The sequence below is a fragment of the Formosimonas limnophila genome, assembly GCF_014652675.1.
GTDB classification, from domain to species: domain Bacteria; phylum Pseudomonadota; class Gammaproteobacteria; order Burkholderiales; family Burkholderiaceae; genus Hydromonas; species Hydromonas limnophila.
This window is the reverse complement of record NZ_BMZG01000011.1, coordinates 1-57,671: the sequence shown is the minus strand read 5'-3', so window position 1 is coordinate 57,671 and position 57,671 is coordinate 1. Positions and strand designations below refer to the sequence as shown.

Below are 57,671 nucleotides of genomic sequence, written 5' to 3'. Positions count from 1 at the left end.
TTCGTGAGTTGTTGCAAAACATGGACACTCAGGCGGACATCGAGAAGCTGCGCGCTGATTTGCAAGCGACTTCAAGTGACGCAAAAATCAAGAAAATCGCCAAACGTTTAAAAATCTTGGAAGCATTCCAACGCTCAGGCATCAAGCCTGAATGGATGGTGATGGAGGTTTTGCCTGTATTGCCACCAGATTTACGTCCATTGGTTCCATTGGATGGTGGTCGTTTTGCGACATCGGATTTGAACGATTTGTATCGTCGTGTGATCAATCGTAATAACCGTTTGAAACGTTTGCTCGAATTGCGCGCACCAGAAATCATCACGCGCAATGAAAAGCGTATGTTGCAAGAAGCGGTCGATTCATTGCTCGACAACGGTCGTCGCGGTAAAGCCATGGCGGGTGCGAACAAACGCGCGTTGAAATCTTTGGCCGATATGATCAAAGGTAAGGGCGGTCGTTTCCGTCAAAACTTGTTGGGTAAACGTGTCGATTACTCAGGTCGTTCAGTGATTGTGGTTGGTCCTCAGCTTAAATTACATCAATGTGGTTTACCGAAATTGATGGCGTTGGAGTTGTTCAAACCATTTATTTACAACAAGCTCGAAATTCAAGGCTTGGCCAACACCATTAAAACAGCCAAACGCATGGTCGAGATGCAAGAGCCAGTGGTTTGGGATATTCTCGAAGAAGTCATTCGTGAACATCCAGTGTTGTTGAATCGTGCTCCAACCTTGCACCGTTTGGGTATTCAAGCGTTTGAGCCTGTCTTGATTGAAGGCAAAGCGATCCAGCTGCACCCACTCGTCTGTGCGGCATTCAATGCCGACTTTGACGGTGACCAAATGGCGGTTCACGTCCCTCTCTCGCTCGAAGCACAAACTGAAGCGCGCACACTCATGCTCGCGTCGAACAACATCATGTTCCCTGCGTCTGGTGAGCCATCTGTTGTGCCGTCTCAAGACATTGTCTTGGGTCTGTACTACGCGACACGTGCGAAAACCAATGGCAAAGGCGAGGGCATGTTCTTCGCTGACGTGAACGAAGTGCGTCGTGCTTATGAGGCGGGTGAGGTGGCCTTGACCACACGCATCACCACGCGTATTGCCGAAGTGGACATCGATCCAGAAACAGAGGAGCGCACCACGCGCTTGAAACGCTACGAAACCACTGTGGGTCGTTCGTTTTTGTCTGAAATCTTGCCAGCGGGTTTGTCGTTCGAAGTCATGAACAAAACGCTCAAGAAAAAAGAAATTTCTAAACTGATCACGTTGGTATTCCGCAAATGTGGTTTGAACGAAACTGTTTTGTTTGCTGACCGACTCAAGTCCAATGGCTTTAATTTGGCAACACTCGCGGGTATTTCAATCGCGATCGACGACATGCTCGTGCCAAGTGTCAAAGAAGACTTGATCAATGCGGCTTCTGCTGAAGTTAAAGAAATTCAGCAACAATACGCATCAGGTCTTGTGACAGCGGGTGAGCGCTACAACAAAGTCATCGACATCTGGGGGCGTGCCTCTGACCAAGTCGGTAAGGCGATGATGGAGCACTTGTCAACTGACCCAGTGATTGACCGCCATGGCAATGAAACGCGCGAAGAGTCATTCAACGCGATTTACATGATGGCGGACTCAGGTGCGCGTGGTTCAGCAGCTCAGATTCGTCAGCTCGCGGGTATGCGTGGTTTGATGGCAAAACCTGATGGCTCGATCATTGAAACGCCGATTACTGCGAACTTCCGCGAAGGTTTGAACGTACTCCAGTACTTCAACTCAACGCACGGTGCGCGTAAAGGTTTGGCCGATACCGCTCTGAAAACAGCGAACTCTGGTTACTTGACGCGTCGTTTGGTGGACGTGACTCAGGACTTGGTCGTGGTTGAGGACGATTGCGGCACCGAAAACGGTGTGGCGATGAAGGCTCTGGTTGAGGGGGGTGAAGTCATTGAAGCGTTGCGCGAACGTATCTTTGGTCGTGTCGCAGCCGCCGATGTGATTAATCCTGAAACACAAGAAACGGTGTTTGAAGCGGGCACATTGCTCGAAGAAGACCACGTTGAATTGATCGAAAAACTCGGCATCGACGAAGTCAAAGTCCGCACCGCATTGACCTGCGATACACGCTATGGTTTGTGCGCGAAGTGCTATGGCCGTGATTTGGGTCGTGGCGGCTTGGTGAACAAAGGTGAAGCGGTGGGTGTGATCGCTGCTCAATCGATTGGTGAACCTGGGACACAGTTGACGATGCGTACATTCCACATTGGTGGTGCGGCGCAGCGTGCAGCGGTTGCGTCAAGCGTTGAAGCCAAATCGAACGGTACTTTGCGCTTTACCAACACCATGCGTTATGTGACCAATACCAAAGGTGAGCAGATTGTGATTTCTCGCTCAGGTGAAGTGTTGATCGCTGATGATTATGGCCGTGAACGCGAGCGTCATAAATTGCCGTACGGTGCCACATTATTGTTTGTTGATGGTGCACAGATCAAAGCGGGTACACAGTTGGCGACATGGGATCCATTGACGCGTCCGATTATCACTGAGTATGCAGGTACGATTAAGTTTGAGAATATCGAAGAAGGTGTGACCGTTGCCAAGCAAATCGATGAGGTGACTGGCTTGTCAACTTTGGTGGCGATTGATCCGAAACGTCGAGGTAGCTCAACCAGCAAAGTGGTGCGTCCACAGGTCAAATTGATCAATGATGCGGGCGAAGAAGTGAAAATCCCTGGCACAGAACATCCTGTGACCATTGGTTTCCAAGTTGGTGCGCTCATCATGATTCGTGATGGTCAGCAAGTGGGTAAGGGTGAGGTTTTGGCGCGTATTCCAATGGAATCGCAAAAAACCCGTGATATTACCGGTGGTCTGCCGCGTGTGGCCGAGTTGTTTGAAGCGCGTTCACCAAAAGACGCGGGTATGCTCGCAGAGGTGACAGGTACGATTACCTTCGGTAAAGAAACCCGTGGTAAGCAACGTTTGGTCATCACGGATTTGGATGGTCAAATGCACGAGTTTTTGATCGCTAAGGACAAACACTTGTCTGTGCATGACGGTCAGGTGGTGAATAAAGGTGAGGTCATCATTGAAGGGCCTGCCGATCCACAAGACATTTTGCGTTTGTTAGGCATTGAAGCCTTGGCGACTTATATTGTTGATGAGGTGCAAGACGTTTATCGCTTGCAAGGTGTGAAGATCAATGACAAGCACATTGAAGTGATTGTGCGTCAGATGTTGCGTCGTGTTCAAATTACCGAGGCGGGCTCAACTAAGTTCATCCAAGGTGAGCAAGTGGAACGCTCTGAAATGTTGATTGAAAACGAACGCGTAGAAGCGGAAGGTGGTTTGCCTGCGAAGTATGTCAACGTATTGCTCGGTATTACCAAAGCGTCGTTGTCAACTGACTCGTTCATCTCTGCGGCATCGTTCCAAGAGACTACACGTGTCTTGACAGAAGCTGCGATTATGGGCAAACGCGATGATTTACGCGGTTTGAAAGAAAACGTCATCGTGGGTCGATTGATTCCTGCTGGTACAGGCTTGGCATTCCATAAAGCCCGTGTCAACAAGAAAATCCATGAACAAAATCGTGCGCAAAAAGAAGCAGAGCTATTTGAAGTGGCTGAAGAGGTCTTGGACTTTACCCAAGCCTCTGAATTACCAGAAGCGCCAACTGCTGAGTAATTGGTTGTAGCAAGATAAAAACACCCCCGCTTTGCTGGGGGTGTTTTTTTTGAACATAATTTTGTAAAAACGTCATGCAATTCATTGATTGCGTGCCCGAATCAGTTACAATTTCGCTCATTCAAAAGAGAGAACGATATGGAATCAAACACAGCAGAACTTAAAAAGCCACGACCTGCAAAAGGTGAGCGACGCATTCAGATTTTACAGACGCTGGCGCAGATGTTGGAGAATCCCGCTGGTGATAAAATCACCACGGCAGGCTTAGCCAAAACCATCGGTGTTTCTGAAGCGGCTCTGTATCGGCACTTTGCCAGCAAAGCTCAGATGTTTGAAGGATTGATTGAGTTCATTGAGGCAAGTCTGTTTGGCTTGCTCAATCAAATCGCCCAGTCAGATGCAAGTGCAATGGAACAACTCAAAAAAATGATTCATGTGCAATTGGTGTTTGCTCAAAAGAACCCAGGTATGGTGCGCGTGCTCATTGGTGATGCCCTAATGCATGAACATGAGCGTTTGCAACAACGAGTGACTCAATTACTTGAGCGTTTGTCTGCCACGATGAAGCAAACACTGCGAAATGCCACAGCAGAAAATACGTGGCAACCCATCACTGATGTGGCGGTATACAGCGAGTTTTTGAGTGCTTGGTTGATGGGGCGCTGGCATGCTTATGTGCGAAGTGGTTTCACGCGTTTGCCCACGGATGGTTTTGATGACGTCTGGTTTATGCTGGGGTGGCAGCGTTAGAGGCTTGATAAAAAAACCGATGACGAATCATCGGTTTTTTCATTTTTTGCGATGCGAATAGAGCCAATTGAGCCACATCGGTGATTTGAATCGAACCAATCGCCAATAAATCCAAACATAACTAAAAATAAATAACAAAGAGAATGCAATCAGCACCCAAGTGTGCTGTGCAAATAATGTGGCAGGCACAACGGCCATTGAGGACAAAACCCACAAATAAGGGGATGTCATGGCGTTTCTTTGTTCCGCAGAAATATGTTGGAAGCCTAACGTCCAGCGAATCATACGACGATAAAGTAGGCTGTGTAGATGCACGCCATCAGGTACGCTGGCGGCTTGTTTCTTGATGAATCGGCGGCGATAAATAGAAAACAACGTTTCAACCAAGGGATACATAAACAGCAATACAGGATACCATGCCGATACACTGGGATGCCGATTGACCAAAATCACTGCCAAATCAGCTACCAAAAAACCAATCAAATAGGCACCACCGTCCCCCAAAAAAATATTGCCAGAGGGATAATTCCATAAGAAAAATCCGATAATTGCCCCAATGAGTGCGAGAGAGCAGGACAGCACCATTGAGTCATTGACACTGAAGGCGACATATACCAACGAGAGCAGCATCGTGCATACCACGACGGAGGACAATCCATTAAAGCCATCAATGATGTTTACGGCATTGGCAATGCCTGAAACACAGAAAGCTGTGAATACAATACCAACAATGCTGATGCTCATCAGCGCATCCAACCCCCAAATGTCGAGTCGATCAATGGTGGCTTTGAGCAGTGCGCTGGCAAGGATTGCGGATACTGCGGTGGATAAGAGACGCCACATCGGTGAGACGCGCTTGGTGGTGTCTTCTAAAATTCCCGCAAAAAAAGCAGGTAGTGCACAAATGAGCAGTGTGGTTAATAAACTTGCTTGTGGATGATTCCGCAGTAGCGCCAAAATAGCGAACCCAGCCAAGCCCACTGCAATACCCACACCTCCGATGCGTGGCACGGGATTTTCATGGAATTTTTGAGGACCACTCAAGTCATGGTCGTGCGAGATGTGGCTGTGCAGATGGTGGCTGTGTACCAGCCACATCGTAGTTAAAAAAGACAACAAAAACGCAACGACAAAATAGCTCATGAATTCACACTCTCATTAAAACAAACGATGGAGATGCCTGCACATCTCCACACGACGCATTTATTTCATCGCCCCAAACATGACTTTGCCCAACTCAACGCCCCATTGGTCAAAACTGTTGACGTGCCACACAACCCCTTGCAAGAACGTTTTGTGTTCATACATAGCAATTAATGCCCCCAGAGTTTTTGGAGTGAGTGCTTCGAGGTGGATGCGGCTATTCGGTCGATTCGCAGGGAAGTGACTGTAGCTGGGTTTGGTTTGCCATGCATCGCGTAGGCTGGCGGGCAGCGCGGCAATGCCGTAGGCGAGAGCGTCGGATTGTGCTTTTGCGAACAGGAGTAAATCATCAGCGCGTGTGTCGCCGTCGTGACTGCGAATGGCGCGTGTGGCCGATAGGCTGATGATGTCCAGTGGCACGAGGTGTGTGCCTTGATGCAGCATTTGGAAAAAGCTGTGTTGGGTGGTCGTGCCCAAGCCGCCGAATAGTACAGGTGAGGTAGCGTAGCTAACTGGTTGACCATCTTTGTCCACGCATTTGCCGTTCGACTCCATTTCTAATTGTTGCAAATAGTCGGGCAGGTAGCGCAGGCGTTCGGAGTAGATGATGACACCGTGAGTTTGTGCACCGTGAAAGTTGGTGTTCCAGATGCCGATGATGGCGAGCAGGGCAGGCAAGTTTTCGGACAATGGTGCGCAGAGGAAATGCTGATCCATCTCATGCGCGCCTGCGAGCAGCTCTCGGAATCCTTTTTCACCAATCGCCATGGCGATGGACAGGCCAACGGCTGACCATAGTGAAAAACGACCGCCGACCCATTCAGGCAGGGTAAAGCAGCGATCGACGTTGATGCCCCATGCGCTGACGGCTTTGATGTTGTTTGAGACGGCGCAAAAGTGTGCGGCTTTAATGGCAGCTTTGTCAGCAGATGAGTTTGCGCTTAGCCAAGCGACGGCAGCTTCCGCGTTCGCTTGGGTTTCCACAGTGGAGTAGCTTTTTGACGACAGAATGAATAAGGTCGTCGTTGGGTTTAAGCCGTGCAGGACTCGTTGCATTTCAACAGGGTCAAGGTTGGCGACGAAGTGCACACGCGGCGTGGCGTTTTGGTCGGCCAGTGCGTGGCAGATGAGGCGTGGCCCAAGGTCAGAGCCACCGATACCGAGGTTAATCACGTCAGTGAATGCTTCGCCTGTGTGACTTTTAATCTCGCCACGGCGCACTGCTTCGGCGAAGGTAAAAAAGCTGTTTTGGGTTTGCGCCACTTCGTCGTTGATTCCCGCGTCGGTGCCATTATAAGAGCCGCGCAGAGCAACGTGGAGCACGGCGCGATTTTCTGATGTGTTAATCGCTTCGCCACCGAACATCTTCGCTTGCCATGTTTTCCAGTCTTGTTGTTCTAATAATTGGCCGAATAAATTCAGTGTGTCGTCGTTAATGAACTGACGCGAAAAATCAAGTGAAATGCCTGCTGCGTTGGCTGTGTACGATGTGCCTTGTTTGAGGACGGCTGGGGTTTGGGTTTTGTGAGTGGTCAGTAGCTGCCATGCAGGTTGCTCTGTCGGTTGTCTGGTTGTCATATTTTCCCTCGATGTGGTTGTTGGTTTGTTGGCCGTTTTTGACTTTGATGGTGAGCGGCTCGTGTTATTTTAACGAAAATCGGCGGATAAATGGCGACACATTGGTACAATGTGTGGATATTTATTTGAGTGGGTGAACATCTCTATTTCAGGAGCTGAGCAATTGTTATCGCCGCATATATTTAAAGCCAATGACATTCGTGGCATTGTTGATGAGACATTGACCGAAGATGCCGTGCGTCAAATAGGCCACGCGTTGGGCACGCTCGCGTACGAGGCGGGCGTGGCGACACTGGTTTTGGGGCGTGATGGGCGGCTCTCGGGTGAGCGCTTGCTGCGTGCTTTGTCTGCGGGGGTTGTGCTCGCGGGCGTTGATGTGATTGACATCGGTATGGTTCCGACGCCGACGGTGTATTTTGCCACGCAGTATTTTGAGACAGGTTCGGGCGTCGCCGTTACAGGCAGCCACAATCCGCCGCAATACAATGGTTTGAAAATGATGCTTGCAGGCGCGACACTGAACTCAGGCGAAATCACGGATTTACGCGAACGGATTTTGAGCGGGAGGCTACACACCGCAGCGGTCGCAGGAGATATACGTGCAGAAAATATTTTGCCTGCTTACATCGATGCGATTGCACATGATGTGCAACTCGCTCGGCCAATGACGGTGGCGATTGACTGTGGCAATGGTGTCGGCGGTGTGGCGGCGGTCGAAGTGTTCCGCCGATTGGGTTGCACCGTGGTTGATTTGTTTTGCGATGTCGATGGCAATTTTCCCAACCACCACCCTGATCCAGCAGACGAAAAAAACCTCGTTGATCTACAAAAAGCACTGCGCGACACCGATGCCGAAATCGGTCTTGCATTCGATGGCGATGCCGACCGACTCGGTGTGGTGACGAAAACAGGTAATATCATTTATCCTGACCGCCAAATCATGTTGTTTGTTGAAGATGTTTTGGCTGACCAGCCTGGTGCGCCAATTGTTTTTGACGTTAAATGCAGCGCACACTTGGCAATTCTGATTGAGCGGCATGGCGGTGTGCCTGTCATGTGGAAAACGGGCCACTCGTTTATGAAAGTCAAAATCAAAGAAACAGGTGCACCCTTCGGTGGTGAGATGAGTGGGCATTTGTTTTTCAACGACCGCTGGGGCGGCTTTGATGATGGCCTCTACTCAGGTGCGAGACTACTCGAAGTGTTGTCAAAACTTGCAGACGTGCATGCCATCACTGACAAGCTCAATCAACTCCCGCAAGCCGTTTCTACGCCAGAGTTACACATCCCTGTGGCTGAGGGTGAAAACCGCCAGTTGATTGAACAATTCGAGCGGCGTGCGAATTTCAACGGTGCGACCATCAACACCATTGACGGCGTGCGCGCAGACTACGCTGATGGGTTTGGTCTTGCGCGCGCGTCAAACACCACGCCCGTGATTGTACTGCGTTTTGAGGCAGATGATGAAGTCGCACTGATGCGAATACAAAATGATTTCCGTGGCGTATTTTTGGCAATAAAGCCTGATGCGAAACTGCCCTTTTAATGACTCACCTAAGGATACCTATGACACACACAGAATTTTTCCACGATATTTCATCCACCCAAGTCATCGCATTTCACGATGCCTGTCTTGCACGGGCTGACTTCATCTACGTGCCACGCCAGTTTTCAGAGGGTGTTTGGGCATGGATTGAAACCAATCACTTTAATAACGCTTCTCTTTGGGCAGAAGAGGATCTCGCTCGTCGTACCACCGTCTCAGGCGATGAAATCGCCAAGAACAAACGCGCTATTGACGGGTTTAACCAAGCTCGCAATGACGCCACAGAACGCGTGGACGAAGAAATCCTCGTGCGCCTCGTCGATGTCGCGCATCAAGCTGATGCGAGACTGAACTCTGAAACCGCAGGCTCAATGATTGATCGCATGTCCATCATGAGCTTGAAAATCAAAGCCATGCGCGCACAAACGCAGCGTACCGATGTGGATGCTGTCCACATTGCCTCGTGCGAGCAAAAACTCGCGACGCTCATTGAGCAGCGAAATGATTTGGGTGGGTGTTTGGATGCGTTGTTGACTGATGCGCAAGCTGGCCGCGCGTACTATAAAATTTATCGTCAGTTCAAAATGTACAACGACAAAACGCTTAACCCTGAGTTGGTTAAAGAAACCAAATAAATGTAGAGTTAAAAACGGCCTGAATCTCAGGCCGTTTTTTTACACTTTGTTCAATACACGGGGCATTGCGGGCTTGACCCGCAATCTTTTCTCACAACTGCTTTTTTAACAAATACAACGCGTCCAATGCCTCGCGTGGCGTCATTTCATCGGGGTTGATTTTCGCCAGTTCATTGAGCAGGGGATGCGGTTCGTATTCGACGGCGACTTCGGTATCCGCTGCGCTGTCCATGACGACGGGTGTTTTGAATAAGTCAAACTGAGTGTGCTGGTTTTGTTGCTCTTCTAAAACACTCAAATGCTTGCGGGCTGCGCTGATGACGGGGCGTGGGACGCCGGCGAGTTGCGCGACTTGCAGACCGTAGCTTTTGCTGGCAGGGCCGTCTTGCACTTGGTGGAGAAAGATAATTGCGTCGCGCTCTTCGACGGCGGATAGGTGGACGTTTTTGACGTGGGCTTGCGATTGCGCGAGTTGGGTGATTTCGAAATAATGCGTGGCGAACAGCGTGAGGCTGCGTTGCGTGTTTAGCAACGATTGTGCGATGGCGAGCGCGAGTGCAAGTCCGTCAAATGTCGATGTGCCTCGACCGATTTCGTCCATGAGCACGAGGCTGTTGGGGGTGGCGTGTTGCAAAATTTGCGCGGCTTCAGTCATCTCGACCATGAATGTCGAGCGGCCACTTGCCAAATCATCGGCCGCACCGATGCGGGTGAATATGCGGTCAATCGGCCCGAGGCTGCATCGCTCGGCGGGCACGAAGCTACCGCAGTAAGCGAGTAGGGTGATGAGGGCGACTTGACGCATGAAGGTCGATTTACCGCCCATGTTCGGCCCTGTGATGACCCAGAGTCGTTCATCCGTTGACAGGTGGCAGTCATTGGCTATGAAGGGTGAAACCTGCTGCTCGACGACGGGGTGTCGGCCTTTTTGGATGTGGATGGCGGGTGAGTCGACGAGTTCGGGACAGTGCCAATTGAGCGTGAAGGCGCGTTCAGCTAAGTTGGTCAAGACGTCGATTTGAGCCAGTGCCTGACCGATGCGCTGTAAGTCACTGATGTACGGATGCAAATCGGCTATGAGTGTGTCGTAGAGGAATTTCTCACGCGCGAGGGCGCGTTCTTTGGCGGAAAGAGCTTTGTCTTCAAAGGCTTTGAGTTCGGGCGTGATGAATCGCTCGGCGTTTTTGAGTGTTTGGCGACGTTGGTAGTCCAGTGGCAATGTGGCTTGTACCGCTTGCGCCGCGGTTAATTCGATGTAAAAGCCATGCACGCGGTTGTATTCAACTTTGAGCGTGGGGATGCCTGTGCGCTCCCGTTCGCGCGCTTCGAGTTGGAGCAGGAATTCGCCGCTGTTGGTTTGTAAACCACGCAATTCGTCTAATTCAGAATCGAAACCATCGGCGATAACGCCGCCTTCGCGTACCACCGTGGCAGGCTCTGGTTGGATGGCGCGTTGGAGTAAATGAGACAACGCTTCGGGGTGGTGCAAATCGGCACACAGCTGTCTGAATAAATCTGAGTCGCAGTGACTTAAAGCGTTTTGTAACACGGGTAAATGATGCAGTGAATCACGTAAGGCGGCGAGCTCTTTGGGGCGCACACTGGTCAGTGCAATACGCGTGCTGATTCGTTCGACATCGTTAATGCTTTGTAAAATAGGGCGCAGTTGGGCGTGGTAGCGGCCGTTTTGTAATTCGCTAATCGCGCTTTGCCGCGCACGGACGACACTCGCATCGCGCAATGGATGATGTAGCCAACGTTTGAGTAATCGCGCACCCATAGTGGTGGCTGTGTGATCGAGCAGTGAGAACAGCGTCGGAGATTCTTGTCCGCGCAGTGTCTCGGTGATTTCGAGATTACGGCGGGTGGCTGCGTCGAGTGTAAGGTATTGTTCACTGCGCACGACCTGTAAGCGCTGCAGGTGCTTGAGTACTTGACCTTGCGTGTGCTGTGCGTAGGTTAGAAGACCTTTGATGGCGGCCAAGCCGACGGTCAAGTGTTCGGCGTCAAGTTGCGCAAGGTGCTGTGTGCCCATCTGTGCGAGCAACGTGGTCTCGCCTTTGTCTGCATTGAAATATTTATCAGTAAACGGCGAAACAATGGCGTTTGGATTGAGCGTTTGATAATGTGCACAGAGCTTATCGGATACCACCAGTTCGGATGGGCGGATTTGCTCCAACCATGCGGGCAGTTCGTTCGCGAGAATTTCGGTCACATAAAAATCGCCACTCGCCATATTTAGCCAAGCCAAGCCGAGCTGTTTGCCCGTACCGTTGCCACGCTCGGCGATACTCATCAGATACGCATCCGACTTATCCGAGAGCAGTGCCGCGTCGGAGACTGTACCCGGTGTCAAAACACGCATGACTTTGCGCTCAACGGGGCCTTTGCTGGTGGCTGGGTCGCCGATTTGCTCACAAATGGCGACGGAGCGGCCAAGCTTGAGAAGCTTGGCCAAGTATTGCTCGGCGGCATGGTATGGCACACCCGCCATCTTGATTGGCTCACCATTTGATGAGCCACGTGCGGTGAGTGAAATACCGAGTAAACGCGACGCCTCTATTGCATCATCAAAAAACAACTCATAAAAATCGCCCATTCGGTAAAAGAGCAAAGTATTGGGATGGTCTGCTTTGATGGTCAGATACTGAGCCATCATGGGTGTGTGTTTGGCGGTCATGGCGGGTGACGTAATGGGTGAGATGATATAAAGAACATTCCCACGCATTGCGTGGGAACCAGTTTTTAAGCGACGATGAATTTAGGCAGTAGTTTCGGTTACTTCTTTCAACAATGCGGGCAACAATTTTGGTGTTGCCGCGACAATGTTGCCATTCATGTAGTCACCTTCGCCTGTGAGGTCGGTGACGAGGCCTCCCGCTTCTTTGATGAGCAGCACGCCTGCGGCGATGTCCCATGATTTGAGGCCGACGCCAATGAAACCGTCGAGGTAGCCCGTAGCAACGTAAGCTAAATCAAGTGCGGCCGAGCCTGTGTAGCGCAGACCTGCGGTATCAAAGCGCAGCTTGGTTTGTAGGTCGATGAGGGCTGGATTGGCTTTGAGCTCACGTGAAGGAATCGCGTTTGACAGCAGTGCATCAGAGAAGCGCACACGTGATGAGACGCGGATACGTCGGTTATTTAAAAATGCGCCTGAGCCGCGGCTGGCCGTGTAAATGTCGTTGGTACAAGGGTTATAGATGAGGGCATGTTCGATTTTTTCGTCGATTTCGAGCGCCATGCTGACAGCGAAATGCGGAAAGCCGTGGATGAAGTTAGATGTGCCGTCGATGGGGTCTACAATCCATTTGTGGTTGGCGCTTTTATCGCCTGAGAAGCCTGATTCTTCGCCCAAAAATGCGTGTTTGGGGTAGGCCGCGAGCAAAGTTTCTTTGATGAGTTCTTCGGCTGCTTGATCGATTTCGGTCACGACGTCTTGCGAGCCTTTGACGCCGACTTTGATTTGGTCGAGGTCTAATTGTGCGCGGTTCATGAGTTGGCCTGCGGCACGGGCGGCGGCAATGGCGGTGTTGAGCATGGGATGCATGTCGTGTCCTTTTTCGATAATTTTCAATGAGCGATGTGTGGCGTTTTTTGTGCAGTTCGTGAACTGATTTACGCACGTAACCCTGTCATTTTACTGTATATTTATGGGTTATTCATTAAAAAATCACCTGTGTCCTTCTACTATTATGAGCAATTCCCCCGATTTAGCTAAACGCCTGCAATGGCTTAACCACATTCGCATCATTCTCGTGCGCACCAGTCACCCCGGTAACGTCGGTCAAGTTGCGCGCGCGATGAAAAATATGGGTTTGCATGAGTTGTATATTACGTCGCCACGCTTTGCGGATATGACGGCGCAGGCCGATGCGATTTCGCTGGCGTCGGGTGCGACAGATGTGCTGGAGACGGCGCAGATTGTGGCTGATTTGGCGGCGGCGCTCGATGGTGTGCAGTGCGCGTATGCGTTCAGTGCACGTGAGCGTGATTTGGCGCCGCCGCTGCGCACGTCGGTGACGGCGGCAGCGGAGGTTTTGCAGTTGTTTGACGCAGCGGCGTCTGCGGGTCAGGCTTTGCCGAAAATCGCGTTTGTGTTTGGTGCGGAGCGCAGTGGGCTGGTCAACGACGAGGTGATGATGTGTCAGCGGTTGTGTTACATCGAGGCGAATGAGGCGTACAATTCGCTTAATCTGGCGCAAGCGGTGCAGGTGATGACTTATACGTTGCGCCAAATCATGCAGCACGATGGCTTGGTGGGTACGATGTCGGCGGAGGCGTTGCCGATACTCGATGCGGCGGATTTAACCAGTGTTGAGGGTATGATGATGCATTGGGAGTCTATGTTGACTGATTTGGGTATGATTAATCCTGATACGCCGACCGAATTGATGCCACGCTTGCGGGCGATGTTTGCGCGAACACAGTTGTCGGTGAATGAAGTGAATTTTTTGCGTGGCGTAGCGAGTAGTGTGCAAGGCTTGGCACGGAAAGTCGCAAAAGATGGCACAATGCCGATACAGAAAAACTGATGCCCCACCGTCTGTTTCATCCTACTTATTCTTAAATCAGCCACATCATGCCGTTTCCTCATCTTAAAGAAGACATCCAAACCATTCGCCTCAAAGACCCAGCCGCGCGTTCGACGTGGGAAGTTTTGACGTGTTATCCTGGTTTGCATGCTTTGTTTTTTCATCGCATGGCTCATGCGCTGTGGCTCAATCGGTTTCATTGGCTGGCGCGGTTAGTCTCGCACTTTTCACGTTGGATGACGGGGATTGAGATTCACCCAGGTGCGACCGTGGGGCGGCGGGTGTTTATCGACCACGGCATGGGTATTGTCATCGGCGAGACGGCTGAGATTGGTGATGACTGTACGATTTATCAGGGCGTGACGCTCGGTGGCACGTCACTCACGCGTGGCGCGAAGCGTCACCCGACGTTGGAAGCTGGTGTGATTATCGGCGCGGGCGCGAAAGTGCTCGGCGGTTTTACCATCGGTGCGGGCGCGAAAGTTGGCTCGAACGCGGTGGTGGTCAAGCCCGTGCCTGCTGGCGCGACGGCGGTGGGTAACCCTGCGCACATTGTTGGCAATCGTGATGTAGCGGCGAAGGAGGAGTTCAGCGCATATGGCGTGAGCGTCGCGGGCGACGATGACCCGATTGTGCAAGCATTAAATAACTTACTCGCACATTTAGAAAAAAGCGAAGCCGAATACCGAGACATGCGTGCGCGGCTGGTCTTAGCAGGCATTGATTGCGGTGCAGCGCAACGTGCCACTAGTACTGAAATTGCACAGATTCGCGAATTGCTGAACAAATAAATCACCCTGCGTGACACACCAAAAAACACAATGACATTACACACCAAAGACGACCCAAAACACGGACAGCACATCGCCAATCCACCAGCGGAAAAATACACAGCGATGAGCGGCACGGCCTTTTTATCAGGCATACAGGCGTTGGTGCGTTTGCCCATCATGCAAAAATTACGCGACGAGCAAGCGGGTTTAAACACCGCAGGTTTCGTCACGGGTTATCGTGGCTCACCACTCGGAGGCTTGGATGACGAATTGTGGCGCGCGAAAAAATTCCTCGAAGGTGCAAAAGTCAAATTCGCCCCTGCGGTGAACGAAGACCTCGCTGTCACCGCGGTATGGGGCACGCAACAAGTCGCGCTGGTCGGCGAGACCACCGTCGATGGCGTGTTTGCACTGTGGTATGGCAAAGGTCCTGGTGTGGATCGCAGCGCGGATGCAATTAAACACCTGAACTATGCGGGCACATCGCAGTACGGCGGTGTGATTCTTGTGGCGGGCGATGACCATGTGGCGCATTCATCGTCATTGCCCCATCAGTCTGACCATGTATTGATTGCGTCGATGGTGCCGATTTTGTACCCGTGTAATGTGCAAGAGTATTTGGATTTGGGGCTGCACGCGTGGGCAATGTCGCGTTTTTCTGGTTGTGCGATCGGGTTTAAAGCCTTGGCTGATACCGTTGAATCGAGCGCGTCAGTCGACATCAATCCATTTCGAATTGAAACGAAAATCCCGACTGACTTTGTGCAACCCGCAGGCGGCATGAACATCCGCATGCCCGACGGCGGTGTGTCCAGCCACGCGAGAGCGCAAGAAGTATTAATGCAGGATTATAAAATCTACGCGGCGTTGGCCTATGCGCGTGAAAATCGCTTGAACCGCATCACGATTGGCAGTGCTGATAAACCCGCTAGTTTGGGCATTGTCGCGTCGGGCAAGTCGTATTTGGATGTGCTTGAAGCACTTGAGCAGCTCGGCATCACCGAAGAGCAGGCCGAGAAAATCGGTATCCGAGTGTACAAAATCGCTATGCCGTGGCCGCTCGAACCCGATGGTATTCGCGAGTTTTCAAAGGGTTTAGACGAGATTCTCGTTGTCGAAGAAAAACGCCAAATCGTCGAGTACCAGCTCAAAGAACAACTATACAATTGGCGCGACGACGTGCGCCCGCGCGTGATTGGTAAGTTTGACGAAAAAGGCGAATGGGTTGCGCCGCGCGGCGATTGGTTGTTGTCACCGAAGGGTGATTTTTCGATTGCTCAAGTGGCAAAAGTCATCGCTGCCCGCATTGAGCGCTTTTATGTATCAGATGCCATCAAACAACGCGTCGCTATCATTGACGCGAAAGAAGCGATTCTCACCCAAACCGTGCCGACGCCACAGCGTCCGCCGTACTACTGCTCAGGCTGTCCGCACAACACCTCCACACATGTGCCCGAAGGCAGTCTCGCGCTCGCAGGCATCGGCTGTCATGCCATGGCAACCGCGATTTACCCGACCGAAAATCGCCTCATGACCCACATGGGCGGCGAGGGCGCAACGTGGATTGGTCAAGCAGCGTTCAGCAAAGTGCCGCATGTGTTTCAAAACTTGGGCGATGGTACTTATTTTCACTCTGGCTATCTCGCCATTCGCGCCGCGGTCGCCGCGAATGTTAACATCACTTATAAAATTCTCTACAACGATGCTGTCGCCATGACAGGCGGGCAACCCGTCGATGGTACTGTCACCGTGGACAGCATCGCCGCGCAAATGGCCTCAGAAGGCGTCAAACGCATTGCGCTGGTGTCGGAAGACATCACGCGCCACATTGACACGGGTTTGCCATCCATCGTCACCTTGCACGACCGAAAAGAGATGGACGCAGTGCAGCGCGAGCTACGTGATTTTAAAGGCGTATCGGTGATTATCTACGATCAGACTTGTGCTGCTGAGAAACGTCGTCGTCGCAAAAAAGGTCAGATGGAAGACCCGAACCAACGCCTGTTCATCAACGCCGCTGTCTGCGAAGGCTGTGGCGACTGCGGTGAAGCGAGCAATTGCGTTTCGCTCATGCCACTCGAAACCGAGTTTGGCCGCAAACGCACGATTGATCAATCCTTGTGCAACAAAGATTACTCTTGTGTCAATGGCTTTTGCCCTAGCTTTGTCACTGTCGAAGGCGGAAAATTACGAAAATCCGCTGCGGCCAAAAAAGACGAAACCGCTTGGCCAGAATTGCCAGAACCTGTCATCCCATCGTCAGCAGAAACCTACAACATCATGATCAACGGCATCGGTGGCACAGGCGTCATCGCCGTCGGTGCATGGCTCGGTATCGCCGCGCACCTTGAGGGCAAAGCTGTCTCAACGCTTGATATGACTGGGATGGCGCAAAAAAACGGCGCGGTTACCTCACACATCCGCATCTTTGACAACTCTGATAAGGCGGCTGAGTTGCATTCGCAGCGCATCGCCACAGGCGAAGCCGATCTCGTTCTGGGTTGCGACATCCTCACTGCCGCCGCACACGATGCGATTGCCAAAATGCGCGTGGGTCGCACGCATGCCGTTGTCAACACGCACCAGCAACCCACAGGTGTATTTGCTCAGCAACCCGATTGGCAGTTTCCACTTGAATCGACCAAAGCGTTTATCGAGGCATCTGTCGGCGGAGCCGTTGATTTTGTTGATGGCACCAAACTTGCCACGGCGCTCATGGGTGATGCCATTGCCACCAATGTTTTTATGCTTGGTTACGCTTACCAAAAAGGCCTCATCCCAGTTTCTGCCGCGTCGCTTGTGAAAGCCATTGAAGCGATTGGTGTCGCTGTCGCCTCAAACGTTGCTAGCTTCACATGGGGCCGTCGTGCTGCCCATGACTTGGCCGCCGTGCAGCGCGTTGCCGCACCCACGCAAACCATCGCCGTGACCATGCCGCAAACCCTTGAAACCCTGATCAAAAAGCGTGCTGACATCCTCACCAAGTACCAAAATGCCGCTTATGCACAACGTTACTTGGATTTAATGGATAAAGTCAAAGCGGCGGAAAATCAGTTGAACAATGGCCAACGTTTATCAACCGCCGTCGCCAAAAACGCCTTTAAACTGATGGCTTATAAAGACGAATACGAAGTCGCTCGTCTTTATATTGATGGTGCATTCACCAAAGCACTTGAGCAACAATTTGAAGGCGACTACACGCTCAAGTTCCACCTCGCGCCACCTCTATTTGCTAAAAAAGATGCCAAAGGTCACCTCATCAAAAAAACCTATGGTTCATGGATGATGCGTGCGTTCAAAATACTCGCCAAACTCAAAAACCTGCGTGGTACAAAGTTTGACCTCTTCGGTTACACTGCTGAACGTCAAGCTGAGAGAGCCATGCGTGACGACTACATCGCTCGCGTTCTCTCGCTCCTGCCAAACTTATCCAATGACAACCTAACCCAAGCCATCGACTTTGCAAGCATCCCCGAAAAAATTCGTGGTTTTGGTCATGTCAAAGAAAAAGCCATCGCCAAATACTGGGCTGGCATGAAGTGATGGCGAAAAAGTTGCACCAAAAACGAAAAACATGTATAGTTGCGTTTCTTTCCAAAAGAAGAAGTTGGCCAGGTAGCTCAGTCGGTAGAGCAGAGGATTGAAAATCCTTGTGTCGGCGGTTCGATTCCGCCCCAGGCCACCAGAATACAAGCGGCTTACAGCAATGTAAGCCGCTTTTTTGTTGTTTGAAATTTGGCTCATGTAGCCACCATGTAGCCAGAAAAAATCAAACAAAATACAGTCTTTCAGGCTGTTACAAAAATACAACATGGCTAATTTCTAGATATTTCAAGCATCATATCCATCCCCAACAAAGCCTTTGTTGTAAAAATTCCTTGCCTGTGCCACAGCATCCAAACAAACCAACGACATCAAATATGTCGCTTTGGGTGACAATTCTGTACTGCATTGGTGGGCTATAATCCCGATTTTTTTGTTGGCGTGGAGTCATGCCTATAAAACAATAATGAATGTTCGCATGCACAAAATCACATTGAGTGATGAGACTTATCAAGGGCTGACAGGTTACTGCCCGCTATTTTTGGAAAAATCCACATTTGATGTTTTTGAGCCTCCTTATCATGGCTGCTAACGCTAAACAAAGCGCAATCCATGATATAGCTAAAGGAGAAGCTCATGAAGTCAACAGCCATCACAAGAGAAACAAACGAAACAGCGGATAGTTCTATCCCAGCAATTCTCACCACTAAACAAGCTGCCGCAGCACTAAACCGTAAACCACAAACCCTACAAAAATGGGCTTCACTTGGCATTGGTGGCATTACCCCAGTCCGTATAAATGGTCGTCTTGCTTGGCGTGCTAGTGATGTACGTGCTCTCTTATCGAGCAACAAGGCTTAATCATGAGGCTCTTAATGCAAGCTCATCGCCGAGCTCTTGGAGGGCATTTATGTGCGTAGAGGCCGTTACGTGGGTGCTCAAACAAGAGATCAAACCTGCAAGTGCAAAGCATGTGTTGATGGTTATGGCTAACTGCGCCAATGCAATTGATTTTGTGTGCTATCCCTCCATCGCTTACTTAGTCAAAGCCACCAGCCAAGATCGTAAAACCGTTATTAAGAACATGGAGTTTTTACGGCAACGTGGCTACATTAAAGACACAGGAAAATTTACTGGTCGTTCAGCACAGGTGCATGTCTATCAATTGTGTGAACCAATCAGTAGCAAGCTTAATGAGGAACAAGAAGCTACCAGTACCAAAAATGGTACTGGTTCCAAAAATGGCACTGGTTCCGCTTTTCCCATTGACCAGTACCGTTTTTCCGCGTTACCAGTACCGTTTTTGGGACACGGAAAGGTAATGAAAGAAAAAGAAAGTACTAGTACTGTACCCATACATGATTCAAATTCTCAAAAACAAAATACACCACCCAATCCGAAAATAAAACCCAATGATGAAAAAAATGATGATTGCCCAGTAGAGGAAATCATCGACTTGTTCGAGTTACATTTTCCGATGGCACGCAAAAGTATTCGACCTTTGAACAATCTAACTCAAGCAGGGGTAAAACGCATTGCTGCTATTCGCGCTCGTTGGAACGAAGCTAAAAATATGGATGCTGCTCCATTTGGCTTTGTTGATGTTCATTCGGGTTTAAAAGCCTTTGACCGATTTTTCAAAATTAATGCACTGTCTAAATTTTTGCGGGGTGAGGCAGAGCCATCGTCAAATCGAAAACGTTTTATTCCTAACATAGACACTTTCATGTCGCCATCCTTCTTTGTCAATTGCTTGGAGTACAAGTACCACAACGAGGAAGAGCTCTATATCGAAGTTGAGGGGGCGGATGACACATTATGAGCAACTATCACGCCCACAACCCACTGGTCAGCATTGAGGCCGAGCAGGCAATTATTGGTAGCCTACTGCTGAACAATGATCAAATAGATCATTTGGCAAATCTCAAGCCAGAGCACTTCTCGGACTCGGCACATCGCTTGCTGTACCAAATTACCTGTAAACAAATTTTGCATCCTGAGCGTCGTCATGCTAATCCAATCACCGTGTTTGAAGCGTTGGAGCGACATCACAAACTCGATGCGGTTGGCGGCATGTCATATATCCATTCCTTGGTTATGGGGGTGGGCGGCTATGCCAATGTCCGTCCTTACGTGAATATCGTCAGTGACAAGTTCAAGCTACGTGCGGTGCACAGTGCAGCCAATGCCCTTAATGAAGCCTGTGCCAATCAAGGTCTGACAGGACAGATGGCCATTGAGCGTGCACAGCAGGTACTCACTGAGCTGGATGCACAAGACGAACACGGTGAGTCACTCGACATGATGAGCTGCATCAACGACATGCTTAATGACGTGCAGGCACGCTCCATGGGTGAAAGCAAAGCGATCATTCCGACAGGCTTCATGGACTTAGATGAAGCATTTAATGGCGGTTTTGAGCGTGGCGATGTGGTTGTGATTGCTGGACGGCCAGCCATGGGTAAAAGTGCATTTGCATTCCATATCGCGCTGAACATGTCACTGTTTTACAAATCATTGGCTTTTAGCATGGAAATGAGTCCACGCCAGTTGACCCGTCGCAGCATTGCCAACTTGGGCGGTATTGAACTCAATAAACTCAACAAAGGCATTAACCCTGACGATGATGACGCGTGGTTACGATTGACCAAAGCCTCAGATGATTTGTCGCGCCGTCACATGCACATTCAGAAAGGCACTGCTTTAAACGCTTATCAAATTGCTGCCACATGCCGTAAGCACAAACGTCAGTATGGTTTGGATGTTGTGGTGATTGATTACTTGGGCTTAATGGATCACGGCAACAGCAAAAGCACAGATGCTTACAAAATTCAGCAGACCACCAAAGCCATAAAGGCTATGGCTCTTGATTTAGATGTTGTAGTTCTGTTGTTGTGCCAGCTTAATCGTGATGGTGGAAAAGGCGAAGTGCAACGTCCCAACATGACCCATCTGCGTGACAGTGGTGGCATTGAGCAAGATGCGGATGCGGTGATTCTGTTACACCGAGATGACTACTATCGGAAGGAGGAAGACAAAACACACGATGGCCACACCCACCTGATTATTGACAAAGCGCGTAACTGTGAACCATGCACCATTGGCATGGCATTTGAAGGTAAGTATGCGCGTTTTAGTAACTGGTCAGGTGGTTTACCCCGACGTTTTGAGAAGCCCCATAGCAAGATGGTCAAGCGTGTTGGTTTTAAGGGGTAATGCATCAATCACAGCAGCAACAGTGCATCATTATTAAACTGGTTTTAGACAAATAAACAAATGGTAAAAGCAATGACAGACAATAAAAAAGTAGGAATAAATCAAGAGGGTAAAGTTGATGATTTGGAGTTGGATATAAAATTTGAATGCCCTCCAGTGCGCACCAAGCGACATGTTTTTAGTTTGAATGTGAGCCGTAGGCGGATGAAAATTGCTAGAGACATTGCCTGTCTCACGCGCTCGGAAGCATCAACGGCATTAGGCTATGCCAATACCGCTATTATTTCTAAAATTGAGTCGGTGCAAACCATTAACAGAAAACTTCTATCCTTAGATTTGATTGTTAATGCTTCATGTGTTTATGGGGTGTCGGCTGATTACTTGTTGGGTATCTCAGATTATCCAGAGCGCGACCCTGAAACAGTTGAGCAGTTAGCGGTGTACACGGCTATACGACACAATTTAAATGATGCGTCTAAGGCACTCATGTTGCATGTGATTGGTAAAACGCAAGAGCAGTTGCACTCTGCCCGTACCCGAGAACTGATCAATCAAGGTATAGCCGTATTCAACTTATTTGATCGGCTGTATGAGTTAAACAATGAGAGTTTTGATCAGCATATGAGGGGTGGTGCAAAACTGTTGCAAAAGGTTAATGAAGCCAGACGATTGTTTGAAACCGCAGACCAAGCCATTAAGAAGGCCAAGCACATTGCACAGGCCAGAAGAAAAAGCTTTACGGCAGTGTTGGATGAAAGTGAGGAGCTGGGGGCTAATGAATAAGCGAGCAAGTAAAACCAAAAGCTCAAAGATCAAAGGGGCGGTCGGTGCACCGCTCAAGATTACTGATCAAGAAATTCAAGATGCCCTCATGTTGTACCGCGAGGAAATTTTGTCGCCTAATGCTCGGTTTGTCCAAGCCAACAAGATTGGTAACGCTGTTAGTTTTACGATGCCAACATTTGAACGCGCCGCATTGCGCTGTGGTCTCACGCGACAATATTTATATGAACGATGTTGTGCAAAGCATGAGGATGGTAGCCCTAAAAATGCCGAATTATCTGACAGCTATAAGGTGCTTAAAACCGCGATTTCGATGGTTTGGCTGGAGGCGGGTTTGTGCAAGGCTTTGAACCCTGCTATGGCGATGTTTGCCCTGTATGCCAATAAAATGTATGAGGAAGGGAATGGGATGCAAGTCCCTGCACAAATAGAGCAAAGCCATCTAAAAGCACAGCAAGAAGAATTGGACTCTGCCTATGAAGAAATACTGGCCGACTTGCGAGTGGAAAAGGAAGCCATGCGCCAACGTCGTTTGGCAATGTATGATCAGTCGGGTGTGATTGATGCGTAGTGGTTTTACACCTGTATTGCCCCTACAGCTAGACCCACGTTACATTTACACCGCGAAACGTTTTGCAAAAGATTTGACGCGTTTTGCGGTTGAGGTGTGTGGTCTGAAGGTTACGCATCAACAACGTGAGTTGTTCAATCATGCGCAAATGATTGGCTCACGTGTCAGTGTGGCATCGGGTCACGGCACAGGTAAAACCAAGTCATTCGGGATTATTGCGCTGTGGCATTTGACGATGTATCACGACTCCATCACCAATGTGGTTGCGCCAAACATCGCGCAGGTGCGCAAACAGGTATTCAAAGAGGTGGCCTTGTGTTTGTCGAGTATGCGACGTGGGCCGTATGCTTGGTTGGCCGAACACATTGAATTACTGGTGGACAGCATCCACATCAAGGGTAGTAAAGAGACTTGGCATGTATTGGCTAAAACCGCCCCCAAGGGTGCGCCAGAAAATCTGGCAGGATCGCACGCCAAACACCTTTTATTTCTTGTTGATGAAGCCTCTGGCGTGGATGATGCGCATTTCGGTGTCATGACTGGTGCGCTCACCGAAGAAAACAACCGCATGATTTTGGCAAGCCAGCCAACACGCAATACAGGCTTTTTCTATCGCACGCACCACGACTTGAGCATATTCCAAGGCGGTGCGTGGTATCCGCTCACCTTCAACTCCGAAGAGTCACCGCTGGTCACAGCGGAGTTTATCGCTGAGAAGAAAAAGCAGTACAGCATCGAGCAATACGACATCAAAGTGCGTGGACTGTTCCCAGATAAGAACGACGGCTATTTGATCGGTGCGAAAGAGGTGCGGGCAAGTTTTGGGCGCGATGTGTTGGGGGCACGTGATTGGGGCTGGATATTGCCGATTGATGTGGGCGGTGGGGATTACCGCGATAGCTCGGTCATGACGGTTGTGAAAGCATCAGGACATGGTTTATACGGCGATAATGCCCTACGCATTCAAATTGTCGATATTCCAGTCCTATCAAACACCATTGACCCGATAAAGTTCACAGGACAGGTGCACCACAAATCGTTGGAGCTGGCCGATGCGTCTACTTTGGTGGACTATGGGGGCATGGGCAATATCTTTTACAAGCAACTGCAAAATATGGACACCCCCAACCTTGAAAAGGTCGTGTGGGGGAATCCCTGTTTCAAACGAGAAAACAAGGAGTGTTTTATCAACCTACGCAGTCAAGCGATTGTGTCACTCTGTCGTGCCATCAAGGAAGGACGCTTCGGTATTGAACAATCGGTTATAGATCGCTACGGTGAGCGTATTGTGGGTGAGTTGACCCGCATTCCGTTCGATTACGATGAGAAAGCCCGTTATGCGGTCAAGAGTAAGAAAGAAATGCGCGGCATGGGTATTCCATCACCTGACATTGTTGATACGTTCGCTTTTCCGTTTTTGGAGGGCATTAACTACATCATCAATGATGCTGGCCGAGCCAATGGTGATGATATCCAGGTTCAAATGCTAAAAGCCGCAGCGGTAGAAGCTTTTTCTGATTTAAATTAGTCCAGCCATCCTAATGATGCTTCGCCTTTATTTACATTCCAAGCTAATTTTTGTAACTTGTCTTTTTCTTTATCATCTAAGGACAAGTAACGGAGCAAATTGAAGTTCTCGGGGGTGAAAAAACGTATGAGCTGCGATAGAGCTGTATTAAGTTGTTCAAAAACCATTTCAATGTTGTTAGCTTTAGTAATAAGCTTCCTAAGTTGGGGCGTGGTCAAACGTGCTGTATCGCAATCTAATATTTCTTTAATGTCTTTATCCAAATTTTCCCAATAGACATTTTGAAAATCAAACGCTATACCATCAAGCGATGTAAAGCTCCCAACATCAATCTGATAGTACCTGTGGTCTTCTCTTTTAGAGCGTGGATTTAGCTCGTGTAGCCGTTTGATTTCAGCAGGTTTTCGTTCTTTTTCTTCTTGTATAGTCAAATTGTTCCTGCGCGCTCGTTCTGATAAACGATTGAAAACGTCTTGCCCAATTGCCTTTCTTAGGTTGATTTTTGAGCGAACGGCCCAAGCAACACCATATGGGCGATTACTAAGCTCATCCAAACGTTTTAATAAGCTTTCTTTTTCTGCTTGAATTGAGAGTAGTTTGTTGATTTGTTGTAATCGCTCTCGTTTTTTCCTTTCTAAATCTCGGCTAATGACAAAATTTTCACCAAAATGAGTTCGTCCACAATCTTTACCGATGTTAGTTTCTCGCCCGTCCTCAATGAGTATCAAATATCCATGTTTGTGAGGGGTGTGACAACCCTTTAAATTGCAGGTGATTTTGTTTTGAAAAGTATAAGGGGCTAAGACTTCAATGAGCTTTGTTGTTTTGGAGTCAACATCATAAGTGAAGTTTTTGCGGTCAAATAAATCATTGGGAGAATTAATTTCTATCATCAGTTGCGTTTTTCCTTTTGGATTGAGAAGTTCGAAAATAATACCATTGAATTGCTAGAGTGTTTATAAATGGAAAATATTTTCTCAAAAACGGTGGTTTATGAGAATGAAGTGGAACAATCTGTGAGACATCCAAAATCAAAGGTTTGCCATTCTCATAAATGGTTCTTGAAATTAAATTATCAATAACCTATGATGCGGCGAGTTTTGAGAAAACAACTTCAAGGACAAGAAATGCTGATTGGATACGCCCGTGTCTCTACCCAAGACCAAAATCTACTACTGCAACATGAAGCCTTAAAACAGGTAAAGTGTGACCGTATCTTTGACGATATGGCCAGTGGCCGTAAAATCGAGCGAGAAGGTTTAAGCCGCGCTTTGGACGTGTTGCGCGAAGGTGATACGCTGGTGGTGTGGAAACTTGACAGATTGGGGCGCACTGTCAAGCAGTTGGTGGACTTGGTTACCGAACTGGCAAACAAAGGGATTCATTTTAGAAGTCTCACAGATTCAATTGATACCAGTACGCCAGCGGGGCGGTTCTTTTTTCACGTAATGGCAAGTCTGGCACAGATGGAGCGGGAATTGATGATTGAACGTACACAGGCTGGATTGCAGGCTGCCAAAAACATGGGGCGCATCGGTGGGCGTAGACGTAAGATGACGGACAGCAAAATCGAAATGGCTAAAAAGCTGCTCAATGACAACGTGCTGCCTGTGGACGTGGCACGAGAGTTGGGGGTGTCCGTGCCGACGTTATATCGGTGGTTGCCAGCCTCGGTTGTTGATGAATAGAGATAGATGCTGGAGGAGATATGGATAACGCATGGCATGTGTTTGCAAACGAAAGTCGTTTTAACAACGAAAAAGTAATTGTCACTGCTCGACAGGTCGGCACACGAGAAAACGCACGTAAAATGTGGCCTTTGGTTACAGTAGATGAACCGCCTGTACTCTTGACTTGGGTTAGCCCTGTGTTTGAAGGCAGTAAACTGCGCCGCCGTTCACACTTTCGCAAGCTGCCCAAAGCAAAATCAGTCAATGCAAAAACACACTTTGATGCTGAGGAACAAGTGCGTCGCAACCAAGTGGCGGAAAGTGAACGACATCGGAAAGCCAAAGAACTGATCATTGCGGAGTTACGTCATCGAGTTAAAACGGGTCTGGCAATGTCTTGGTCATTTAAGGATGAGGCCGCCTCTGATTTTCATCTGGAGGGCAATTTTCTATTGAATGCCGATCAGGTTGAGGGTGAATATCGCCTCAAAACGCAATTTGGTAGTGAATATCGACTGGACGTAGCGATATTGGCTCAACCGATAGCAGGTAGTGAGATTCCGCTGGTTTTGGGTGGGGTGGAAATTGAGTTGAACCATGATTTTGATGGTCGAAAAGCCCTACTCTGTAAATCTTTGGGATTTCCCCTAATCTCTGTGGATATTACAGGTATGCTCTTGGGGGAATTGACTGAGCAGTGGGCACGCAAGGCATTAAGCGAAACCACAAGTAAAAACACTACGGGCTGGCGACGCTCTTACGTGTATGTGCACGAAATTCTGTATCCTTTGTTCGTGCAGTTGCCATTGTTTGTCAACAAAGAGCAACGACATCAATATCTGATTTTTGCACCTGACTCCACCCTTGATAAGTTGTTGATGTACTTTCACAAAGTATCGAACAGCTTGGGTTATGAAAAGACGGATGTGGTCGTCAGCGTGATCAATGGTAAAAGCGAGCAAGCCCGTCTTATTTTAGAGAGAGTGGGTGAAATCACAGGAAGGGATTGGCACACATTCAACGCCAATCGGTGCATTCGTCTGGTATTGCCTCGTCCCTTAAGTGTGTCCGACAAGCAAACCCATTTACTACATTTCAAAATTATCACGGCCTTATTGGCGCGTCCCGATGTTTTGGTCGGTTATCAATACAAAAATACTGCGTTTAACGAATTCCCAGAGTCGAGTTTATGGATTCGCAAACAATATTTTCCTCAAGAAAATCGGAGTGAAACTTATCGTGTATTGCCAAAACGATTGTCAGAACCAGTGGGCAAGGTTTTGGACTTTGTCAACAGTCTTTCAAACGATAGAGAGGATTGAAAGAGTCACGATTGAAAGTACCTCGCTGAAAAGCCATACTCACTGAGTGCGTGATCGATAATAGATAAAAACCAAATACAACCTCAAATCAGCGGGGAAAAGGTCAACGTTTATTGCATAAAGTGCGTTTTATCGAGTAGGCAATAAAATGTTGCAAACAAAGCAAATACCTCAAAAAAGCGGGTGACAAGCTCAAGTTTTTGCGGGTACAATCAAATCGTGACGGTAAAAACACTGATAAAACAGTGCAAAATAACTGCAAAAGCACTTGTAAATAGCGGTTTATTTCGATAGAATCGCATCCCAGTTTCTCTCCGTGCGTACGCGTACGGATCCTGATACCCTGCGGTATCAGATTTTCCTGCATGGTACGCCATGCAGCCCCAACACCCTGCGGTGTTGGTCATTTCTCTCTATGTGGAAACACATAGACCCCGACACCTTGCGGTGTCGGTTTTATTTTGGGGGTCGGCTTTGACTACTGGAACGCGCGTGATGGTATTTGTGGATGGATTTAATCTCTATCACGCACTGGATGACCTGTGCAAAAACCTAACAAAAACCACAGCTATTAAGCACAATCATCTTAAATGGCTGGATTTGCACGGTCTATCTAGCGCATTTATTACCAAAGCGGATTCTTTGGCGGGAGTTTATTATTTCTCCGCCTATGCAACATGGCGACAAAACGGCTCATATCAGCGGCACCAAACTTATGTACAAGCCTTGCAGTCAAAAGGTGTTGCTGTTGTTTTGGGTAAGTTTAAAGAACGCCCCAATCAATGTAAAAAATGTGGGGCGCAGTGGATTAAGCACGAAGAAAAAGCAACCGATGTGAATATTGCCATCCATTTGGTGCAAGCTGCATACGCTGATAAATTTGATCGTGCTATTGTGATGACCGCAGACACGGATATTGTCCCTGCAATACGAATGGTCAAAAAATTATTTCCCAACAAGCAGGTGGATGTTGCTATCCCTGTGGGGCATACGGGAAAAACTGCCGAGTTGAGAATGGTATGCGATAACACCATAACAATGAAGCTCTCGCATTTTCAAAGAAATCGTTTACCTGAGACCTTCACAACAGCCAAAGGTACGACAGTCACTGTACCCGATGCTTATAAAATCAAGTAAAAAATCGAGTTGGTTTATTGAACTGATCGCAACAGTCCGTAAAATACGGGCTGTTTTTTATTTGTGCTTAACGCTCAAATTGGAAAATTCCCCGCCTGCCCTAAAAAAACCATGCGATATTCCCCGCATGAGTACCTCCCAAATATCCACCCAAGAAATAGAGCACATGGTTCGCCACTGGCTGAACACGCCCATGCACACCTATTTGGGTGATGATTACGGTTTTGACCGCTCGGCCTTGCTACTTAAAGCCAGTGACCAAATCGATGCAGACACCGTCATTGCCAAACTCAAGCGCGATGTGCCAGTGCTCGACATCTTGCCCAATGGCAGCATCAACTTATACGGAAGTCGCGATGGTTTGGATAAACTCACCTTCATTTTACAAATCGCCAATATTGCCATCGAGATTTAATGTATACAGCAGACGACTTTCAGAAAAAAATTCGTGACGCTTCACTTGCCAACGAAACTGTGGCCGCCTTGTACCATGCGGGCGACCCGCGCATCTATCGCTTTGAGCGTTCAGTGGCTCAAATGTTCGGCATGCTCAGTCAACAAATCGAAGTGGCCGCCATGGAGGTGTTTGAGAAATCCCGTGACACTACGGTACTGGCCGATGCCGCATTGAAGGGCTTGCTGTTCACCGCTGAACCCGCCATTATTCGCATCAAAGCTGACAACTTAGCACATGAAGATATAACCATCGGCACAGGCCGTCAGTTGATTGATGCCAATGGTATGGTTTGGTCGGTGCTCAATCCCGTCACAGTCCCTGCCACCGCACAAGGCGATGGCAACTTGTCGAGTGCCACATTCACTGCCATACAATCCACCACTGAGACCCAAACCTTCAACGTGACAGTTGGAGAGCCATTCTTTGAGCTGAAAGTCATTCCACCAGAGAATGATGCGTACATCAGTGAGTTGCGCGTCACAGTCAATGGCGCAGCCTATGCCAGCTCGTACCGCTTCAATGGTGTACAACCCGAAGACAAAGTATTCCACGTCATATCCAACGAATACGGTGACTTGCTCATCAAATTCGGTGACAGCAGTGTGATTGGCACCAGCATTGAGGCAGGCGATCAAATTCAGATACTTAAAACTTTGTGCTTTGGCGATGTGCGCCCAGAGCTGGGTAGCCCCGTGTCATTCGACTACATCCAAAGTCCGAACGAGTCTGCATTAAACCTCACTGTGGCCGCCATTGAAAGCCAAGGCGTGAATCCCGTGGACATTGCCACCTTGCGCGAGCTGTGTAAATACCCGAGTATCTACGATGAGAATGCAGTGTTTATGGGCGAGTTTGACGTGGCTGTGCGCAAACGGCTGCACCACCTGCCTTTTTTGTCGGTGTGGAATGAACAACGCGAAGAGTTAGCACGTGGTCCGAATCAGGACAACGTCAACGGCATGTTTATTTCACTGGTGTTGCCTGATGACAGCACACAAACGGTAGCCGATGCGTTCAATCAGGCCTGTACTATCATTGACAATGCCGATGCTTCATACCATTACACATACGTTGAACCCTTGGAAAGCGAAATCAACGTTCACATCGACATCGCTATTTCACGGGTGCACAACACCGATGTGGTAATTGACCAAATCAAAACCTTGCTCCTCAAAGCCTATGGTCGTGGCGCATTCGCCGTTAAGCGTGGCATGTTCATTCCCAAAAACAAAGATGTGCACGACATGCTTAAAAAAGGCATCCCCGCCTTGCAAGATGACGGGGCAGATTTCAGCTTAACGATAGAGGCACAAGGCGCGGTTCTACCCGAAATGTACCGCTACATGAGCAAAGACAGCGTCACCGTCAACGCCAGCCATGCCAACTACAACGATGGCGCATGGGGGCACTGATGCACGACAACCTACTTTCCCCCAAAGTATATGACAGTGACGAACGACAGCTCGACGAAGCCTTGCGCGACGTTGTCAGCCAAGTGTTTGAGGGCACACTGCGCACCAAAATCAACGATATTGACGTGTACGGCATGCCACACCTCGGACGCTTTGAAGTGGTCGAGCGGTTCGTTAAACGCGACGGCTTGACCTTGCTGCGCATCGATGATGAAGAACGCATGCGTTACTTGTTTAAGGCTTGGAAAGTCAAAAACCCCAAGCGTGGGCTGCATTTTCTGAGAACGTTTTTGCAACTGTTGTACCCCAATGAGTGGGCAGCCGATCAAATGTGGCAAGAGAAGAACAAACCCTATCCGTTACACCTTAAAACGGCCAATGAGATTAAGGGCAAACAAACCCGCTACTGGCTCACTTCACGTGTTCAGGTCAGTATCTCAGACTTGGCCGAGACAGGCGAATACCTCTTGCGTGTATTGCCTGCCCTGCGTTCGGTACTTGGTGCAAAGTTTGTGCTCATGATTGCCATCATGCGCCGCTTCGTCAACAGCAATGACAACGGTATTGGCTTGTACGGGGTGGCAAACTTATCAGCCTTGGACATGCGCACCGTCGATATGGTTTTACCAGCCCTTGCCAATGGCTTACAACTCGCAAACATTGCCCAGCATGCCCACGTGCACTTCATTCACATGGAACTTCACAAATGACCACAAAAACCAATCCAACCAAATCACAAGGTACATTAACCGCCATTAAACGCAGCGGCCTGATTCGCTTCAATGCCAAACAGCGCATGCGCACCTATCGCGGTCAAAGTCGTGACTTCAATATCCCTCGCTTGATGGATGCTGTCAACTCATCTGCCGTTCAGGAGCGCGTGCGCAAGGGCGACATGCAAGGCTACTACGGTCATTGGCCGCGTCGGGTGTTTGGCATGGAGCCCGAAGAGGGCGGCATTGTCGATGGCAAAGTGGTCACGCTTGAACCGTCACACCGCATCATTTACCTGCGTGGTTACGAGAATGGCGACATTGAACATGAAGTCGAGTTTTTAGACAATGAAGCAGGACGCACCGCCTATCAGAATCACATGGTCAACAGGGTGGGTGGGTTTTCGACGGTGATCAGTGGGCGTGGTGACAACTACTGTTTCCATGGCATGGATTTTGTGATGGAGCCGAATTTCAGCGGCAATCGGGCATTTGCCACATTGGACAGTGCGAGCCAAGCGGCATCCTACGATGTGGTTTGGCTTGATGGTGTCAATGAAGCCGATGATTTGAGCGAATCGCAAGCCATCCAAACCCTTAAAGCAGCCATGATGCAACTCAAAGAGCATAACAACCACCTGACGCAAGCCTTAAGCCTATCGAGCGAAACATTGGACAGCGTCATCACTGAACGGGACAAAGAAATAACCCCCAGCGAGTCCAGTCACTTGCACCCGATCAGTGCGCAGGCTATTGAGCAAAAGGTCAAAGCTTTTCTGTCACTGACATTGGACTCAGTGGTGGACAGTGAGCAGCAGCAAGAAACTCAACGACTGGCACGAGAACAAGACGCTTTGGCACAACGCATGATGTTTTAAGGTAAAGCACACAAATGGATCATCAAAGTTTAAAGGCGGGGGTGGTTGATTATGTCGCCCGATTTATTGAGCGTGAGTTGGTCGCCACCAGCAAACCACTGCGCACGTTCATGGCACGCCCCACCATTGCAGATAAGCTCGCTTTGGTGGATGGCCGCATGGTCGATCAAGCGGATCGCATGCTCAAAAGTTGGCGTGAGGCGGCCCATGAGGGTGGACAAAATGCCCCTTTGCCTGTGGTGCTCGTGGCAACCAGTAAGGACTACGCCAGCACCTCATTGAGTAGTGCACGTCCCATTGCCCAGCAAAAATACATGCACATTGACGGCAGCGGTAATCGAATGCACGTGCGTGTGGATAAAAACGACTTACGGGTACAGGTGGCATTCTTTTGTGCGGATGGTGACACCGCCTCGTCGATGGTCTCGCAATTCAAACTGTACTGCACGGACTTTAGACACCGTTACGCCTCGGCATACTTTGAGCATTTGGGTTATGCCTACGCATTTGCCATGCGGGTAGAGGACAGCAACCTGTTTGCCTCAAATGTCGCGGTGGGGGAACAAACCAACCTCACTGTCTTGGTGGTTGATTTAACCTTTAACTGTGAGATTCCGTACTTTAAACCTCCATCACCCGATGATGGGTTGACTCTGGTCAAGCATGTGGTGTTGGTCAAGCCAGATGAAGTGCAACGCCGTCATCATGTTTACACCACTACGCACAACAGCGATGCGTTTGTGTTCAACAGCACCGACCCCACACTTGAGACTGTGGGTTACATGGATCAGTTACCATGACAACGACCATTAAAACGCAATTGATTCAGGCCACGATGGTGGGTTATGCAGGTGCAAAGAATGGCGGTGCCACGATATATGCTTTACTCGACTTGAGCCACAACACGTTACACATACACGAACAAAAGCCACGAGCCGAAGCCCGTTTCAAAACCGCTGCTTTAATCAGTAATGACATAGCACTGACGCAATGTGATTTTTTATTTAAGGATAAGGACATCAAAGCAGCAGTAGATGCCTATTTTTACTATCAGAACAGTGGGCGGCTGACATTCAGTGACAGTACGGCAGGTACACGGCCAAACATTGAAACCCATGCGCTCACCGAGTCAGGGTTTGATGTAAGAATTTACGATGGAGTTACCTGTGCGCAAATGGCAGTACTTGCGGCTTGCTTGCAGGCACAAACCAGTCGTGAGATTATGAGAGCACTTAATGCGTTTGAAAAAACAAACGGTAGTGATGATTTGATCATCACTACCGTTTAGCAATTGGTGCGGAGAGGAGGAATCGAACCTCCTGCGTTCACTTTTGGCAAGAATATAAATCAATACAAATCAATATCTCGTCTGGGTTGGAAATTTATCTTACCAAAGCCTCCGCAGGAACGCCATTCCGCACCAAACACTTAATGCAATAAAACTGTTAAATGAATTTTTCATAATAACTCCTGTAATGATGAGTAACGAACCATAAACGGAAATTAGAACTTCCAACCCAAATGAGATTTCAACATGTACCTCAATATATCCTTGTAACTCCACCAAACCTGTCATGCCGATGTGATTTTTCACACGACTTAATTCAAAAAACTTTCACTCAATTTATCAGGTTTCACATTGTTTTGCAAATAAAGGCGTTGGGGTTTTGGAAAAATCCACCAGACCCTAAAAAATCCATGGCGATAATGTTTTTTTTTCAATAGAACAATCGCCCCATGGTCACAGCAGCCCCCACAACCAATGCCTTACGTCCCTTGATTACTCAAGCTGGATTAGCCAGTGCGGTTGGCCTTAACGGTCAGTCCGTACAGGTCAACATCACCCATATTTCTTACGGCACTGGTCAATACACACCGACAGGCCAAGAAACCGCCTTACGCTCAGAAAAAATCCGTGTCCCGATTGCGGGTGGCACTAAAGTCAGCCCGACCGCTCATCAAGTCTATGCGGCGGGATTGCGTGCGCCAGCAGGTGCACCATGGTTTGCCTATGAAGTGGGGTTTTGGGCGGGCGATGTTCTGTTTGCGGTCTATGCCAACGTTAGCGCACCAGTCATTTACATCAGCGACACCGTTGATGTGGTTGGCGCGTATCTACTCGGCACCAGTGCATTGCCCAACGATGCGATCAGCGTTGTGGTTGATCCGAATGCGGCGAGTGTTTTTAATATCCTCGCTCAATTGCCTCTGGTGCGCTATGACTTGCAAGCCCTCTCACCAGTCCAACAAACTCAGGTACAAAAAAACTTAGGCTTAGATCAGCTTTTTGCCAAGTTCTCTGATGTCGGAGCCAATAATAATCTGTTGACCAATGGCGGCATGGACATCTGGCAGGAGAACACCAACTTTAATATCCCTAAAGTCACTTTACCGTACACCGCTGATTGTTTTGTGGTGCATGGCGGACGTGCCACCGATACGGGAGGTATCAATGTGGTGATGGCGCGTTGGCCAACTTCACCCTCGCATTACGGCGCGGTTTCACATGGGATTGATGATGATTTGCCGCGTGGCGTTGATCGGTTTATGGCCTGTTATCGGGGTGGGGCAGGTCTGGTCAGTATTCAAAACCGCTCTTTACAGAATTACTACACCTACGCAGGGCGACGGGTGGTGTTTTCTCTTTATGCTCGAATTGCGGGCTACAACGGCCAAGCCTACAACGTCACAGACCATTTGCCAGAAGAAGGGCCAACCTTACCATGTCAATTGGGGGTGCAGCGCGTGGTCAGTCAGACGGGTTCGGGAAGCATTATCAAAACGGCAGAAATCACACCGTACTGGAAGCGAATTTACGTGGTGCTCGATATTCCTGCACCTGATGAGGTTAATTTTCCACTGTCTATCCCCAAAGAGCGCAGCTATGCAGGGATGTTTTTCCAAGTCAACTCAGCAGCGTCGATTGAAATTCACACCACCGCATGGAAAGTCGAAGACTGCTTGTACCCAAGTGATTTCCCCATTGAGAACATCAAGCCGAGTCCTTGGTTGCCCAAACCATTCAGTGCCGAGTTGATGGAGTGCCAGCGGTATTACTGCAAAAGCTATCCCACCTATGTACCTGTTGGCACTCCGTTTACTGACCATTTTCAGGCGTCTGGTTTCAAACGCACCATGAACGATATGGGCGACCAGATGATCAACACCATCTCCACACAGTTTCCGATAGAGATGATTTCTAAACCAGCCATCACGATTTACAACGCGGTATCAGGCACTGCCAACAATGCGGGTTTGGTCACCAGTGCAGCAAATCCGACATTTGCAGTAGCGGGCATAGAGTGGGGGGTGAAAGGCATTCATAGCATTCACTTTAACGGCTACACCTCCAACATCGCCCTTGAGTTTCATTATTCAGCCAACGCTCGACTGTAAAAAAGGAAAACACATGCACGCGACTTACAGCACCGCCAATAACCCACCCACCGAAAACGCTGCCATCGACACAGACAAACCGCATTACCAATTCATGCGCAACCTCAGCACAGGGGCATTGGATGTGGTGCACAACTTAATGACAGGCGCATTTGTGCCACTGGATGTGCCCAGCCCTTTACTCGATGCGTACACAAGCTATGTCGCCATGGGTGGCAAAGTTTTGGATGAACAAAGTGTTTCAGCAGCCGAGCAGTTGAGCACAGCCAAAACCCAAAAACTGGCTGAAGTGGCGCAAGCCGCACAAGACTTTATCGACAACGCAGTACAAGATCCCGCTCCACGGGTTGAGCGAGACACTTACCACTTACAAGCGGCAGAGGCTGAAAGCTGGGCATTGGACAACAACAACCCCACACCCTTGCTTGAAGGCATTGCTGCTGCCCGCAACATTGACTTGAACGAGTTACGACAACGCACCCTCGATAAGTCACGCGCATGGCAAGCCCTATGCGCCAGTGTCATCGGTCAACGTCAAGCATTTGAGGATCAAATCAAGCAAGCCACTGACATTGATCATGTGATCAACATCGTGCCTGTGTTCCACCTGCCCACTTTAGGATAATCATGTTTCCATTGCCAGAGTCATCAACGCCACATTCATCAACAGCAACCTCTTCAAGCCAACCAATCAATCGCGTCTACTTTGGTGACTGTCGCACCTCCATGCAACAAATGGTCGAACAAGGCGTCAAGGTACAAACCTGTGTGACCTCACCGCCGTACTTCGGGCTGCGTGATTACGGTCATGGTGGGCAAATTGGGCTGGAGTCAACCGTCGATGAATACGTTAATCATCTGGTTGAGGTGTTTCGTTTGGTACGCGAGCTGCTCACCGAGGATGGCACGCTGTGGCTCAATTTGGGAGACAGCTACAACGGCAGTGGCAAGGGTGGCACAAACCCTGAATATCAGAAGCGTCACCAAGCCTTTGGTAAGCACTTAGAGGTTGGGCGACACGGCAAACCTGTGCACCTTAAAAACCTCAAACCCAAAGACTTGATTGGCATTCCTTGGCGGGTGGCATTTGCGTTGCAGGCCGATGGTTGGTTTTTACGGCAAGACATCATTTGGGCAAAAAACAACCCGATGCCTGAGTCTGTCAAAGACCGCTGCACCAAATCACACGAGTATGTATTCTTACTCAGTAAAAACAAACACTATTACTTTGACCACAACGCGATTTTAGAGCCCGCCGCTTACGATGGCCGCAAAGACACGCTCATGAAAGGCAGTGCCAAATATGAAGGCCATCAGTTGCCCAATCAAACGAGACAGAGTTTCCATGCGAGAGGTTCTGCGCGTTGGCAGCGCAATGAGAGTGGGGCGTTCTTGCGCAACAAGCGCAGCGTGTGGACGGTATCCACTAAGCCTTTTAACGGTAAAAAGCTGTTGACCGATTATGTGGGTAGCGACGGCAAAGCCTATACCGCATCGAGACATTGCATGGCGCACCAACACCTCTCACGCCAGAAGTGGGGGCGTAAAAAAAGTAACCCCACGCTACCTGTACCGCCACACAGCGCAGATTGTCTGTGTCAGGAGGTCAGCGTGGATCATTTTGCGGTGTATCCGCCTGCACTGATTGAGCCGTGTATTTTGGCGGGCAGTCGCGTGGGGGATGTCGTGCTTGATCCATTCTTTGGCAGCGGCACCACAGGGGTGGTGGCCCAACAGCATGGCCGCCAGTGGCTGGGCTGCGAGCTCAATGAAACATACGCCGCACTGCAACAGGCCAGATTGAGTGATGGGCCAATCTTAGAGCCAGAGCTATGTTGATTGAGTCGAACAGCATGGCCTGTGCACACTTCGTCAAACTGGTGCGTGATTTCTCCGTGCGGGTCAAACCGTGGCAGCCTGCGATTCGCTATCAAACCAAACCCGATGAACGGCACGACTTAACGCTGGTGTCGCGCCGTGTCTATGGTATTCCTGATGAGTTTTTAACCGTGATGGCCGCAGCGGGTTTGAACAGTGTAGAAACCCCCATGAGTGAGCGGGTGTTGGTTTTACCCACACCACAAAAACTGCGCGAGCTTAAAAACCTTGCGCAATTCGACAACTTACCCGCATCACGAGGCTTTCATGGGCAACATCGTTAAACAAACCCGTACTCCTGCACTTCGTACCCCGCTCACCAAAATCGCAGGCACGGCCAAAGAAGCCCAACAGCGAGCCAAGTTGGACTCTGAGCGGCGCAAAAAGGCGGTGGGCATTCTCGCCCCCGAAGTCATTGCTCATGGACGCGACACGAGCGGTCACGACAAATCAGCCAATGGTAAACCTGTCAACAGCAGCCACACAGCCTATCATCTTTTAATGACCACCTTGGATGGACAACCACGCAGGATCACGGCAGGTGATTTGGCACGGTTCACTGACCATGTTAAACGGGTGGGCAAGCAGTTCAAGGGCGGTATCACCGCCCAGCAAACCATCAACTTATCGGCAGGGATTGACCGCAAACGTGCCAATGAGCACATCAAGTGGGCGATGTTTGCAGGCGCACGGGGCAGTGTATTTCGTTTTGTGACATCGGCCAGTGGCCGAACCAAAGGCGTGCATCGGCATTTTGTGGAAGTTGATTTTTTGGAGTTTGCCAGCGCGGTGGCCTCCCCCATGACCGCTCCAGCGGCAGCACTGCGCATGAGCCGTGGTCACTTGCGGTTTAACTGTGACTGCGGGCGACACACGTTCTGGTATCGCTACATTGCCAGCATTGGTGGTTTTGCCTTGGGGCGCATTGAGACGGGTTTTCCTAAAATCCGCAACCCCAAGCTCAATGGGGTGGCCTGTAAACATGCGCTACGGGTCATGCACATGATCACGACCAAAGACACCACCACTTTGCAGGCCATCAGCAAGGCGATTGATGCCCAGCGCATCGGTAAAAACACGGTCAGCGTGACACAAAAGCAGGCCGACGATCATGCCAAGGCCATTGAAGACAACCATGCCACCATTCTCACCAGCACAGAAAAACTGTCCCCGACCCGTTTACTTAGCAAGGTTGGCCAAGCCTTGCAATTGACCAACAACAAGGAGCGCATGGCCGCCGAGAAAGGCCTATCGGTCATGCAAAAACTCGGTGTGATCAGTGGCGGCATGGCACAAAAGCTGCTCCATAAAATTAAGGGCCGTTTATGAACCGACATACAAGCCTTGGCATTCAAGCCAGCCTTGCCAAACAAATGCGCCAAATCACCCTCAACCATCCGAGCCGTGTGGATGTCTTGTGTTTCCGAAAAGTGTTTGATGGTGTAGCACAGGGCGAAGAGCCGACAGTGGCAAGGGTGCGTGTTTTGGGTGGTCATCGGGATGCCGCAGATTACGACTGGTTGCCTTTGGGTGAGGGCGGTATGTTGTTCACGGTTGAGTCATTCGGTCATGACAATGGTGTGGGGGCGGGTGTGTTTGTCAACGACGAGCGACAAGGCATTTATGCCCTCATTGAGCCGATAGAGGTGGACAGTTTCACCATTCAAAAATCTGATGTGGTCTATGTTGTGTTTGATGGCGGGGTGGGCTTGGCGTATGAGGTGGTTGAACGGCAATCCCCCATGGGCTTTCCCAATGGTTTGGCTGCTTGTAAGTACCTACTCAATCGCCGCGATGATTTGGACTGCATCGACGCATTTCCTCAGTAAGGCTGTCCGAAACAATCTGCCAAGATGAGCCAACAACACCGTCCGTGGAAAAATCCACGGGCGGTGTTTTTTTGCCCTTTTATGATGGTGTGGTTAAACAATCAAAGGACACCGTATGGAATCAATCACCCCCGTCTATTGGCGGCAGGGCGTACCTGTCGGGGTGACGCTCGACGCACTGGTTTATCGCTTGAATGCCACAGATGACATCGGCGCAATGCAAGAGCCGATGCGCGTGGCCGACATAGTGGCTGATGAGGAGATGTTGCACTTGGATGCAATTGTTGTGCCCATGGCAAAACTCACCCACAAAATGAACCAGATGCAAATGGCGATGGAGCGCAGCAGCCAGACGGTTAAGCCGATTGCCGTGCAAGTGTCAGAGCCATTCACTAAAAATGGCTCGGCCAATGTCGCTGTGGTATTTGAGTTGTCCGATGGGCAAACCATCACGGTGTATTTCCACGCCGCCGATGCCACATCCAAAACCCTGCAACCCCAAGACCCACTCATCAGTTGGGCGTGGAAGCTCAACAAAAAAGACGTGACGATTGTGGTTGCCCCTGAGCGTGGCAAAGACATTGCGGTCATGGATGTTGCCAAACGCATCATGCTTTTAGCGACCAAAAACAGTGCCAATTTTGCCCGTGCCAATGGCAAGCGCACTGACCGACTCAAAAACATTGAGACCCTTAAAAACCAAGTCGCACAAAAGCAGGCGCAACTGGCGGATTTGACGGCGCAGTGGGACAGTCAACAAGCCGCAGCCGTTACTGAACCTGCCGTTGACCTCAGCGCGAGTGAGCCTGTTAGCCCAGAGGCGGTTGCCAAGGCACAAGCGGCAGGATTCAAACCGTTCAATATGAGCCTATTAAGAATGCCTAGTGCCAAACAGCTCAAAGTGGATATGAGTGCACAAAAATACAGCGAAGGCTCGTTGTACACGTTTGAGGGGGGCTGGAGCAATGGGCATATTTTGGATTTCAGTATTCCCGCTGTGATCAGTGACCAACTCAAATACATTCAAAGCATCACCGATGTGTCGCACAAAAATATTATTCAGTCACGCCTTAAAACTCTGACCCAAACGAATGTGGATCGAGTCACCAACCCCGCCCGAGATTTGGCTGACGTTCCCGTCGTACCGACTGCCAGCGTGAGCGGCAAAGCTGCTGCTGTGGTTTTAACCAACCCAGCCGAAGGGGTGGCGGTGTCTGTGGCAGTGCCATACTTGGCCTACTTTGCCAAACAGTATAAGGGTGCACAGTTTTATGCGGCGAAGGACAACAGCACGCCGATTGCGGTCAAACACAACGGCCAACTGGTCGGTGTGCTCATGCGCTTGCAGGGCACTGACAATGAGGCCTTGCTGCGAAACGCCGTTGCCATCGCCAGCACAAAAAACAGCCCCGCAAAACAAAAACCCATGTTACCCGAGAAGCCGAGTTTGCCCGCTGACGAGGCCTATCCTTTCACGGGCAGTGAGGCCTTTAAAACCTTTATTGCTCGCTGGGTCGATCAGCCAACGGGTGCATTTGCCACTGCCAAAACTATTGACATGCATGCCAAAACCTATGGTGCACAGGTGAGCTGGGACTTGGTGGGGCAGGCGGATGCGGTGTATTTTGATGGGGTGATGGATCAGGCCGATCACACGGCAGTCAATCAGGCCTTGCTGCTGGCCTGCCATTACTTGGATGGTGTGACGTTAAGCTGTCGTGATGTTTCGCATGCTGAGGCGCAATTACAGATGGCGCTTGCCAATGTGACCCATAATTACCCGCTTCATCTGGCGGCAGGGCACATTGAACAAGCTGAATTGGATCAACATTGTGCCCGCTCGTTTGAGCACGCGCTGGCGGTATTGGCGGCTCAACCTCAAGAGCATGGTTCAGACTTGTTTGGCGGTCAGGGGTTTTCAAGCCAATCTGACGAGTCAGACATCCCAAACATTGTCCCGATTTTGGATGCCGTTGAAACAGCCCCCAGTCCGAACGACACCACGCAAGTGGTCGGTACGGTGCGCCTGAACCACAGTGTGCTGGGTCGTGCCATCGTCAGTGCCGATGGCCGTGCGTTGATGTACACGGGTGAAACAGGCCGCACATCGGCCAACGGCAGTGATGCCCCCGTCTCGGCCAATCAAGCCACCACGCTGGTAGATGCGTTACTGGCACAACCCGCTCATCCGATTGAGCCGCCAGCCACACAACCCGAAGTCGAAGACCTGACCACGGTGAATGGCATTGCCCGTGCCATACAGATAGCCATCGCTCAAAAGACGCATGAGGTCGCCTTAAAGGATGTCAAAGATGGACGCTGGGGTGGTATCAGCATTGAAGAGTTAAATGAGCGGTTACGCACTCACATGGCTAAACCACCTTTGCAGGCCTACATTGACACGGCCACTGTCATCATCAACAAAGACGTGGACAAACTAATTGATCAGTTTGTGCACAACTACTATGGTACTTCTGAAAAAATCTTCACCCGCGCCACGGGAGTGCGCTTGGCTCGTTTGAGCAAAGACGCCAAGACCCGTGTCTTATACCAATGGTCGGGCATGAATGAGGATCAAGTGGCGCAACGCATGGCGAGCAACAAAGCCCAGCAAGAGGCTGCACTCAAGGCGCAAGAGGAGGCTGACAAAGCAAAAATCGCTGCCGCCAGACAGGCACAGATTGATGCGTTAGATGGCTTTGGGGCGCATTTGTCGCCCGCCTTGCTGTCCAAAGCCACACAAGCTCTCACCAAAAAGCTGCGCATTGAGGGCTCGGTCATGACCCATCAGGACTTCATTCGCCAGTATGTTGCCAAGGGCTATGTGATGAGTCGTGCAACACCTGAGCGATTTTTTCACAAAGACGGCACAGGCTATGCTGAAAAAAACATCGGCAAACTGGTGTTTGACTACGCGGAGTACATGATTTCCCAAAACCAAACAGGTGGCATGCCGACACCCGAAGCGCAATTCAAAGTAGGTGATTGGGTTGAGAACGGCAATGTGTCCGAAGCATTTGGCGGTGTGCGCCGCGTGCAGGTGGCGAGCGTGCGCTTTGATGAAACACAAAACCAGTTCATGTACACGATGCAAGGGCAGAGTGACGAAGAGGTTGCGCAGGCACACCTGACCTTGAGCAACAACCAGCAGACGCCAAGTCCTCCAGAGGATCACGAGGTGAGCGAGTTTTTAAATGGTGTGGTCAAGGGTGACATCGACGCGAGTACAGGGGCTGCACGTGAACGCTTGCGTGCGCTGGCACAAGTCATTCTTGCTGCTGATCCCCAATACGGCTTATTGAACAATGCGGTCAAAGCCACAGCGCAGCGTGTCAAGCAGAACGCGGCCAACGTTTTGAGTAAGGCGGCCTGATGTTTATTTCTCACACCATCTCACAAAACCCGTCTGGCATGGCACTGTATTTAGACCGCGTCAACGCACCCGTCAATCCGATGGCCTTGATGGATGCCATGGACGCGGTCAACCAATGGCTGGACACGCTGACCAAGGCCGCCGATAACCCCATCGACGCGCTCGATGCCATGGATGAATTGACCGAGGCGGTCACGGCATTGGATGAGCTGCTGGGCAATTCGGTTGACCAAACGCTTGCGACACACCCGCTGCCTCAAGGGGCGTTTGAGTACGATGGCGGTGACACCAAAGTCACACCCGCCCAACGGCAAAAGCGCAACAACGAGGCAGTCGCTTTGCTGCGTCAATTGCAAAGTGGTGCACTCCAGAAAGAAGAACTCACCGACGAGCAACGCTTGGCACTGTCGTTGTATTCGGGCAGTGGTGGTAACCTGTTGCGCGATGATGGTTTGTCTGGTTCGGCTTATGAGTATTACACACCCAAACCGATTGCACAGGGCATGTGGGACTTGCTCACAGTCAGTGGTTTTGCGGGTGGCTCTGTGCTTGACCCTTGCGCGGGCACGGGGATTTTTAGTGCCACAGCACCCAGTCATGCGCTGATTCATTCTGTTGAATTAGATGAGGTATCGGGCGGCATTAACAAAGCCTTGTTTGATAGTCCAAACAACAAAGTCCATATCAGCAACTTTGAAACCATTGCCACCAACACCGACGACGGCCAATACGATGCCGTGATCACCAATGTGCCGTTTGGCGATACATTGGCGCGCGGCAAACACCGATTTGATGATCCGCGTTATCAAAATGAGGGATTAGAAAACTATTTCATTCTGCGCTCACTCGACAAACTCAAGCCCAACGGCTTGGCAGTGTTCATGTCGGGCACAGGCTTTATTTCGGGTAAGTCGCGTGACAAAACCCGCCTATCAGCCTCACTCAAAGCCGAATTCATGGGGGCGTATCGTTTGCCCAATAAATTGTTCGAGAGTGCGGGCGCGGATGTGGTTACCGATGTCATGGTGTTTAAAAAGCACAGTGCGGATGCGGCCCTCAAAATAGATGAGCTCATGAATGGCAATCCCGATGCCTTGCGCCAAGCCAACGTGTTGTGGGCTGAGTTCATCGACGGTCAATACTTCAGACAAACGGGCAAGTCACATGTGTTGGGGCACACCCAGACAGGCAAGAATCGGTTTGGTAAAGAGGTCGAGCGCGTCATCAATGACGACTCGGTGGTCAACATCGCACAACTCATGCGCAAGCTCGGTGGTTCACGGATTGACTGGGACGCACTGGACATGGAGGAAGGCGTGCCGATTGAATACAGCGACGGTGATGTGTTGAGCTTTGGTGGTCAAACCATGCAATACCAAAATGGGGCATTCAGCCCTGTCACCGACAGCGAGACCCAAGCCCAGCGTACGGCGTTGTTTGACAAAGCACGCGGCCACAGATCAGCCATTACGGTGATTGAAGATGATTTACCGTTCGCCCCGATGCGTGATGCGTGGCTGGCGGCCAAGCGCATTGCCAATTATGAGGACATTCACACATGGGTGCGCCCGCTCATGCGCTATTTGGAACACAACGAGCTTTTGCAGGATCAGCAGACATGGCGAGCCTTGGTCACGGCCATGGCGTTTCATGACATCAAAGAGCGTCATGCGGGACAAGCGGGGGTGGACTATCTGACCCGATACCCCAAGGTGTCGAATCAGATTCGCACCTATTGCCGCAAAAAGCCCGAGTTACCGAACAACTTACCCAAATTCGTCAAGGAGTCGGTCAAGTCCATGTGCGGTAACTTTGTTTATGACAAAAAGACCCAAGCCTTCTCGTTGTTCTGGCAGGGCGAGGTCGGCGCGATGGCTGCCAAGAACCTCACCGAGTTACAACGCTACGAGGCGATCTTGTACCGCGATTCAACCAACCGTGGCGAGGCGATGAGTGTGCCATTGGATGAATTCATGGCTGAATTGCCAGAGGTGAACGTCTACACAGATAAGGGCTGGTGCTTGACCAATGACGGCACTCGGGTCATGGCGGCCAATGATTATTACCATGGAGCTTATGATGGCTTGAAACAACATTTGGCATTGGGCATTGAACGCTGCACGGACGATAAACTCAAAGCCAAACTATTGGCACAATCCTTAGAGGCAGATACCCGTGTTGATCGGGTCAATGTCAAGGCCATGACCTTTGACTTGTTGTCGAGCTTTGTCAAAGACAGCACCAAATTGGAGTTTTTGAAAAGTTATGTGCATTCGAGCTTTACGTTCAATGATGGTAAGTTTGCTTGTAAGGGTGCGCCAAAAAGTGAGCAAGGGCGCAATATGCGCCGCTTGGCCAATTACCTCAATACCGAGGGCAGTTTCACGACCAGTGGTGACAAAGACGATGTGGAGCTGGAGGCGGAACGGCTCAAACGCCTGAAAGAATCGGTCAAGATTTCCAACCTGCAATTTGATGCCTACGTTAAATCCAACAAGTTTGTTTTGCAGGAAGTCGAAGGCGCACTCAACGCCGATGAAGCCCTATCGTTTGTCACTGCTGAGGACGTTGATCCATTGGATATTGCCAACGTCAACCCTGCTTTTGAGCCACACCCTTACCAAAACGCCTTCATTCGTAGTCAGGCTCGCCACATGGGTGGCATCTGCGGATTTGATGTGGGATTGGGTAAGACCGCCACGGGCTTATTGACCGTGCAGCATTTGCAGAACATCGGTGTCAAACAAAAAACCATGTTCATTGTGCCCAACACCACACTCACCAATTGGCGCAAGGAAGCGGCGAGTATTTACGCCGATCTGGATGACTGCTTGTTTATTGGTTTGACGCAAAAAGACGATGGCACCAGTGAGGTCAAGGCCAGCAATTTTGGTAAAGATTTGAACCGCATTTTAGAAAACCAACATTCTAAAATCTTTCTGACTATTGAAGCCTTTGAAAAAATCCCACTCACCAGCAACACCTTAACCAGTTATGGCAGTTTCTTGAGTGTTCAAGAGCCGTATTTTGATGCGCAAGCCAGTAAATCCAAAGATGTTGAAGCGGGCAATGCCCGCTTGGGTGCTTTGGAGCGGGAACTGACGAGTAAAATGGACTTATCCGTCCCTTATTTAGAAAACATGGGCGTGGACTCTTTGGTCATGGATGAGGCACACGTTTATAAAAACTCCAAACAGTCCAAGGGAGCGCGAGGGGTGGCGTGGTTGTCGATTTCCAATGCGTCGGCGCGTGGTCTCAATGCTCAGGCCAAGGCATGGTACATCCGTGACCGCAACAAGCCCAAAGAGGACGGTGTGCTGGCTCTGTCGGCCACGCCCATCACCAACAGCCCATTGGAGATTTACTCGATGCTCTCACTCGCCATGGGTGAGAAGGAGCTCGCCAAATCGTTGGCGGGTTGTAAGGGGGCTGACGACTTCATTAAAGACTTTTGTGATGTCGATTTTCGTCTGCTGCCCAGTGTGACAGGTGAAGAACGAGAAGCCAAGGTATTTGCGGGCATCAAAAATGTGGCGTTGCTGCGCAAAATCTTCAAGTCGGTGGCAACCATCAAGACGGCACAGGATGTGGACTTTCTGAAACTGCCTGAAGGGGTGGACATCCCAACCGATGTGGCTCTCACATCCGAGACCAATCAGACCATTGCGCAACTCAAACGCGGTTACACCTTGGCAAGGGAGTTGCAGGACAGTGCCAACATGGTGGGGGCAGATGATCCCCGACGTCAGGAATTGAACAGCTTGCTCGCACCAGGTGAGACGGCTGAATTGCTGGCACACCCGTTCAACTTCATCAACAAAGTGTCTAAAGCCATTTTGGATGTCGAGCTGTACCAGCAGGCGACGATTTACCGCACCAAAGCCAATCAAGCCGATCTGGCACACAAGGTGGTGGATGCCTTTAATGCCAAAGCCTTTAAAGAGGAACGCGAACGCCCAAGCCATTACACAACATCAGAGGCCATTCTCAAAAGTGCAGTCAATCAAGACAGCGACACGGGTGAAGTCAAAACCACCCTGACGGTACAAGTGATGGCAACCTTCAAAGGCAATGGCAAAGGTGGCACGATCACGATTGATACAGAGTCGTTCAAAACGCAATCAAGGTTCATCGAAATAGCCGATAAGTTGGGCCTGAGTTTGGATGTGACGATTCCCCCCAAAATCGCCGCACTACTTGAGAATGTCAAAGCCGAGCGTGCCAATCCCAAAGCCAAAAACGGTAAATGCAAACAGATCATTTTCTGTGATGCCTTGGGTTTGCACCACAAAATCAAATACGCTCTGATCAATCAGGCGGGTATTCCCGCCAACAAGATCAGCATCATCAATGCTGAGGCGATTTCGGATGCGGGGCAGTTGCAAGACATTCAAGATGGCTTTAATGGCGATGGAGATGACAATCGTTTTGAGGTCATCATTGCCAACAAGAAAGCCGAAGTGGGCATCAACCTGCAAAAGGGCACGCAAGCCATTCACCACTTAACCGTGGGTTGGACACCTGACAGTTTGCAGCAGCGCAATGGCCGAGGTGTGCGCCAAGGCAATTACGTCGAAATGGTGCGCGTGTACCACTACGATGCCAATGGCACGTTTGACAGTTACAAGCGCACGCTGGTCAACAGCAAACGCGATTGGATCAACGAGCTGGTCAATGGGGATGGTGAGCGTGTCACGATTGAGTCGGGCATGAGCAAAGAAGATCAGGAATTGCTCGCTTCAATGGTTGGTGATGCGGATGCCTTGGCTCGTGCGGTGGAGACCATCGCTGCACGCAATAAAAGCCGTGAGCAGCGCACCGCCAGAGAAACGTTGTTTTCGAGTATCAAAGTGATTGAAGTGCAACAAAAGGCTTTTGATAAATTGTCAGACTTTGCCGCGTGGTGCATTCCCAACTTTGAGGAAACCTACAAGCGGTATTTCAGCGTCAAAAAGGCTGAGGAGCGTTTGGCCACATTCAATAAGAAATATGGCGATGCCGCCGAGTTGACCGAACAAGAGCAATATGAGAAAGACCGTCATACCGCTTGGCTGACGCGTTGTCGTGAGTTGTATCAAAAACGCAGTGCTGTTTTAGCACCGAGCATTGGCGATTTTGAAGCATGGCTCAGTGCTCATACGCAACCATCGTACACGCAGGCAGTGCCCAAATACAATCCGATCGAACCCTATGTCAGAGCCTATTTCAGGCAATTGGACAGCGCAGATTGCGAAAAAATGCCGTTGTATGCTGATTGGCAGGAGGAGCTCGACACGATGGGGGCGATGATTGTTGATATGCAAAATAAAGCCATTGAGTTGGAAGCCAAAGGAGGGCTTGAAGCGGGAACGTTAGACAAAGTCAAGGAGGGCCTGTCTTTAGCGGTCAATGGTGAGGTGGTTGGCAAAGGTGATTTTGTGGTCATGGATGATAAAGTTCTGTTGATCCAAAGTGATTTTAAGAAGAGTCTCTATTCGGGACACAACGCCTATGTTGTGGTGGTGAGTCGTGAGCCTGTGATTGCTCATTCTGGGGATGAGACCCCGTACCTACGCAGTCAAACCCTTGATGCTGAAAACGTCATTTACCATGGCAAGCCGATCATCAAAGGCTCGCAAGAACACCACGAATGGCTCAGTGTCTTAGCCAAACGGGATGAGGCCTATTTGGATGCCAACCATTGGTCTGTATCGGTGATGAATGATGATGGCCGTTATTACCATCAAATTCTCCCCGAGTTATTGAGCCTGATGTCGCGTCAACCGATTGGTACGGTTGATGGTGATAGAGCCCGTATGACGGGGGTTGATGATTCACCGTACTTTTTACCAGAGCTGGCGGCTAAGGCGCAAACAGATCTTATGCAGGCGATAGTTAAATGCCATGCCGAGCGTGGTTTTACTTATGCTGATGGTAAAATCGTCGCTTCATCTGAGGCGGTTGGCATCACGTCGGCGTATCCGCAAGACAAAGATCGCCAAGGCAGTGTGGTACTGTTTGCGCTACAGCATGCCAAACCCATCACACCAATGGACTTGTGTGTGGTTAAGGGGGAGGCACTGAATCACGAGGCGGTTGTTGATGATGCCCGTAACTGGTTGGACACACTTCTGGGATGTAAGCTGGTCAGCGTTGAAGGGGCATTGGCGTTTTATGAGCAGCAAAAGGCTCATGCACCAGATGTCAATTTATACCACGTGTTCAATCAATATATGGTGGAGACCTTGGTGCAGGCGCGATTGATGGGTGCTGACTTTAATCAAGACTGGTTTGTATTGAACGTAGAAAATTCGATGTCGTATTACGGCAGTTATTCTGTGCTGGCGCGTGGGTTTGAGAGCCAAATTGAAGCACAACAAGCGGCAGAGCAAGCCGAACGAGATGCTGCACAGTCAGAGCAGGCAGCGGAACCAGCGACACAGGGCACCCAAAATCCACAGCCTGTTTCTGAGGAACTGACAGCAGAGCCAGACGATTCAACAGCGTTACCACCAAGCGGTTATGTTGCGATTGTCGGCCAAACCTACCCGATGCGCGTGCGCATCAAAGCGGTGGCGGCAGATGCCAACGAGCCGATTGAGTTTTTTGATTTGGACAAAAAAGCCTTACGCCGTAAGCCGATTGCCAGTCAGCAATTGCCTTCGAGATTGCCGAACAGTCAGATTGAGCATTTACTGGCTGGTAAAGTCGCGTGGCTCACCACACAAAAGGTATTTGATGCATTGCTGGCGCAGTACCCCAACGAATGCAAACAGTACAACATCATGGCCAAGCTGATTTAACGACAGCGGCATTAAACACAGGACACCGTTATGGAATTTATCGAATTCAGACCGAACAGCCCCCACTTCATTGAGTTGTACGACAATGAAAAGAACCAGTACAGCGCCAAGAACCCCGATAAAAATCTGGAAGAGGATGTTTTTACGGTGGTGTATGGCTATATCCAACGTCGGCCTGATGCGTTTTTATCATTGGGCATGTACTGGTGGGCGGTCAAAGACATTTTACAAAAGCGTGGTTTTGAGCTGGCGGGGTATGTTGAATCACCTGCTTTGGTGGATTTGTATTCAGTCAAAAACCCTGATGGCAGTATTCATCCACAGGCAACCATGGTGGCAGCGTTTGGGTTTCGAGACTGGTATTTTGAGCATTACTTTGAGGGCAATCGGGATTTTGTGATTAATGATGACACAGGCGATGTGTACACACTAACCGATGATGAGTTTGAGTCGAATTGGCGTGGATGACTGGAGAAAGGGGGGGCTTGCCAATAGGAATGATGTGCTCTAAAATGGCGTCAGGCTTTGAGCATAAGCCTGATGCCCACCATTGCAAAACTGTTGACAGCACTGCTCTTTGTTTTAGGTTTGATCATATTTTTCAGGGTCAAGCGTGGTTGGTGGGTAACGCGTTCGATTAATCTGGAGAAACCAATGGTCAATCAATCGATTCGCCCGTCCACCATCGTGGGCATCAAACGTCTAGCCACCCAATACCAAAAGCAACAAACTACCAACGGGAATGTACTATCACGCTCTGCTGCGCTTAACTTGGCAGCGCAAGTCGCTGGGTTTGAGAATTTTCGGCATGCACAAAACCAACTGAAACGCTTAACCAGTCAAACTCAAGCAGAGTATCCAATCCATCTGACCGCGTATTGGCAAGAGCGGCAGGGTCAACAGATTGGAAAAGAGCGACTAAGCATTTCATTACATAAACCGTTGAACGAGCTGTTAAAGCCAGCGGACTTGAAAAAACTCAGTGAGTTACATCGCTACGAGCAGGTCAATACAGACCATTTACAGCGGTCTGACTATTGCAGAAATCAAAGTATGGCACGTTCCTCTGTTTGTACCGCCGCGCGAATACTGCAATTTATTGCAGCGACAGGTTTACGTCCATCAACAGGTTACAGCAAGGCATATCCGATTAAAAAAGGCGAGATTCAAGTGGTACCAGGTCAAGATCATGTGAGTATTTGGTTGGATGGCAACAAGCGGTACTTAATTGTTGATGAACCCTATGGTGATATCCAACAGAATCGCTTCACGGCGCGAGAGGCGTGGTGTCGCACTCATGGTTATCAAGAAGCCAAACCTGATTGGTTGGGAATGCACAACCCATTTGGAGGCACAGAGCTGTATTTATTATCTCATAACGAAAGAGGTGTGCCGTTAGATCCGATACTCACAGCCTTGGCTCAAATAAGGCATTCTCCATCAGAGCAAAATTGGCAAGGTGAATCATCTGTGAGGTGAGCGTAGTTATTCATCTCAAATGTCTGCATTGTGTTATGCTATTTTCTCATTCACAGCAGTACCTCAGAGCCCTTCGCGCCTTTTGGCCGAGGGGCTTGTTTTTGCTTTGGAAAATTCCACCTGTCGCAAAAATCCTCAATGCCACAATACCCCTTTCATTTTGGGGTGGGTATGGCCGCACGAACGGGTACACGGATTGAGGCGATCAACCGCAGTTTATCGAACACATGGCGCAAATGGTTTGGTAGGAGCAACCAAACCCAAGCCACAACAGAATTTGCCACTCCCATCCCCGAAGACGATGTTTTAACCGCAGGCATCAGCACCCGTGCGTTGATGGTGGGCGGCAAGCATGGTGTGCGTTCACGCCAAGAGATTTACGCGGCTTGGGGCTTGATGGAACGAGACCCCATGATTGCCCGTGCCCTTGACTTACATGTCACAGCCGCCTTGGGCGGCCATGAAACCAACGGCAACCTCATTTTTATCGAAAAAAGTGGCTCGGCGACAGACCAAGACGATGCCATTGTGCAAGAGTTGAACGATGACTTGGCTGTCATGTTCAACAAAATCGTTAAATCGGTCGCATTCAGGGGCTTGGCTTTTGGTGATTCGTATGTGCGCCTGTATCTCAAAGACAAGCAAGGCGTGATTGCCATCAACGATGATGAAATGCTCTACCCACCTTTGGTATTACCCTATGAGAAGGGAGGTAAAACCATTGGCTACATTGTCTCCAATGGCGACGGTAAATCACTTGGGCGCATGACCACCGATCAGGTGGCACGGTTTGAGCTGCCGCGTACCTCATGGACCACACAAAGTGAAGTGACCTTTAAAGCCCAACGCGCCAATATCTTAGAAGACGAATACGATCAATTGCCTGTCTTGCCCTCGATGGTGGGCGGCTCACTGCTCGACTTGTGCGAAGAATACTTTTTCAATTTTTACACGGCTCTGGCGGGGGTGGTCGGTCAACGCTGGGTCGATTCGATTGACGAGGCGATCATTGGCTACACCCTCAAAGGCGGCTCAGACGAGCAACACAAACGCTTTAAACAAAACCTTGTTGACATGTTCACCGCCTCTAAAAACTTGGCCAAGCAGGCCATGACGGGCAAACCCATGTTGGAGCGGGTGCGTCACATCATCCCCCAGACAGAAGACAAGCAAGTCACGCTCATCGGTGACGGACTCGGTTCAAAACGCACAGGTTCGATCACCATTGACGATGTCATGATGCACGCTCGCTTGATGTCGGGTGCACTCGGGGTGGATTTGGCAATGCTGGGGTTTTCGGATCAGTTGAGCGGTGGCTTGGGTGATGGGGGCTTTTTTAGAGTCAGCGTGCAAATTGCCGAAGGCAGCCGCATCATTCGCGCCGCTTTGACTGAATTCTTCAACACCATCATCGACACCCATCTGCGTGTCAAACACCAAAAAGCCTTTAAAGATGGCAAACGCCCGTACACCATCAGCTTTTACGGCTCACTGTCGGCCTATGAAGCTGAAAAGCAAACCACCAAGGCCAATGCGATCAATGGCGCAGGTTTAATGGTGCAAACCTTGGCACAGGCCAAAGAACTCATCAGCGATGAGGCTGCCATGACGCTGTTTCTCACCAAGCAGATGCTGCTCGATGAGGATGAGGCACTTACGTATGCCAAAGCCATGCTCAAAACCCCAGCCGAATCAGCCCCCGCTCAAGAGGGCTCACCATGAGTATTTTTGACGAAGTCATGAACGACTTAGGGCTCGGCTCGGTGCTGGGTGGCGCATTGGGCGAAACGCTGGGCGGCTATGTGGCGGGTCAAATCGCGCAACGCATCCCCATGAGCCAATTGCCGATGGTGCGGCACGGAGCACGTGCGATCAATGATTTGTTGCATGGAGACATTGCAGGGGCACTCAATGAGGCCGTTAATGCGGGGGTGCTTAATCGCCTGTTTGACCATGCGGGTATTGCCGTCGGTGAATACGACCGTTTCAACAGCAAAACCGAATACCTCGCTTACAAGTCCCTGTTTGAGCATGAACAACTGCTCGATGCCCACATCAATCTGCGGCTGGGTAAAAAGAACCTGTTTTTGATTGAGTTTTCGGATGAGGCAAGTAGCTTGGCTGCCAGCGGGTTGATGGGTGGCGTGGGTGGTATGGCTAATACTGCTCTGAATGTTGGCCTCGGTTACTTATTGGGCAATCAGCCAACCAGTAGCCCTGCCACGGGTACAGGTCTGACCTCGGTGTTCAACTTGTTGGCTGCTGATGTGAGCTACAGCGCGATCGGCATTGAGGGGGACAAGGTCAAGCTGGGTAGTAGTGTTGCGGATCGAATCACGGGCGCAACCGCGACCGAGGTACGCGTGACCACCTTCGATGATGAAAACGGCACCATCAAACGCTGGTTCAAGGCCAAAGCCAGCCAAGCGGCACACAGTGATGGCACGGTCGGCGTGATGAGTGACTACTTGCTGCGTATGCGGATTTTGCATTCGTTTGCCGATGATGAGTCCAATCAAGGTGGTTTTGAAGAAACCTTATTGTTGCGCCCGAATACCATCGAGCATGAGTTGTCACGACGTGAGCAAGCTGTCAGTGAGTTCACCATGACCTTCACCCAAATTGACACTTTTATGGAATAACGATGCTGGCACATGACTCCACCGGTTTTTTAACGGGTACACGTATTGATGGTTCAGATGTGGATCGAACACTCACCGCCATTCACAGTGACACCAGTGCCATACGGCGGTTATTGACGCAGCGGTATGGTCAAGCGGCCACTGCACACGTTCAACGCAACCAGAGACCTGCCGCAAACGGCGTGTTTGGTCAGGCGCACCATGCGCTGATGCCCTCACGCACAACGCCCAAAAGGGTGGCATCAACTCATCAAAATGCGACGTCACAACTCACGCCTCAACCCACCGCGATACAACAAACGATAACCACTGAGGTGCGACGAACACCAGTCAGAGTCAACAAAAACAGCACAGCATCAACACAAAATGGTGAGCAAGTGCACGTTAATAAATCACAGGAGGTGTCGAGTGTAAAACCTTCACCGCCCACGCGAGACAAGCAAGGCCGTTTTATGGCTCAAGGCAACCTGAGCAACAGCGATAGTACCGCCTATGACAAGTCGCAACGCCTCATGACGGAAATGGCCGCAGACATCAAAAGTATGGGCAGCAGTCTCATGCAAGACAATGACGAGCTTGATCCCATGATTGCTGGTTTGAGCGAGGTGGGGCAGTTTTTGGGGGCAGGTAAAGAAGCACTCACGCCTTTGGGGCGAGGCATGGCAAAGGTGTTTGCCAAACAAGAGCGCATGCAAGCGGGCTGGCTCAATCGGATTTGGCAAGCACTGACCAAAAGCCAGACAACGCAAAGTGAGTTTTCAAAAGCAGAGCTCAAACACCTCAAAGCCATTGAAAACAAACCTGTGGCTCATGCGGCTAATACTGGCTTGTTGTCTGGATTGCCTAGCTTGTCAGGTATGGGTGGGCTTGCCAGTGGTGGCCTTAAACTATTCTCCAAAATTCCACGCATCGGCAAAATCGCCGCACTGGCTGGGTTGGCCTTTGGCGCATTCTCAAACGACAGTGAGGCCGATGAGATAGACAAACCCATCAACAAAACCAAAAAAACGACGGGTTTGATTGGCGGACTGGCTGGCGGCGCAGGTGGTTTGTGGGCAGGAGCTGCTGCGGGTGCGGCGATTGGCTCTGTTATTCCCGTGATTGGTACGGCCATCGGTGCGATTGTGGGCGGTGCGGCGGGTTACTTTGCGGGTGACTCAGCGGGCGAGTTGATTGGTCACTGGTTGGCGGATGTCAACTGGCGTGATGTGGGTGACAATGTGTCCAGCACTTGGCAGAACGCCACATCCAACATGAGCAAAGTCTGGGACAGCGCGGTGGCAAGTTTGACGAGGGCGTTTGGTGACTGGTTCAAACAGGCGGGGCAGGTGTTCAGCCAAATGGGTGCACAGGCCAATGACTCTTTAAAGCAACTCACTGGGGTGGATGTCAAGGGCATGGCCTCAACGGCGAGCTCATTTTTGGGAGGTTTGGTGGGTCAGGCCAAACAAGGCTATTTGGGCATGACGGGGCAAATTGGCAGTCAAATAAGCGGTACACGGTCAGCGGTCGGTGGCGTTAAAGATTACGGCGAATTTTTGGCGAGCAATTTGAACGGGTACAGCACGGAGGAGACCCGTGCCTTCATGAACCGCATGATTCACAAAGAGAATCGGGGTGGTCAACTTGACTTACAGAACAAGTGGGGCTATACGGGCTTGTATCAGTTTGGCGCATCGGCTTTGGCACAAACGGGCATGATTGATCGGCGCAAGTTTGATACCGCCGTTCTTCAAAACAAAGGCATTGCCAATGGCAGTGACATCAAAGCGCATAAAGCCTTTTTGGCTGACCCGAGCAATTGGACTGTTGCGGGTGGCTTATCAGCTTACCGAAACAGCAAGGCCTTACAAGATGAGTCGATGCGTCGTTTGATTGAGTCGAACATCAAGACAGGCCAAAAATACCACAAGGGCAACAAAGCGGCAGCTTTGGGTTATGCGGCAGCGGCGCACATTGGCGGGGCGGGTCGTGCCAACAAATGGTACGGCCAAGGGATTGACAGCGTGGATGGCAATAAAACCAAGACTTCGAGCTATGCGGCATGGGGTGAGGCGGCGTTGCAGGGTGTGTACCGAGAACAACCACTGACTCAAGCAACCCCAAATACAGCCAATCGTTCAAACCCAGCCACGAGCAACGGCGAAGTAGTCAGCAAGGGCTTTGCATTCACGCAAGCCAATAATGGTATTGGCTACAGTGCGGCGAGTCATGGCTCACTGGCGGCAGGTCAAGTGGATTGCTCGCAATGGGTGTATGAGTTACAAACGGCTGTGGTGAGCGATATGAATCGCGCGCTGGGTACACGGTTTGACCCCAAGCTGCTGAAAAAAGCCAGCACTGCGGCAGGACAAATTCAAGCGGTACAAAAAGCCACGGGGCAGATGTGGGCAAATAGAGAAATCAACGAAACCTTGCTCAAAGAAGGCATGTTGCTCGGTACGTCGAATGGTAAGAAAAATCAACGCTTCAACGACATTGATCACATTGCGCAAGTAACCATTGATGCAGTGGGCAAGCGTTGGATCAGTGAAAGCCATGGTGGTAAGAATGATGGTGTGCACCAGTATGCTGCCGATAAATGGCTTGCCCGTCAACGAAAGAAAGGCCGGGCGATGTATGCGGTTGACCCGTATCTGGAGGGTCGCCAACAACCAGCACACAAGGTACAAAGCCCCACGGTGACAGCGGGCGGTATCGGGGCGGCACTTGGTCAAACGTCAGGCAGCACCATCAACGCATCAGTGCCGACACAAGCCGCTATACCGAAAGCGAACATCAACGTGCCCAAAGACATTCATGAGTGGTTGGCGCAGTCGGGCAAAAAGGCCAGTAGCTTTGACAATGCCATGAAGCTCAATCAGAACAAGCCAGCACCCACTGCTGAACCTGCGTTTGAAATGCCGCTGACGCAAGATGTGTCGGATCGAGACATTGCCAGAATTGTGACAGGAGGGATTGGCGGGTTGGCTGCGAAAAACTAAGCCTCGAAAGATTCAGTTCACTTTTGAGGCAGTGCGCATTACATTTTAGTCTGTGGCTTTTTTTAGTTGGTCGATCAATTCGATCAGTAATTTCTTTTGTTGTTCAGATAAGACAGTGAAGCGTTCCAAGAGCATATACTCCAAATCAGTCAATTCGGGCTGGTCATCAACTGTATCGTAGCCTGTTCTCAACCAGTTGGTTGATACGTTCAGCCAATTAGCCAAAGTTTCTAAATTATAAATCTGAGGGAATGCTTGTCCTGTGAGCCATTTGTGCACGGCTTGATTGCTCACAGGCTTTTTGGTGTGGCGCAGGTTAAATTGAGTCGCCACATCGCTTGCCGTATGTATTTTTGGGGCGGCAGCAGCCAGAGCTGCTTTGAGCCGCTCACTGAATGCTTGCTTTTCTTGTTCGGTGTACATGGGCGAATTATCTAATCACAGCCCCATCGAAAGAAAACTAATAAATTGATTATTAAATAATTTAAAGTTTAATCAATTGAAATGTTGTGTTTTATTTGCGTATATCTTAAAAATGTACATGCTATAATGGACAAATACAGTTAAAATCAGACATTCAACATAAGCTTAATTTCTGCTCAACTCATATAGATGCGCCTTACTCGTACTGCTCGGTCTTTAATGGTAGCAGGCATTCTCACAATGCCTGCTTTTTTCGTGCGTGCTCAAACCGTACCCCAAGACATCCAAACAGACGAGTTGCGCCGCGCCCAAGATCGAGCCAAGCAAGTACAAGAACAGCAGCCACCGGCGCCTGATGTTCGTTTGGATGGAGAGCAGGCCAAAGACAAGCCTGTCACCATCACCTTGCCATTGACTGAATCGCCGAGCTTTCTCATCAAGCACATTGAGCTGGTTGGTGATTCTGCGCAGACGTTCGAGTTTGCATTGGATAAAGCCCTGAACCAAACGGGTTTGATGGCGATTGACACACAGTCAGGCGAGCGCATTATTGTCACGCAAGCGAATCATCGAGTGAAAGGTCAACCNATGACCGCTGCACAGAACGCTATTATTGACCGTGGTTACACCACCACACGCATTCTTGCGGAACCGCAAGACCTTAAAAGTGGCACTTTGCAGCTCACCGTCATTCCTGGTCGAGTACGCAACATCACGTTTGACCAAACGAACGCGGATAAGACCAATGTCACGCGTGCGCACAGCTTCAATGCGCTGCCGATTAAAGAGGGCGACATCCTCAATCTGCGTGACATCGAAATGGGTTTAGAAAACCTCAAACGCGTGCCCACAGTTGAAGCCGACATCAAAGTCGCACCGGCTGACAACCCCAACGAATCGGACCTCATCATCACTTGGGCACAGAAGTCCATCCCGTTTCGTGGCAACCTCACATTAGACGACACAGGTGCTCGCAGCACGGGCAAATATCAGGGTGGCGCGACGTTGTCCATCG

42 protein-coding genes and 2 tRNA genes (1 of these 44 running past the window's edge) are annotated in these 57,671 nt (G+C 50.0%); 37 read left to right on the top strand and 7 right to left on the bottom strand.

Translation table 11 applies throughout. The annotated features are described in order from the left end of the window. On the top strand, positions 1-3,683 hold the 3' portion of the coding sequence (rpoC, locus tag IE082_RS09825) for a DNA-directed RNA polymerase subunit beta' (RefSeq protein ID WP_189493745.1). 553 nt of this gene lie to the left of the window's left edge; the window shows 3,683 of its 4,236 coding nt (coding positions 554-4,236); its start codon lies beyond the left edge, outside the window; it ends in the stop codon at positions 3,681-3,683. Positions 3,684-3,821: 138 nt separating this feature from the next. Beyond that, on the top strand, positions 3,822-4,433 hold the full coding sequence (gene slmA, locus IE082_RS09820; RefSeq protein WP_189493744.1) for a nucleoid occlusion factor SlmA: 612 nt from the start codon (positions 3,822-3,824) through the stop codon (positions 4,431-4,433). A 39-nt stretch (positions 4,434-4,472) separates the two neighbouring features. Here the strand turns inward: slmA and IE082_RS09815 are convergent, their stop codons facing one another. Together IE082_RS09815 and pgi are read right to left on the bottom strand one after the other, a co-directional pair. Beyond that, positions 4,473-5,576, bottom strand: a complete 1,104-nt coding sequence (locus IE082_RS09815; RefSeq protein ID WP_189493743.1) for an MraY family glycosyltransferase — start codon at positions 5,574-5,576, stop codon at positions 4,473-4,475. 60 nt (positions 5,577-5,636) lie between these two features. After that, positions 5,637-7,154 (bottom strand): glucose-6-phosphate isomerase, encoded by a 1,518-nt coding sequence (gene pgi / locus IE082_RS09810; protein ID WP_189493742.1) that lies wholly within the window; start codon positions 7,152-7,154, stop codon positions 5,637-5,639. Between the two features lie 133 nt (positions 7,155-7,287). Here pgi and IE082_RS09805 point away from each other — a divergent pair, with 133 nt between their 5' ends. Both IE082_RS09805 and IE082_RS09800 read left to right on the top strand, forming a co-directional pair. Then, complete coding sequence (locus tag IE082_RS09805) at positions 7,288-8,700, top strand: phosphomannomutase/phosphoglucomutase (RefSeq protein WP_308429029.1); 1,413 nt, start codon at positions 7,288-7,290, stop codon at positions 8,698-8,700. Positions 8,701-8,720: 20 nt separating this feature from the next. Continuing rightward, the gene (locus IE082_RS09800) at positions 8,721-9,335 is read left to right on the top strand and encodes a DUF4254 domain-containing protein (RefSeq protein WP_189493740.1); all 615 of its coding nucleotides are present in this window, start codon (positions 8,721-8,723) and stop codon (positions 9,333-9,335) included. A 91-nt stretch (positions 9,336-9,426) separates the two neighbouring features. Here IE082_RS09800 and mutS read toward each other — a convergent pair whose 3' ends face one another. Continuing rightward, complete coding sequence (gene mutS, locus IE082_RS09795) at positions 9,427-12,015, bottom strand: DNA mismatch repair protein MutS (RefSeq protein ID WP_229809813.1); 2,589 nt, start codon at positions 12,013-12,015, stop codon at positions 9,427-9,429. Between the two features lie 81 nt (positions 12,016-12,096). After that, positions 12,097-12,882 (bottom strand): inositol monophosphatase family protein, encoded by a 786-nt coding sequence (locus IE082_RS09790; RefSeq protein WP_189493738.1) that lies wholly within the window; start codon positions 12,880-12,882, stop codon positions 12,097-12,099. A gap of 145 nt (positions 12,883-13,027) precedes the next feature. Here IE082_RS09790 and IE082_RS09785 point away from each other — a divergent pair, with 145 nt between their 5' ends. The 10 genes from IE082_RS09785 to IE082_RS09740 all read left to right on the top strand — a co-directional run bounded on the left by IE082_RS09785 (position 13,028) and on the right by IE082_RS09740 (position 24,281). Beyond that, on the top strand, positions 13,028-13,867 hold the full coding sequence (locus IE082_RS09785; protein ID WP_189493737.1) for an RNA methyltransferase: 840 nt from the start codon (positions 13,028-13,030) through the stop codon (positions 13,865-13,867). Positions 13,868-13,914: 47 nt separating this feature from the next. Next, positions 13,915-14,658 (top strand): serine O-acetyltransferase, encoded by a 744-nt coding sequence (cysE, locus tag IE082_RS09780; RefSeq protein ID WP_189493736.1) that lies wholly within the window; start codon positions 13,915-13,917, stop codon positions 14,656-14,658. A 30-nt stretch (positions 14,659-14,688) separates the two neighbouring features. Next, on the top strand, positions 14,689-18,183 hold the full coding sequence (locus tag IE082_RS09775; RefSeq protein ID WP_189493735.1) for an indolepyruvate ferredoxin oxidoreductase family protein: 3,495 nt from the start codon (positions 14,689-14,691) through the stop codon (positions 18,181-18,183). Between the two features lie 66 nt (positions 18,184-18,249). Then, a tRNA-Phe gene (locus IE082_RS09770) sits at positions 18,250-18,325 on the top strand. A 494-nt stretch (positions 18,326-18,819) separates the two neighbouring features. After that, on the top strand, positions 18,820-19,044 hold the full coding sequence (locus tag IE082_RS09765; RefSeq protein ID WP_189493734.1) for a helix-turn-helix domain-containing protein: 225 nt from the start codon (positions 18,820-18,822) through the stop codon (positions 19,042-19,044). A gap of 49 nt (positions 19,045-19,093) precedes the next feature. After that, on the top strand, positions 19,094-20,005 hold the full coding sequence (locus tag IE082_RS09760; protein WP_229809812.1) for a helix-turn-helix domain-containing protein: 912 nt from the start codon (positions 19,094-19,096) through the stop codon (positions 20,003-20,005). After that, the gene (locus IE082_RS09755) at positions 20,002-21,399 is read left to right on the top strand and encodes a replicative DNA helicase (RefSeq protein ID WP_189493732.1); all 1,398 of its coding nucleotides are present in this window, start codon (positions 20,002-20,004) and stop codon (positions 21,397-21,399) included. Before IE082_RS09760 ends, IE082_RS09755 begins: the two co-directional genes overlap by 4 nt. 72 nt (positions 21,400-21,471) lie before the next feature. Continuing rightward, the gene (locus IE082_RS09750; RefSeq protein ID WP_189493731.1) at positions 21,472-22,182 is read left to right on the top strand and encodes a hypothetical protein; all 711 of its coding nucleotides are present in this window, start codon (positions 21,472-21,474) and stop codon (positions 22,180-22,182) included. After that, positions 22,175-22,753 (top strand): hypothetical protein, encoded by a 579-nt coding sequence (locus tag IE082_RS09745; protein WP_189493730.1) that lies wholly within the window; start codon positions 22,175-22,177, stop codon positions 22,751-22,753. The genes IE082_RS09750 and IE082_RS09745 overlap by 8 nt, the downstream gene beginning before the upstream one ends. Then, positions 22,746-24,281, top strand: a complete 1,536-nt coding sequence (locus tag IE082_RS09740) for a hypothetical protein (protein WP_189493729.1) — start codon at positions 22,746-22,748, stop codon at positions 24,279-24,281. Before IE082_RS09745 ends, IE082_RS09740 begins: the two co-directional genes overlap by 8 nt. Here IE082_RS09740 and IE082_RS09735 read toward each other — a convergent pair. After that, the gene (locus IE082_RS09735; RefSeq protein WP_189493728.1) at positions 24,278-25,174 is read right to left on the bottom strand and encodes a hypothetical protein; all 897 of its coding nucleotides are present in this window, start codon (positions 25,172-25,174) and stop codon (positions 24,278-24,280) included. The genes IE082_RS09740 and IE082_RS09735 overlap by 4 nt on opposite strands. A gap of 234 nt (positions 25,175-25,408) precedes the next feature. Here IE082_RS09735 and IE082_RS09730 point away from each other — a divergent pair, with 234 nt between their 5' ends. The 9 genes from IE082_RS09730 to IE082_RS09690 all read left to right on the top strand — a co-directional run bounded on the left by IE082_RS09730 (position 25,409) and on the right by IE082_RS09690 (position 33,158). Further along, positions 25,409-25,969, top strand: coding sequence for a recombinase family protein (locus IE082_RS09730; protein ID WP_189493727.1), 561 nt, complete (start codon positions 25,409-25,411; stop codon positions 25,967-25,969). Positions 25,970-25,989: 20 nt separating this feature from the next. Further along, the gene (locus IE082_RS09725) at positions 25,990-27,273 is read left to right on the top strand and encodes a hypothetical protein (RefSeq protein ID WP_189493726.1); all 1,284 of its coding nucleotides are present in this window, start codon (positions 25,990-25,992) and stop codon (positions 27,271-27,273) included. Between the two features lie 375 nt (positions 27,274-27,648). Further along, positions 27,649-28,410 carry an NYN domain-containing protein gene (locus IE082_RS09720; RefSeq protein ID WP_189493725.1) on the top strand — a complete coding sequence of 254 codons (762 nt, stop codon included), beginning with the start codon at positions 27,649-27,651 and terminating at the stop codon, positions 28,408-28,410. A gap of 127 nt (positions 28,411-28,537) precedes the next feature. Then, positions 28,538-28,825 (top strand): hypothetical protein, encoded by a 288-nt coding sequence (locus IE082_RS09715; RefSeq protein WP_189493724.1) that lies wholly within the window; start codon positions 28,538-28,540, stop codon positions 28,823-28,825. After that, a complete protein-coding gene (locus IE082_RS09710; protein WP_189493723.1) occupies positions 28,825-30,279 on the top strand; it encodes a hypothetical protein in 1,455 nt (484 codons plus the stop codon). Before IE082_RS09715 ends, IE082_RS09710 begins: the two co-directional genes overlap by 1 nt. Next, the gene (locus IE082_RS09705) at positions 30,279-30,989 is read left to right on the top strand and encodes a hypothetical protein (protein ID WP_189493722.1); all 711 of its coding nucleotides are present in this window, start codon (positions 30,279-30,281) and stop codon (positions 30,987-30,989) included. The genes IE082_RS09710 and IE082_RS09705 overlap by 1 nt, the downstream gene beginning before the upstream one ends. Next, positions 30,986-31,870: a hypothetical protein gene (locus tag IE082_RS09700; RefSeq protein ID WP_189493721.1), complete on the top strand. Its 885-nt coding sequence runs from the start codon at positions 30,986-30,988 to the stop codon at positions 31,868-31,870. The genes IE082_RS09705 and IE082_RS09700 overlap by 4 nt, the downstream gene beginning before the upstream one ends. 14 nt (positions 31,871-31,884) lie before the next feature. Further along, on the top strand, positions 31,885-32,670 hold the full coding sequence (locus IE082_RS09695) for a hypothetical protein (protein ID WP_189493720.1): 786 nt from the start codon (positions 31,885-31,887) through the stop codon (positions 32,668-32,670). Next, the gene (locus IE082_RS09690; protein WP_189493719.1) at positions 32,667-33,158 is read left to right on the top strand and encodes a hypothetical protein; all 492 of its coding nucleotides are present in this window, start codon (positions 32,667-32,669) and stop codon (positions 33,156-33,158) included. Before IE082_RS09695 ends, IE082_RS09690 begins: the two co-directional genes overlap by 4 nt. Positions 33,159-33,162: 4 nt before the next feature. Here the strand turns inward: IE082_RS09690 and IE082_RS09685 are convergent. Then, positions 33,163-33,273, bottom strand: a tRNA-OTHER gene (locus IE082_RS09685). 334 nt (positions 33,274-33,607) lie between these two features. On the opposite strand from IE082_RS09685, the gene IE082_RS09680 reads away from it, so the two are divergent. The 13 genes from IE082_RS09680 (at position 33,608) to IE082_RS09620 (ending at position 56,233) form a co-directional block, all read left to right on the top strand. Beyond that, positions 33,608-35,266 carry a hypothetical protein gene (locus tag IE082_RS09680; protein ID WP_189493718.1) on the top strand — a complete coding sequence of 553 codons (1,659 nt, stop codon included), beginning with the start codon at positions 33,608-33,610 and terminating at the stop codon, positions 35,264-35,266. Between the two features lie 13 nt (positions 35,267-35,279). Then, positions 35,280-35,891, top strand: a complete 612-nt coding sequence (locus IE082_RS09675; protein ID WP_189493717.1) for an HI_1402-related protein — start codon at positions 35,280-35,282, stop codon at positions 35,889-35,891. Between the two features lie 2 nt (positions 35,892-35,893). Then, on the top strand, positions 35,894-37,105 hold the full coding sequence (locus IE082_RS09670) for a DNA-methyltransferase (RefSeq protein ID WP_229809811.1): 1,212 nt from the start codon (positions 35,894-35,896) through the stop codon (positions 37,103-37,105). Next, the gene (locus tag IE082_RS09665; RefSeq protein ID WP_229809810.1) at positions 37,099-37,428 is read left to right on the top strand and encodes a hypothetical protein; all 330 of its coding nucleotides are present in this window, start codon (positions 37,099-37,101) and stop codon (positions 37,426-37,428) included. The genes IE082_RS09670 and IE082_RS09665 overlap by 7 nt, the downstream gene beginning before the upstream one ends. Beyond that, on the top strand, positions 37,412-38,473 hold the full coding sequence (locus IE082_RS09660) for a hypothetical protein (RefSeq protein ID WP_189493716.1): 1,062 nt from the start codon (positions 37,412-37,414) through the stop codon (positions 38,471-38,473). Before IE082_RS09665 ends, IE082_RS09660 begins: the two co-directional genes overlap by 17 nt. After that, a complete protein-coding gene (locus IE082_RS09655) occupies positions 38,470-38,973 on the top strand; it encodes a hypothetical protein (protein ID WP_189493715.1) in 504 nt (167 codons plus the stop codon). The genes IE082_RS09660 and IE082_RS09655 overlap by 4 nt, the downstream gene beginning before the upstream one ends. Positions 38,974-39,088: 115 nt before the next feature. Beyond that, positions 39,089-42,346, top strand: a complete 3,258-nt coding sequence (locus tag IE082_RS09650) for a defense against restriction DarA-related protein (RefSeq protein WP_189493714.1) — start codon at positions 39,089-39,091, stop codon at positions 42,344-42,346. Further along, a complete protein-coding gene (locus tag IE082_RS09645; protein WP_189493713.1) occupies positions 42,346-49,128 on the top strand; it encodes a helicase-like domain-containing protein in 6,783 nt (2,260 codons plus the stop codon). The genes IE082_RS09650 and IE082_RS09645 overlap by 1 nt, the downstream gene beginning before the upstream one ends. 30 nt (positions 49,129-49,158) lie before the next feature. Then, complete coding sequence (locus tag IE082_RS09640) at positions 49,159-49,596, top strand: hypothetical protein (protein WP_189493712.1); 438 nt, start codon at positions 49,159-49,161, stop codon at positions 49,594-49,596. A 186-nt stretch (positions 49,597-49,782) separates the two neighbouring features. Beyond that, a complete protein-coding gene (locus IE082_RS09635) occupies positions 49,783-50,607 on the top strand; it encodes a hypothetical protein (protein WP_189493711.1) in 825 nt (274 codons plus the stop codon). A 138-nt stretch (positions 50,608-50,745) separates the two neighbouring features. Continuing rightward, on the top strand, positions 50,746-52,329 hold the full coding sequence (locus tag IE082_RS09630) for a hypothetical protein (protein WP_189493710.1): 1,584 nt from the start codon (positions 50,746-50,748) through the stop codon (positions 52,327-52,329). After that, positions 52,326-53,249, top strand: a complete 924-nt coding sequence (locus tag IE082_RS09625; RefSeq protein ID WP_189493709.1) for a hypothetical protein — start codon at positions 52,326-52,328, stop codon at positions 53,247-53,249. The genes IE082_RS09630 and IE082_RS09625 overlap by 4 nt, the downstream gene beginning before the upstream one ends. 2 nt (positions 53,250-53,251) lie before the next feature. Next, positions 53,252-56,233: a hypothetical protein gene (locus tag IE082_RS09620; protein ID WP_189493708.1), complete on the top strand. Its 2,982-nt coding sequence runs from the start codon at positions 53,252-53,254 to the stop codon at positions 56,231-56,233. Positions 56,234-56,278: 45 nt separating this feature from the next. On the opposite strand, the gene IE082_RS09615 is transcribed toward IE082_RS09620, so the two are convergent. Further along, positions 56,279-56,656 (bottom strand): transcriptional regulator, encoded by a 378-nt coding sequence (locus IE082_RS09615; protein WP_189493707.1) that lies wholly within the window; start codon positions 56,654-56,656, stop codon positions 56,279-56,281. 189 nt (positions 56,657-56,845) lie between these two features. Here IE082_RS09615 and IE082_RS09610 point away from each other — a divergent pair. Beyond that, the coding region (locus tag IE082_RS09610; RefSeq protein WP_444542696.1) for a POTRA domain-containing protein at positions 56,846-57,671 on the top strand (826 nt) is incomplete at its 3' end.

What these genes read in the sequence shown, in the direction of transcription:
- slmA (WP_189493744.1), top strand. Translation starts at nt 3,822, where the DNA reads ATGGAATCAAACACAGCAGAACTTAAAAAGCCACGACCTGCAAAAGGT.
- IE082_RS09815 (WP_189493743.1), bottom strand. Translation starts at nt 5,576, where the DNA reads ATGAGCTATTTTGTCGTTGCGTTTTTGTTGTCTTTTTTAACTACGATG.
- pgi (WP_189493742.1), bottom strand. Translation starts at nt 7,154, where the DNA reads ATGACAACCAGACAACCGACAGAGCAACCTGCATGGCAGCTACTGACC.
- IE082_RS09800 (WP_189493740.1), top strand. Translation starts at nt 8,721, where the DNA reads ATGACACACACAGAATTTTTCCACGATATTTCATCCACCCAAGTCATC.
- mutS (WP_229809813.1), bottom strand. Translation starts at nt 12,015, where the DNA reads ATGACCGCCAAACACACACCCATGATGGCTCAGTATCTGACCATCAAA.
- IE082_RS09790 (WP_189493738.1), bottom strand. Translation starts at nt 12,882, where the DNA reads ATGCATCCCATGCTCAACACCGCCATTGCCGCCGCCCGTGCCGCAGGC.
- IE082_RS09785 (WP_189493737.1), top strand. Translation starts at nt 13,028, where the DNA reads ATGAGCAATTCCCCCGATTTAGCTAAACGCCTGCAATGGCTTAACCAC.
- cysE (WP_189493736.1), top strand. Translation starts at nt 13,915, where the DNA reads ATGCCGTTTCCTCATCTTAAAGAAGACATCCAAACCATTCGCCTCAAA.
- IE082_RS09775 (WP_189493735.1), top strand. Translation starts at nt 14,689, where the DNA reads ATGACATTACACACCAAAGACGACCCAAAACACGGACAGCACATCGCC.
- IE082_RS09765 (WP_189493734.1), top strand. Translation starts at nt 18,820, where the DNA reads ATGAAGTCAACAGCCATCACAAGAGAAACAAACGAAACAGCGGATAGT.
- IE082_RS09760 (WP_229809812.1), top strand. Translation starts at nt 19,094, where the DNA reads ATGTGCGTAGAGGCCGTTACGTGGGTGCTCAAACAAGAGATCAAACCT.
- IE082_RS09755 (WP_189493732.1), top strand. Translation starts at nt 20,002, where the DNA reads ATGAGCAACTATCACGCCCACAACCCACTGGTCAGCATTGAGGCCGAG.
- IE082_RS09750 (WP_189493731.1), top strand. Translation starts at nt 21,472, where the DNA reads ATGACAGACAATAAAAAAGTAGGAATAAATCAAGAGGGTAAAGTTGAT.
- IE082_RS09745 (WP_189493730.1), top strand. Translation starts at nt 22,175, where the DNA reads ATGAATAAGCGAGCAAGTAAAACCAAAAGCTCAAAGATCAAAGGGGCG.
- IE082_RS09740 (WP_189493729.1), top strand. Translation starts at nt 22,746, where the DNA reads ATGCGTAGTGGTTTTACACCTGTATTGCCCCTACAGCTAGACCCACGT.
- IE082_RS09735 (WP_189493728.1), bottom strand. Translation starts at nt 25,174, where the DNA reads ATGATAGAAATTAATTCTCCCAATGATTTATTTGACCGCAAAAACTTC.
- IE082_RS09730 (WP_189493727.1), top strand. Translation starts at nt 25,409, where the DNA reads ATGCTGATTGGATACGCCCGTGTCTCTACCCAAGACCAAAATCTACTA.
- IE082_RS09725 (WP_189493726.1), top strand. Translation starts at nt 25,990, where the DNA reads ATGGATAACGCATGGCATGTGTTTGCAAACGAAAGTCGTTTTAACAAC.
- IE082_RS09720 (WP_189493725.1), top strand. Translation starts at nt 27,649, where the DNA reads ATGCAGCCCCAACACCCTGCGGTGTTGGTCATTTCTCTCTATGTGGAA.
- IE082_RS09715 (WP_189493724.1), top strand. Translation starts at nt 28,538, where the DNA reads ATGAGTACCTCCCAAATATCCACCCAAGAAATAGAGCACATGGTTCGC.
- IE082_RS09710 (WP_189493723.1), top strand. Translation starts at nt 28,825, where the DNA reads ATGTATACAGCAGACGACTTTCAGAAAAAAATTCGTGACGCTTCACTT.
- IE082_RS09705 (WP_189493722.1), top strand. Translation starts at nt 30,279, where the DNA reads ATGCACGACAACCTACTTTCCCCCAAAGTATATGACAGTGACGAACGA.
- IE082_RS09700 (WP_189493721.1), top strand. Translation starts at nt 30,986, where the DNA reads ATGACCACAAAAACCAATCCAACCAAATCACAAGGTACATTAACCGCC.
- IE082_RS09695 (WP_189493720.1), top strand. Translation starts at nt 31,885, where the DNA reads ATGGATCATCAAAGTTTAAAGGCGGGGGTGGTTGATTATGTCGCCCGA.
- IE082_RS09690 (WP_189493719.1), top strand. Translation starts at nt 32,667, where the DNA reads ATGACAACGACCATTAAAACGCAATTGATTCAGGCCACGATGGTGGGT.
- IE082_RS09680 (WP_189493718.1), top strand. Translation starts at nt 33,608, where the DNA reads ATGGTCACAGCAGCCCCCACAACCAATGCCTTACGTCCCTTGATTACT.
- IE082_RS09675 (WP_189493717.1), top strand. Translation starts at nt 35,280, where the DNA reads ATGCACGCGACTTACAGCACCGCCAATAACCCACCCACCGAAAACGCT.
- IE082_RS09670 (WP_229809811.1), top strand. Translation starts at nt 35,894, where the DNA reads ATGTTTCCATTGCCAGAGTCATCAACGCCACATTCATCAACAGCAACC.
- IE082_RS09665 (WP_229809810.1), top strand. Translation starts at nt 37,099, where the DNA reads ATGTTGATTGAGTCGAACAGCATGGCCTGTGCACACTTCGTCAAACTG.
- IE082_RS09660 (WP_189493716.1), top strand. Translation starts at nt 37,412, where the DNA reads ATGGGCAACATCGTTAAACAAACCCGTACTCCTGCACTTCGTACCCCG.
- IE082_RS09655 (WP_189493715.1), top strand. Translation starts at nt 38,470, where the DNA reads ATGAACCGACATACAAGCCTTGGCATTCAAGCCAGCCTTGCCAAACAA.
- IE082_RS09650 (WP_189493714.1), top strand. Translation starts at nt 39,089, where the DNA reads ATGGAATCAATCACCCCCGTCTATTGGCGGCAGGGCGTACCTGTCGGG.
- IE082_RS09645 (WP_189493713.1), top strand. Translation starts at nt 42,346, where the DNA reads ATGTTTATTTCTCACACCATCTCACAAAACCCGTCTGGCATGGCACTG.
- IE082_RS09640 (WP_189493712.1), top strand. Translation starts at nt 49,159, where the DNA reads ATGGAATTTATCGAATTCAGACCGAACAGCCCCCACTTCATTGAGTTG.
- IE082_RS09635 (WP_189493711.1), top strand. Translation starts at nt 49,783, where the DNA reads ATGGTCAATCAATCGATTCGCCCGTCCACCATCGTGGGCATCAAACGT.
- IE082_RS09630 (WP_189493710.1), top strand. Translation starts at nt 50,746, where the DNA reads ATGCCACAATACCCCTTTCATTTTGGGGTGGGTATGGCCGCACGAACG.
- IE082_RS09625 (WP_189493709.1), top strand. Translation starts at nt 52,326, where the DNA reads ATGAGTATTTTTGACGAAGTCATGAACGACTTAGGGCTCGGCTCGGTG.
- IE082_RS09620 (WP_189493708.1), top strand. Translation starts at nt 53,252, where the DNA reads ATGCTGGCACATGACTCCACCGGTTTTTTAACGGGTACACGTATTGAT.
- IE082_RS09615 (WP_189493707.1), bottom strand. Translation starts at nt 56,656, where the DNA reads ATGTACACCGAACAAGAAAAGCAAGCATTCAGTGAGCGGCTCAAAGCA.